We start from the raw sequence: 42,427 nt of genomic DNA, 5'->3' as shown, positions 1-42,427 counted from the left end.
TTCGCCGAGCGCGGTTCGCAGTACGGGGGCGGGTACGGGGAACAGCGTCGGGCGGTGCAGTACGCGGCCCATGGCTGCGGTGATCTCACGGTTGGTGAGCGGGGTCGGGGCGGTGAGGTTGAACGGTCCGGACAGGGCGTCGGTGTCGATGAGATGGCGGATCGCGGCCACCTCGTCGTGCAGCGCGATGTACGACCAGTACTGGCGGCCGTCGCCCATGCGCCCGCCGAGGCCCGCCTTGAACAGCGGGAACAGCCGGCCCCAGGCGCCGCCGCCGCGGGCCACCACAAGACCCGTCCGGGTGAACACGGTCCGTACGCCCGCCTCCTGCGCGGGGGCCGCGGCGCCCTCCCACTCCACGCACAGCTCCGGCAGGAACCCCGTCCCGGGCGGTGCGCTCTCGTCGACCGCCCGGTCGCCGGTCTCGCCGTAGTAGCCCATCGCGCTGCCGTTCACGAACACCCGCGGCTTCTCGTCCAGCGCTGCGATCGCCCCGGCCAGCGCGGCGGTGCCGAGCACCCGGCTGCTCCGGATCCGCCTCTTGTACGCGTCCGTCCAGCGGCGGTCGCCCACACCGGCGCCCGCGAGGTTCACCACCGCGTCGCACCCGGCGAGCACGGCAGGATCCACGCGCCCGCCCTCCGGGTCCCAGTGGACCTCGTCCTTCGCCCGGGGTGCCCGGCGCACCAGCCGCAGCACCTCGTGCCCGTCCGCGGTCAGGGACCGCACCAGGGCGCCGCCGATGAGCCCGGACGCACCGGCCACCGCGATTCGGGAACGTTCCATGGGCCCATTCTGCTCGGGGGACTCATAAGGTGGCCGTCATGCCGGTTCCGTTCATACGCCACGCAACCCTCGGCGACGAGGAGACGCTGGGGCGCCTCGACCGTGTCACCTGGTCCCCGCTGCACTCCGTGCAGCCGCGCCCCCAACCGCCGTACGAGCCCTTCTACAACGAGCGGTTCGGGCCCCGGGACCATCTGGTCGCGGAGCTCGAAGGGGAGGTCGTCGGCTACATCCGCCTGGCCCGTCCCACGCCGCTCGTCTGCAACGCCCACGTCCGGCAGATCCAGGGGCTCGTCGTCGCCGAGCAGGCGCGGGGCGCCGGCGTCGGACGGGCGCTGCTGCGGGCGGTGCGGGAGGAGGCCCGCAACCAGCGCGCGCGCCGGCTCACACTGCGCGTCCTCGGCCACAACACCCCGGCCCGCAAGCTGTACGAGGCCGAGGGGTTCGTCGTCGAGGGGATCCTGCCCGGCGAGTTCCTGCTGGAGGGCGAGTACGTCGACGACGTGCTCATGGGGTGCAGTCTGTGATCCGCCCGCGCTACGACGTGACCAGGTCGCCCGTGTCCACCGACGCCGTCGTGTCCGCCGCGCGCCGGGCGTCGGACGCGACCTCCGCCGCCGTCAGGACGTAACCCGTCTCGTTGTCGGACGTCGAGCGGGCGAAGACCACGCCGTAGACGCGGCCGTCGGTCGTCAGCAGCGGGCCGCCGGAGTTGCCGGGGCGGACGGTCGAGCGGATCGAGTAGATCTCGCGGGTCACCGTGGCGTCGCCGTAGATGTTCTGGCCGGTCGCCCGCACCCGGTTCGCGACCGTCGCCGCCTGGAGGTCGAGGTCGCCGTCCTGCGGATAGCCGGCCACGACCGCCGAGTCGCCGCGCGCGGCGCCGTCGTCGAACTTCAGGACCGGCGCGCCCAGCCCGGGTACATAGAGAACGGCCACGTCCCTGTCGGGGTCGAAGAGCACCACCCGTGCCTCGTACGTCCGCCCGACCCCGCCGATCCGCACGTTCGGGTCGTTGATGCCGGCCACCACGTGCGCGTTGGTCATCACATGGTCGCGGGCGTACACGAACCCGCTGCCCTCGCGGCCCTGGGTGCCGGAGACGCCCTCGATCTTCACCGTGCTGCGCTTGGCCGCGTCGGTGGCGCTCGCCGTGACGCTGTCGCCGGTGGGCTTGGCGACCTCGGCCGTCGACTCGTTCTCGAACGGGTTGAACACCTGCGGGAAGCCCGCCTGGGTGAGCGCCGAGGTGGCCCGGGAGAACCAGGCGGGGGTGGTGTCCGGCATGGCGTCCTGCACGGCACCGAGCAGCGCCGAGTCCCGGATCGCGGTCGTCAGCAGCGGTGAGGAGGAGGCGCCCAGCACGCTCGCGGCGACCCAGGCCACGATCAGCACGGCAGCCGAGTTGGCCGCGGCCCCGCCGACCCCGTCGGCCACCCTGAGCGGTCCCCGGTCCAGCTCCCGGCGCAGCCTGAGCGCGAGACGCCCCGCCAGCTCGTGGACCACCACGGCAGGGAGCAGCACGGTCAGCACCGCGGTCACCGTCGCCTGGGTCGTGCCCGCCGTCACCAGGTCCATCATCCAGGGCAGGATCCACACGCCGAGCACCGCGCCGCCCACGAACCCGGCGAGCGAGACACAGCCGGCCACCAGTCCGCGCCGGTAGCCGGATGCCGCGTAGGCCACGACCACCAGCAACAGCAGGATGTCGAGCAGGTCCACAGAGCCGCCTTTCTCTCAGACCCCTTAGTACGCGCGGGACGGGCCCAGTGATCAGCCACGCGCGCGTGCATGAGGAGAAACGCCCCGGACCAGGACGATGGTTCCACCGGGTGGCACAGCACACATCGCGGACGGAGCGGATCCGGCCGCCACACCGGCACCCGTCCTCACCTGCGCCCGAGATACGCCCCCAGCGCCCGCTGCAGCCCCTTGCCCTGGCTGCCCACCGGCAGATCGTGCAGAGGGCGTACGCCGGGGTCGCCGTCATGGGCGGGCCCTCACAGGTTCCTCGTAGCCGCCTCACGGAGCTTCCCGAGGCGGCCTCCCTATCGTCATGCGCACGCACTGACCGGAGGTGGGGAAGACGTGAACAGTCACCACAAGACAAAGCACAAGACCGGGGGCCGGTCCCGGAGCGCCCATGGCCCCTGGGCGGCGCTCTGCGCGGCCGCGGCCGTCGTCCTGGGCCCGGCCGCCCTCACCGCGTCCGCGCTCGACCAGGCCAACGCCGCGCCGATGCACCACGCGGTCAAGGCCGAGCAGGCGCAGGCGTACATCCCCTCGGACCCGAGCCGGCGACGGACGTCCTGACCCTCAGTCGGAGTCGCCGCCCACGAGTGGCAGGAACTGCTCCCCGGACGGGTCGATGTCCACCCCGAGCCCGTTCAGCAGGCCCGCCAGCATGACGTAGTAGCCGGTCGTGGTGACGATCTCGATCACCTGCCGGTCGGTGAAGCCGGCGCGGAGAGCCGCCAGCGTGCCCTCGGACAGGGTGTGCCGGGACACCAGCTCGAAGGCCGCCGTCAGCGCCGCCGACTCGGGCTCGTCGAACTCCGGCCCGTCGGCGCGCCGTTCGGCGACCGCCGCCAGCTGCTCGGGCGTCACCCCCGCGTTCAGGGCGATCGGGCGGTGCTGGACGGACCCGTACGCACACTGCGTCGCAGCCGCGACCGCCATCACGACCAGCTCGCGCAACCGGACCGAAAGCGTCGACTCGCGCAGCACGGCCAGGCCCAGCTCGATCGCCGGGCCCGTCAGCGGCGGGGAGTGCGAGAGCATGCGGAAGGCGTTGAGCGGCACGGGCAGCCGGGCGACGGCGTCGGACGGCCGCTCCGGGTACGGGATTCGAGCCATGGTCCCCCTCGTCGAACCGGTCCCACCGGACCGCTGGTTCCAGTGAACCGGTGAAACGTCACTCCCGGAACCGTTCCCACAGCTTCGGGTAGCGCTCCGCCAGCAGCCGCTCGTTCTCGAAGTCGAGCGGCGTGCCCGCCGGCTCGGAGGGCGCGGCCGGGATGCCCAGGTCGGGCGCGACGGTACCGGTGAGCTGCTCGTAGGCCTCGTCCGCCGCGTAGCCCAGTTCCTCCCCGTCCCCGTCGATCTCCTCGTCGAAGTCGTCCAGGAGGTCGGCCAGAGCGTCGGGGTTGTGCACTGCCCCCTCGTACACCTCCCGCCCCTGTCCGATCAGCCAGCACCGGAAGAAGTCGAAGGCGTCGTCGCTCGCCCCGTCGAGCAGCACCCAGGCGGCACCCCACAGATCCCAGCTGTAGGCCCGGTTGTAGCGGGACTCGAAATGCCGGGCGAAGTCCAGGACCGTCTCCGGGTCGAGCTCCAGAAGCCGCTCCACCAGCAGGTCCGCCTGCTCCTCGGGGTCGCCCTCGGCGGCCTCACGGGCGGCGTCCACCAGCTCCCAGAACTCCGACTCTTCCATCACGGGTCCAGCATCGGGCCTGGGCGGGTGGGGCGCACGTGGAGTGTGGCGGATTGTTATGTCCCGTACAGCAGGCCCAGCCGTGCCGCGTCGTCGGCGAACCGCGCCCGCAGACTGTCCGGCGCCAGCACCTCCACCTCCGGGCCGAGCCCCGTGAGCTGCGCATGGGCGACCTCCTCGGACTCCACGGGGAGCGTCACCGTCAGCCGGCCGTCCTCGTCCGGGGCGTCGGCGGCCGCCAGCGCCTCCCGGGCGGAGACGGGATCGACGGCGTACGGCAGTCTCCGCGCCCCGGCCGCCGACAGCCGCACGACGACCTCGGCCCGCAGGATCGACCGCGCGAACTGCTCGGCCCGTTCCGCCCAGAAGGCGGGAAGGTCGAACTCCTCGTCGCGCACGAAACGCTCCGCGGAGGCAGTCACCGCCGTGAACCGGTCGATCCGGTAGACACGGTACGGCCCGTGGTCCTCCGCCACCCGCGCACACACGTACCAGACCCCCGCCTTCAGCACGAGCCCGTACGGCTCCAGCTCCCGCTCCACCTCGGCCTCCCGGCTCCGGTAGCGCGCGGTGATCCGGCGGTCGTCCCAGACGGCATCGGCGACGGCGGGCAGCAGCTCGGGTGCCTTCGGCTCCGTGAACCAGTTCGGGGCGTCCAGGTGGAAGCGTTGCGCGGCGGTCTTCGAGGCGTCGCGCAGGGAGGGCAGCAGGGCCGCCGACACCTTCAGCCGGGCCGCCGAGGCCGCGTCCTCCAGCCCCATCTCCCGCAGCGCCCCCGGCACCCCGGACAGGAACAGCGCCTCGGCCTCACCGCGCGCCAGCCCGGTCAGCCGGGTGCGATAGCCGCCGATGAGCCGGTAGCCGCCGGCCCGGCCGCGGTCCGCGTACACCGGCACCCCGGCCTCCGACAACGCCTGCGCGTCCCGCGTGACGGTCCGCTCGGACACCTCCAGCTCGCGCGCCAGCTCGGCGGCGGTCATGGAGAGCCGGGACTGCAGGAGGAGCACCATCTTGATGAGGCGGGCGGCACGCATGTCTTTCATGATGCGGGGCGCTCCGCGGGGGAGCCGCAAATCGATGCAGCCCGCGCCCCCGAAAACCGGGCCCCGTCAGGGGCGCGGGGAACTGCGCGACAGGCCCCCACCGGCCGGCAGCCGACGAACAACCGGAAAAGGGTGAAGGGACCCCGCGGCCAACCGGCCCGGGGTCCCTTCGTCACGCAGGCCTACAGCCCGTACTTCTCCCGCGCTTCCTTCACGGCAGTGGCCTTCACCTCGCCGCGGCGGGCCAGCTGGGCCAGGGCGGCCACGACGATCGACTGGGCGTCGACGCCGAAGTGCCGACGGGCCGCCTCACGGGTGTCCGACAGACCGAAGCCGTCCGCGCCGAGCGAGGAGTAGTCCTGGTCCACCCACTGCGCGATCTGGTCCGGGACCTGCCGCATGTAGTCGGAGACGGCCAGCACCGGGCCCTCCGCGCCGTGCAGCGCCTGACGGACGTACGGCACCCGCTCCTCGCCGCGCAGCAGGGCCGCGTCGGCCTCCAGGGCGTCGCGCCGCAGCTCCGTCCAGGAGGTCGCCGACCAGACGTCGGCCGCGATGCCCCACTCCTCCGCGAGCAGCTTCTGCGCCTCGAGCACCCAGTGGATCGCCGTACCGGAGCCCAGCAGCTGGATGCGCGGGGCGTTGGCCACCGGCGAAAGCCCGGCCGACTCCGCGGTGTTGAAGCGGTACAGGCCCTTGACGATGCCCTCGTCGATACCGAGGCCGGCCGGCTTCGCGGGCTGCGGCAGCGGCTCGTTGTAGACGGTGAGGTAGTAGAAGACGTTCGGGTCCTCGCCCGGCGCCGCCTCGCCGTACATACGGCGCAGACCGTCCTTGACGATCGTCGCCACCTCGTACGCGAACGCCGGGTCGTACGTCAGCGCCGCCGGGTTGGTCGCGGCGATCACCGGCGAGTGGCCGTCGGCGTGCTGCAGGCCCTCGCCCGTCAGCGTCGTACGGCCGGCCGTCGCGCCGACGAGGAAGCCGCGGCCGAGCTGGTCGCCGAGCTGCCACATCTGGTCGGCGGTGCGCTGCCAGCCGAACATCGAGTAGAAGATGTAGAACGGGATCATCGCTTCGCCGTGCGTGGAGTACGCGGTGGACGCGGCGATGAAGTCGGCCATCGAACCGGCCTCGGTGATCCCCTCGTTGAGGATCTGGCCGTTCTTGGCCTCCTTGTAGTACATCAGCTGGTCGCGGTCGACCGGCTCGTACGTCTGGCCCTTGGGGGAGTAGATCCCGAGGGACGGGAAGAGCGACTCCATGCCGAAGGTGCGCGCCTCGTCGGGGACGATCGGCACCCAGCGCTTGCCGGTCTCCTTGTCGCGGACCAGGTCCTTGATCAGGCGTACGAAGGCCATCGTCGTCGCCACGTTCTGGGAGCCCGAGCCCTTGTCGAAGGAGGCGAAGGCCTTCTCTGCGGGGGCGGGCAGGGGCGCGAGCGCATGGGTACGGCGGGCCGGGGCCGGGCCGCCGAGGGCGGCGCGCCGTTCCTGGAGGTAGCGGACCTCGGGGGAGTCCGCGCCCGGGTGGCCGTAGGGCACCTGACCGTCGACGAACTGGCTGTCCGAGATGGGGAGTTCGAGAAGGTCACGCATCGCCTTGAACTCGTCCACCGACAGCTTCTTCATCTGGTGGTTGGCGTTCTTCGACGCGAAGCCCTCACCGAGCGTGAAGCCCTTGACGGTCTGGGCCAGGATGACGGTCGGGGCGCCCTTGTGGTCGAGCGCGGCCTTGTAGGCGGCGTAGACCTTGCGGGCCTCGTGACCACCGCGGGAGAGGTGGAAGCACTCGAGGATCTTGTCGTCGCTCAGCAGCTTCGCCATGTCGACGAGCGCCGGGTCCTTGCCGAAGAAGTCCTCGCGGATGTAGGCCGCGTCACGCGTCTGGTACGTCTGCACCTGGGCGTCCGGTACCTCGCGCAGCCGGCGTACGAGTGCGCCCGTGGTGTCGAGCTGGAACAGCTCGTCCCAGGCCGTGCCCCACAGCGTCTTCACGACGTTCCAGCCCGCACCGCGGAACTGGGCCTCCAGCTCCTGCACGATCTTGAAGTTCGCGCGGACCGGGCCGTCGAGGCGCTGCAGGTTGCAGTTGATGACGAAGGTGAGGTTGTCGAGGCCCTCACGGCTGGCGAGTGCGAGTGCCGCCGTCGACTCCGGCTCGTCCATCTCGCCGTCGCCGAGGAAGGCCCACACGTGGGACGAGGAGACGTCCTTGATGCCGCGTGCCGTCAGATAGCGGTTGAAGCGGGCCTGGTAGATCGCCGACAGCGGGCCGAGGCCCATGGAGACCGTCGGGAACTCCCAGAGCCAGGGCAGGCGCCGCGGGTGCGGGTACGACGGCAGGCCGTTGCCCCCCGCCTCCTGGCGGAAGTTGTCGAGGTGCGCCTCGGTCAGCCGGCCGTCGAGGAAGGCGCGGGCGTAGATGCCGGGGGAGGCGTGGCCCTGGATGTAGAGCTGGTCGCCCGAGCCGTCGGCCTCCTTGCCCTTGAAGAAGTGGTTGAAGCCGGTCTCGTACAGCCAGGCCGCGGAGGCGAAGGTGGCGATGTGGCCGCCGACGCCGTGTTTCGCGCCCCGGGTCACCATCGCGGCCGCGTTCCAGCGGTTCCACGCGGTGATCCTGCGCTCCATCTCCTCGTCACCGGGCACGCCCGGCTCGGCGGCGGTGGGGATGGTGTTGACGTAGTCCGTCTCGAGGAGCTTGGGCAGCGCGATGCCGGTGCCCTCCGCGCGCTCCAGCGTGCGGCGCATCAGGTACGCGGCACGGTGCGGGCCCGCCGCCTTGGCGACCGCGTCCAGGGAGGCCTGCCATTCGGCGGTCTCCTCGGGGTCCCGGTCGGGGAGCTGGTCGAGCTCGCTCGGCTGGATGGCGTTGGGGTCGGTCATGTCGCCGCCTTCCTCAGTCGAAGGGGGTTCCCTCATCGGTAAGGGTTCGGGGGTGCCCTTGGTCTTTGGCAGGACAGGGCAGGGCCGTGGTGCTGTAGCACTGTGCGGCTTCCGCCGCGTGGCCCGCCGGTGACTCTAACTCCCTGATCGATGATCGATCAAAGGCTTGCAGGCAAAACTTCTCGATTACGAGAAAGTAGGCACGCGGTGCCTTTGGGACGGGCACCCGGTGCCGTGATTTTCGCGGGTTTCCGCAGGTGAGCGTACGTATGCTCGGCTGTGTCAGGCCCGCGGCGCGCAGCCCAGCACATGCGCCTTCACCAGTTCCGCGATCCTCGGGTCACGCCTGCGGAACGCCTGGACGAGCTCCTCGTGCTCCTCCGCGTACGACTGCTGCACCGTTCCCAGCCAGCGGATCGACAGTGCCGTGAACACCTCGATGCCCAGGCCCTCCCAGGTGTGCAGCAGTACGGAGTTGCCCGCGGCGCGCACCAGTTCGCGGTGGAAGGCGACCGTGTGCCGCACCTGGCCCGTGCCGTCGGCGTGGCGGTCCGCGTCGTAGAGGGCGACGACGTGCGGTTCGAGGGCCGAGCAGTCCTCCGCCAGCTTCTCCGCGGCGAGCTCCGCCGCGATCGCCTCCAGACCGGCCCGGACCGGGTAGCTCTCCTCCAGGTCGGCCGCCGTCAGGTTCCGCACCCGCACGCCCTTGTTCGGCGCCGACTCGATCAGCCGCAGCGACTCCAGCTCGCGCAGCGCCTCCCGCACCGGCGTCTGGCTGACCTCCAGCTCGGTCGCGATCCGCCGCTCCACGATCCGCTCGCCCGGCTTCCAGCGCCCGCTGACGATCCCCTCCACGATGTGCTCGCGGATCTGTTCGCGCAGCGAGTGGACGACGGGCGCGGTCATGAGAGCTCCTTAAGGGCGTTTGACGTTTAGACAATAAGGCCGCGAGCGCTTTCGGGAGGGGCGCACGGGGGCGCTTACATGCAGGTGAGACGAGACTTACACGCCCGGCAGACACGGCCCCCCTGTAAAGACCCGTACCGGATGCGGTCCGGAGCCGTCACCGCCGTGTCACCGACGGAACCTGGCCGCCCCGATCCGTGTGGCGTTCGGCAGGGGCGCACGCAAAGAGGCGCGCCTGGGAACGGCAGGGGGACGGCATGGACATCGGGGGACGACGAGGAGCGCTGCGCTGGACGGCCGCGGCGGCCGTGATCGGCGCGATCGTCGGGGTGACAGGCTGCCGGCAGATGCCCACACGGGCGACGACCGAGCCGAAACCGAGCAGGACCGAAGCGATCACGAACATGGCGGGCGCGGCTCTCAGCGGCGCCGCACCCGGCGGCGCCTGCGTCTTCGTCAAGCCGGACGGCGCGCAGAACTTCGGCCATGTCGGTTGGGGCTTCCGGATCACGGGCACGAAGCAGTGGGTCTACGGCGCCGTCGAGAACCCCACGAACAAGCTGTACACCCCGCCGGGCGGCTACATCGGCGCCTGGCATGCGCAGGGGACCTACGCGCGGATGCTCAGTGACATGTCCCGGGACGCGTACTACCCCGGCAAGTCCACGCACCCGTACAGCCGTTACCGCTGCATCTCCTCCTCGACCGGTGACGTGAACAACGCCCGGTCGATGATTCGCACCGTCGAGAGCCGCGGCTTCCTCGTCGGCTTCGACCGGAACACCGGCGACCTCACCTCCCGGGACTGCCTCGACGCCACGTACGACGTCCTGCACGCCTACCGGGCGCGGGACCTGACGTACGCGCCGCACCTGGACGCCCCCAATGTGTGGGTGGAGACGCTGTGGGACTGGAGCGACCACACGCTGACACCCCGGTAGCGCACACGACGGTGCCCCCGTCCGGAAAGCTCCGGGCGGGGGCACCGACGTACGGCCGTTGAGGCTTACAGACCGAGCTCGACCTCGAACTCGCCCGCCTCCAGGATCGCCTTGACCGCGGTCAGGTAACGGGCCGCGTCGGCGCCGTCCACCAGACGGTGGTCGTAGGAGAGGGTCAGGTAGGTCATGTCGCGGACGCCGATGACCGTGCCCTCCTCGGTCTCGATGACCGCCGGGCGCTTGACCGTGGCACCGATGCCGAGGATCGCGACCTGGCCCGGCGGCACGATGATCGTGTCGAAGAGCGCGCCGCGCGAACCCGTGTTGGAGATGGTGAAGGTCGCACCGGACAGCTCGTCCGGGGTGATCTTGTTGGCGCGGACCTTGCCGGCCAGCTCCGCCGTGGCCTTCGCGATACCGGCGATGTTCAGGTCGCCCGCGTGCTTGATGACCGGGGTCATCAGGCCCTTCTCGGAGTCCACCGCGATTCCGACGTTCTCGGAGTCGAAGTAGGTGATCGTGCCCTCGGCCTCGTTGATCTTGGCGTTGATGACCGGGTGGGCCTTCAGCGCCTGGGCCGCCGCCTTCACGAAGAACGGCATCGGGGAGAGCTTGACGCCCTCGCGGGCCGCGAAGGAGTCCTTCGCCTTGGCGCGCAGCTTCATCAGACGCGTGACGTCGACCTCGACGACCGAGGACAGCTGCGCCTGCTCGTGCAGCGCCTTGACCATGTTGTCGCCGATGACCTTGCGGATGCGGGGCATCTTGACGGTCTGGCCGCGGAGGGGAGAGGCCTCCAGGGTCGGCGCCTTCTTGGCGGCCGGGGCGGCAGCGGCGGGAGCCGGAGCAGCGGCGGCGGCCTTCGCGGCCTCGGCGGCGGCGATGACGTCCTGCTTGCGGATACGGCCACCGACGCCGGTGCCCTTGACGGAGCCCAGGTCGACGCCGTTCTCCGCGGCCAGCTTGCGCACCAGCGGGGTCACGTAGGCACCCTCGTCGGTGGCCTGCGCGGCGGGGGCGGGCGCAGCCGGGGTCACCGGAGCCGGAGCGGCCGGCGCGGGGGCCGGGGCCGGAGCGGCGGCGACCGGGGCGGGCACGGGAGCCGGTGCGGCAGGAGCCGGGGCCGGGGTCGGCGCGGGGGCCGGCGGAGCCACCGGGGCGGCCGGGGCCGGAGCCGGGGCAGCGGCGGCGGGCGCCGGAGCCGGCGCGGCGGGGGCCGGGGCGGCCGCCGGAGCGGCACCGGGAGCGCCGATGACGGCGAGCTTGGCGCCGACCTCGGCGGTCTCGTCCTCGCCGACCGTGATCTCGAGCAGCACACCGGAGGTGGGCGCCGGGATCTCGGTGTCGACCTTGTCCGTGGAGACCTCGAGCAGCGGCTCGTCGGCCTCGACGGAGTCGCCGACCGACTTCAGCCAGCGGGTGACGGTGCCCTCGGTGACGGACTCGCCGAGCGCGGGCAGGACCACGTCGGTGCCCTGGGCGCCGGACGCGCCGGCGGCGGCCTCGGGGGTGGGAGCCGGGGCGGGCGCGGCCTGCTCGGTGGAGGGCTGCGCGGCCGGCGCCGGGGCGGGGGCCTCGGCGGCCGGGGCCGGAGCCTCGGCGGCTGCGGGGGCCGGGGCGGCAGCGGGGGCGCCCGTGCCGTCGTCGATGACGGCCAGCTCGGCGCCGACCTCAACGGTCTCGTCCTCGGCGACCTTGATGGACGCCAGGACACCGGCGGCAGGGGAGGGGATCTCGGTGTCGACCTTGTCGGTCGAGACCTCGAGCAGCGGCTCGTCGGCCTCGACACGCTCGCCCTCGGCCTTCAGCCAGCGAGTGACAGTGCCCTCGGTGACGCTCTCGCCGAGCGCCGGAAGGGTTACGGAAACCGCCATGGTTTCGGTTGCTCCTTACGGAAAGTGCGGAAGTCTGTGTCGTCGCTTCGTCGACCGAGGGATCAGTCGTGCGAGTGAAGGGGCTTGCCGGCCAGAGCCAGGTGGGCCTCGCCCATCGCCTCGTTCTGGGTCGGGTGGGCGTGGATGAGCTGGGCGACCTCGGCGGGCAGCGCTTCCCAGTTGTAGATCAGCTGGGCCTCGCCGACCTGCTCGCCCATGCGGTCGCCGACCATGTGGACGCCGACCACGGCACCGTCCTTGACCTGGACGAGCTTGATCTCGCCCGAGGTGTTCAGGATCTTGCTCTTGCCGTTGCCCGCGAGGTTGTACTTCAGAGCGACGACCTTGTCCGCGCCGTAGATCTCCTTGGCCTTGGCCTCGGTGATGCCCACGGAGGCGACCTCGGGGTGGCAGTACGTCACCCGCGGCACGCCGTCGTAGTCGATCGGGACGGTCTTGAGACCGGCCAGACGCTCCGCCACCAGGATGCCCTCGGCGAAGCCGACGTGCGCGAGCTGGAGCGTCGGGACCAGGTCACCGACGGCGGAGATGGTCGGGACGTTCGTCCGCATGTACTCGTCGACCAGGACGTAGCCGCGGTCCATCGCGACGCCCTGCTCCTCGTAACCGAGACCCTGCGAGACCGGGCCGCGGCCGACCGCGACCAGCAGGAGCTCGGCCTCGAACTCCTTGCCGTCGGCCAGGGTGACCTTGACGCCGTCGGCGGTGTACTCGGCCTTCGAGAAGAAGGTGCCCAGGTTGAACTTGATGCCGCGCTTGCGGAACGCGCGCTCAAGAAGCTTGGAGGAGTTCTCGTCCTCGACCGGGACGAGGTGCTTGAGGCCCTCGATGACCGTGACGTCCGTGCCGAAGGACTTCCAGGCGGAGGCGAACTCGACGCCGATGACGCCGCCGCCGAGGACGATCGCCGACTTCGGCACGCGGTCCAGGACGAGGGCGTGGTCCGAGGAGATGATGCGGTTGCCGTCGATCTCCAGGCCCGGCAGCGACTTCGGCACGGAGCCGGTCGCGAGGAGCACGTGACGGCCCTCGACGCGCCGGCCGTTCACGTCGACGGAGGTCGGGGAGGACAGTCGGCCCTCACCCTCGATGTACGTCACCTTGCGGGACGCGATGAGACCCTGCAGACCCTTGTACAGGCCGGAGATGACGCCGTCCTTGTACTTGTGGACGGCGGCCACGTCGATGCCCTCGAAGGTGGCCTTGACGCCGAACTGCTCGCTCTCGCGGGCCTGGTCGGCGATCTCGCCCGCGTGCAGCAGGGCCTTGGTGGGGATGCACCCCCGGTGCAGGCAGGTACCGCCGACCTTGTCCTTCTCGATCAGGGCGACGTCCAGGCCCAGCTGGGCCCCGCGCAGCGCCGCGGCGTAACCACCGCTGCCACCGCCGAGGATCACTAGGTCGAAAACGGTGCTGGCGTCGTTCGCCACGTCACGTCCTCCATGCATGTGCGCCACGCCGGTCAGCGGTGACCGGTCGGCGGCTGGTGTCCGGCCGCTCTTTCTTCGGCCCTGTGATGGGGGCCCTGTCCTGCCGTGCCCCATCTTCGCACTTGTCGAGGGGCAACGAGACGCCGGGCCGGTGTGTGAGACGTCCCACGTTCAGTTGAGCGGATGGGTGAGGCGCATGAACGAGGGGGCTCCGCCCTACCCGCGCGCGGAGCCCCCTCGTTCTCAGAGCAACCTCACCCCAGGTCGCCGGCCGCGGTGAGCTCCGCCAGCCGCACCAGCGTGCGCACCGCCGTGCCCGTGCCGCCCTTCGGCGTGTAGCCGAACGGTCCGCCCTCGTTGAAGGCCGGCCCCGCGATGTCCAGGTGCGCCCAGGTGATGCCCTCGCCAACGAACTCGCGCAGGAAGAGACCGGCGACCAGGCCGCCGCCCATCCGCTCGCCCATGTTCGCGATGTCGGCGGTGGGGGAGTCCATGCCCTTGCGCAGGTGCTCCGGCAGCGGCATCTGCCAGGCCGGCTCGCCGACCTCCTCGGCCGCCTCGTGCACCGCGGAGCGGAACGCGTCGTCGTTCGCCATGATCCCGAAGGTCCGGCTGCCCAGCGCCAGCACCATCGCGCCGGTCAGGGTCGCGACGTCCACGATCGCGTCCGGCCTCTCCTCGGAGGCGGCCCACAGCGCGTCCGCGAGGACCAGTCGGCCCTCGGCGTCGGTGTTGAGGACCTCGACCGTCTTGCCGCTGTACATGCGCAGCACGTCACCGGGACGGGTCGCGGAACCCGAGGGCATGTTCTCCGCCAGCGCCAGCCAGCCGGTGACGTTCACCTCCAGGCCCAGGCGCGCGGCGGCGACCACGGCGGCGAAGACGGCGGCCGCCCCGCTCATGTCGCACTTCATCGTCTCGTTGTGGCCGGCCGGCTTCAGCGAGATGCCGCCCGAGTCGTAGGTGATGCCCTTGCCGACGAACGCCAGGTGCTTCTTCGCCTTGCCGGAGGTGTACGACAGCTTCACCAGCCGCGGACCCGCCGCCGAGCCGGCGCCGACACCGAGGATGCCGCCGTAGCCGCCCTTCTCCAGCGCCTTCACGTCGAGCACCTGCACCTTGATGCCGTGCTCCTTGGCCGCGGCCGTCGCGACGGCGGCGAACGCCTCCGGGTTCAGGTCGTTCGGCGGGGTGTTGATCAGGTCGCGGGCGCGGTTGAGCTCCTCGGCGACGGCGGTGGCGCGCTCGACGGCCGCCTTGTGCTCCTTGTCGCGGGGCCTGGCGCCCAGCAGGGAGGCCTCGGCGAGCGGCGCCTTGCCGTTCTTGTCCTTGGCGTCCTTGCCGCCCGCGTTGTTCTTGTAGGCGTCGAAGGAGTACGCGCCGAGGAGCACGCCCTCGCTGATCGCGCCGACGTCCGAGGCGTCCTGGACGGGCAGGGCGAAGGCGGCCTTCCTGGCGCCGGTGAGGGTGCGGGCCGCGGCACCGGCGGCCTTGCGCAGCGCCTCTCCCTCATAGCCGGAGTCCTTCTCGGGCTCCGCGCCCAGGCCCACAGCCACCACGAGCGGGGCCTTGAAGCCGGCCGGCGCCGGCAGCTTCGTCACCTCGCCCTCGGCACCGGAGGCACCAAGGGTCTCCAGGACGCCGGCGAGCCTGCCGTCGTAGGCCTTGTCAACGGCCTCGGCGCCCGGTGCGACGACCGGGCCCTTCGCGCCCTTGGCCACACCGATCACGATCGCGTCGGCCCGAAGACCGGCCGCCGCGGCGGTGCTGAGAGTGAGAGCAGTCACGGTGGTGAATTCTCGCTTCCAATGTGAAGTTTCTGTGGTCGATCTGTGTGGGTCGACCGGGCCCGACAGCCGACCCTAGGACCGGCCTCAGGGTGCGGTCTCAGCGGGGCCTTCCCCGGTACGGCGAACACTCGGGATGAGCCTACGCGTGTGTGCGCCTTCACTCATTCCTGTGGGCGTGCGCGGTGCCCGGCATCGGAGATCATCCGTGGGGAACACTTCTACGCACCCTGGAGCCCGTCCGGTGAAACGTCCGATACGCCTGCTTGCCCTGCTAGCCCTGCTCGTGCTCACGGCAGGCTGCAGCAGCGCGCCCGACTCCGGGACGTCCGGCGGCCGTTGGCAGCCGCGCCCCGGCGTGGCCTGGCAGTGGCAGCTCAGTGGCCGCGTCGACACCTCCGTCGACGTGCCGGTCTACGACATCGACGGCTTCGACCAGCCGAAGGCCACCGTCACCACCCTGCACGGCAAGGGCCGCAAGGTCATCTGCTACCTCTCCACCGGAGCCTGGGAGGACTGGCGCCCCGACGCGAAGAAGTTCCCCAGGTCGGTGCTCGGCAAGGGCAACGGCTGGAAGGGCGAGCGCTGGTTCGACATCCGCCGCACCGACGTACTGGAGCCGCTGATGGCGGCCCGCTTCGACATGTGCCGCAAGAAGGGCTTCGACGCGGTGGAGCCCGACAACATGGACGGCTACAAGAACACCACCGGCTTCCCCCTCAAGGCCGCCGACCAGCTCCGCTACAACCGCCTGATCGCGAAGCTGGCCCACGACCGGGGCATGGCGGTCGGCCTGAAGAACGACCTGGACCAGATCCCGCAGCTGGTCGGGGACTTCGACTTCGCGGTCAACGAACAGTGCGCCCAGTACGGCGAGTGCGCTTCCGAGAAGCCCTTCATCAAGGCGGGCAAGGCCGTCTTCCACGTCGAGTACGAGATGCCGACCAGCCGCTTCTGCGCCGAGTCCCGCCGGCTGAAGCTCAGCTCGATGCTCAAGAAGTACGAACTGGGGGTGTGGCGCCGGGCGTGCTGACCCCCAGCACGGTGACCGCCGTGCCCGCCAGCCGGTCGGCGAGGGAGCGGCGGGTGGGGGAGAAGACCGGCAGCGCGTTGAGCAGGAAGACGACCACGGCCAGCGCCCACACCAGCGCCGACAGCACGAACTGCCCCTCCACCAGCAGGATGCAGGCGACGGCGTAGACGGCGATGTCGGCGGCCGTGGTGACCGCGGCACGCACCGCGGCCCGGGAGGGGGCGCACGGGCTGACCTGCAGCCCGAGCAGCCCCTTGCCCAGGGTCCGCCCGGCGAGGGCGAGGCAGCCCCACTGGTAGAGGAACGTCGCCACGACCAGCATCCCGAAGGCCTCCTCGACGTCGAGTACGGCCTTGTGCCACAGCGACAACCCGAGGGTCTCCGAGGCGCCGACGACATCGCCCTGCGAGGTCAGCAGGTCGAAGCCGCCGTGGACGGCGAGTTCCGGCGCGTCGGTGAGCAGCCCGGCTATCCGGTGGAAGGTCAGCACGGCGAGCAGATACGCCAGCGTGAGCACCAGCGCGAAGTCGATGAACCAGGCCACGGCACGACGAAGCTTCGGCACGAACATCCCCCGATCACGATCACTTGTCCGTGTACGGCGGAAGAGACTACTGCCCCAGCGAAAGCACCACGAGCGAGACCGTCGCAGCCGTCTCGGCAAGCCCCCCGAACACATCACCGGTGACCCCGCCGAGGCGGCGCGTGCAGTGCCGCAGCAGGAGTTCGGCCACGGTGAGGGCGGCGACGACCGCGACCGCCGTACGGACCACGTCGTACGTCCCGACGAGCGCACCCCCGGCGGCCGCCGCACCGGCCACCACGACCGCCGCGACCACCGCCGCCCGCACCGGCACCACGCCCGCGACCGCCGCCCCCAGACCCTCGGGCCGGGCGGCCGGCACCCCGGCCCGTGCGGCCAGGGTGAGCGCCAGCCGGGCGGCCGTCGCCGAGACGACCGCGGCGAGCGCACCCCGGGCCCAGGAGTCGCCGTACGCCTGAGCCAGCGCCGCCACCTGCGCCAGCAGGACGAGGACGAGTGTGATCACCCCGAACGGCCCGATGTCCGACTGCTTCATGATCCGCAGCGCGTCCTCGGCGGGCTTGCCGCTGCCGAGGCCGTCCGCGGTGTCCGCGAGGCCGTCGAGATGCAGACCGCGGGTGAGGACGGCGGGCACGGCGGCCGAGGCGACGGCGGCGAGCAGCGCCCCCGCGCCCAGCGCCAGCAGCACCACGCCGGCCAGCGCCGCGCACCCGCCGACGACCAGCCCGGCGAGCGGGGCGCAGAGCATGCCGCCGCGCGCTGCGTCCCGGTCCCAGCGGGTCACCTTCACCGGGAGCACGGTGAGGGTGCCGAAGGCGAAACGGAGGCCGTCCGGCCAGGGGGTCTTGGAGGGATCGGGCATCGGCGCAGGTTACTAGGGTTCCCTCGCGGTGTCCGCACCGGTCATCCAGGCCGACCTGCTTTTCTGCCGGGGGTCTGGGGGCCCGCGGCGCAGCCGCTGATGTCACGGTCCCCAGGAGAGTGCAGTCCGGCGGTCCGCAGGAGGGCCGAGGCGGCCGTGGATACAGTGCGCATATGGGACATTGGCTGCATCGCAACATCGTCGAGCCCGGCAAGCTGCCGCTGTTGCTCGCCCTCACCGCGTTCGTGCTGACGTTCCTGATCACCCGGCTCGTCACCCGTCTCATCCGGGCCGGCAAGGGGCCCTTCGGGAACGTGAAGGCGGGCGGGCTGCACATCCATCACGTCGTGCCCGGCGTCGTCCTCACCGTCGTCGGCGGCTTCGGGGCGGTGGCCAGCGGCCGGCACGGCTTCACCGCGGCCCTCTGCGCCGTCCTGTTCGGCATCGGAGCGGGACTCGTCCTCGACGAGTTCGCGCTGATCCTGCACCTCGACGACGTCTACTGGACCGAGGAGGGCCGCAAGAGCGTCGAGGTCGTCGTCCTCACGGCGGCCCTGGTGGGGCTGGTGCTCTCCGGGTTCTCGCCGTTCGGCGTCAACGACATGAGCCGGCAGGAACTGCACGACCGGGGCGACGTGATCTCGACCGTCGTGGTCAACTTCCTGTTCTCGCTGGCGGTCCTCAGCAAGGGCAAGACGCGGATGGCGATCTTCAGCGTGATCGTCCCGCTCATCGGCCTGATCGGTCTGATCCGCCTGGCCCGCCCCGGCTCGCCCTGGGCCAGACGCTTCTACCGCCGCCGCCCGCGCGCCAGGGCGAAGGCCACACTGCGGGCGTATCGCCACGACCGCCGGTGGGCAGGGCCCCGGCGCAGATTCCAGGACCTGCTCGGCGGCAAGCCGGACCCGGTGGCGGACCGCTCCCTGGGCCGGTGAGCGTCCGCGGCCGGTGAGTTGTCCGCGGCGGTTCGGCCGCGCCCCAAAGGGGCGCGGGGCCGTGTCGACATGCGGCTCCGCCGCGCGGGCGCGACCAGCCACGACGGCGCGGCAGTCAAAATCTCGCAGGCGGAAAGCCCGACCCGGAGCCGATCCGCGCAATCGGCCCGTGCCGGTGCCGCACCGCCGAAATGAAGCACAGCACCCCCACCGCCGCGATCGCCGCCATGTGCTCCTTGCCGGCGAGATTCCCCTTCAGCAGCACCTCGACCGCCATCGCCGCCGTCACCGCACACGCCGTGACATACGCGCCGTAGCGCCAGCCGAGGAACACCGCGAGGCCCACCACCGCCGCCGACGGGCCGGTGTCCACGACCGAGGCGTCCGAGGAGGGCAGCCCGAAGGCGTTGTCGAAGCCCAGCCAGATGCCCAGGCGGGCGTAGAGCGTGCCGGCGAGCGTGGCGGCGTAGGCGATGACGAGGGTGCGCCAGCGGCCGAGGCAGATCTCCGCGACGCCGAACACGAACAGGACCTGCGCGAGCGCACCCCACACGGGCAGGTCGAGAGCCGGGACGAACAGCGACAGCGGAGTACGCAGCAGCGACAGCCACAACGGGTCCTCGGCGCGCACGCCCCCCGTGTTCTCCACGAACCGATAACCCCACGACTCGTTCTGCACGACCTGTATGACCGTCGTCAGCACCACCGCCCCGAGAGTCATCGGGATCGCCCGCCAGCGCCGCTTCATCAGCGGCTCACGCACCGTGACGAACAGGAGCCCCCATTCGGCACGGGCCCAGCGGGCGAGCCTGTTCATCCGGCAATCCTCATCTGTGCGTCTCCAGGTGCTTGCGGTGCAGCCACTTCGGCAGCCCCGGCGCCTCCAGGAACCCTTCCGCTCTCGCCGAGGCGATGCCGATGCGCGGCAGGTCCGCGCTCTTCTCGAAGAGCAGGAACCGCGGCTCCCAGATGGGCCGGTACTTGGCGTTGGCGCGGTACAGCGACTCGATCTGCCACCAGCGCGAGAAGAAGCTGAGCAGCGAGCGCCACAGCCTCAGCACCGGCCCGGCACCGAGGCGTGCACCACGTTCGAAGACTGAACGGAACATCGCGAAGTTGAGCGAGACCTGCGTGATCTCGATCTCTCGGGCCCGCCGCAGCAGCTCGATGACCATGAACTCCATCAGGCCGTTGTCGGATGCGCGGTCCCGGCGCATCAGGTCGAGGGAGAGCCCGCGCGGGCCCCACGGCACGAAGGACAGCAGCGCCCTCAACTCGCCCTGGCCGTCGGTGCACTCCAGCATCACGCACCGCCCGTCCTCGGGATCCCCGAGCCGGCCCAGCGCCATGCTGAACCCGCGCTCGGTCGCCCCGTCGCGCCAGTCGTCGGCCCGCTTGAGCAGATACGTCATCTCCTCTGCCGGAATGTCCTCGTGCCGCCGGATACACACCGTGTACCCGGCCCGCTTCACCCGGTTGTAGGCCTGCCGCACGGTGCGCATGGCCCGTCCGTCGAGGGTGAAGTCGGCCACCTCCACCAGTGCCTCGTCGCCGAGCTCCAGGGCGTCCAGGCCGTGCCGCGCGTACACCGTGCCGGCCTCCTCGCTCGCCCCCATCACGGCCGGGATCCACCCGTGCGCGCGTGCCTCGGCGAGCCATGGTTCGATGGCGCCCGGCCAGGCCTCCGGGTCCCCGATCGGATCACCGGACGCCAGCGAGACACCCCCCACCACCCGGTAGGCGACGGCCGCCTTACCGGTCGGCGACCACACCACGCTCTTCTCCCGGCGCAGCGCGAAGTACCCGAGCGAGTCCCGCTCGCCGTGCCGCTCCAGCAGCTCCCGCAGCCGCTTCTCGTCCTCCTCGGTGAGCGGGTCGACGGCCCGCCGGGAGCGGAAGGCGGCGTAGAAGACGGCGAGGACGAGGACCGTGCTGAGCACGTTGATGGCGACGTTCACCCAGTTCGGCGCGTCGATGCCGGGAAAGCGGGACTCGTCGACGGCGACGGATACGAGCCTGAGGGCGCCGTAGCGCCAGCGCTCCAGGAACGTCGAAACGGCCGCGTCCGGCGCCTGGTTGGTGACCGTCACCAGCAGCGCGGCGAACAGCGAGGCGACCAGCGTGCCGCCCACCGCGACGGCGGCGGCGAGCTTCGGATTCGAGCGGTCGCCCCTGGCATAGAACTCCCGCCGCCCGACCAGCAGGGCAAGGACGAACAGGGCCGTGAGGCCGAGCGAGATCCAGTTCTGGGCGTACTGCCGGATCTCCGGGTACGCCATCGCGAAAGCGAACAGCCCGAGGAACGAACCGGCCAGCGCGAGGTTGAGGATCCATGCGGCGCGCTTGCGGCGCCGCATGGTGACGGCGAGGAACGCCGTGAACACCCCGGAGGCGAAACCGGCGGTCAGCAGATACGGGGTGAAGAAGTTCTCCTGGTTGTGCCGCCGCACGTCCTGCCCCAGAGAGACCCAGACGGCACTGAGGAAATTGACGAACGCGACGGCCCGCAAATACCAGACGGCGAATGCGGCAGCGCGCCGCGAGGCAATTCGGGCATCTCCCATGAGTGAGGATCATATGGGCGATGTCTTGATGAACCCATCCATCCTTTGTCTGTGGCTCTGTCGACTTTCGTCCCTCCTGCGGCCTACTCGGTCTCCTCCTTGGTGTCGACGTCCTGCGCCCACTCGGCCTCGGGTTCATCCTTCTCAGGTACCCCCAAGGACTGCGGCTTCTCCGGCAGTTCCGCGGACAGCGCCGCCGCGGCCTGCACCAGCGGCAGCGCCAGCAGCGCCCCCGCACCCTCGCCCACGGTCACCCCGTGCGAGAGCAGCGGCTCCAGGGCCATCCGGTCCAGCGCCTTCGCCTGGCCCGGCTCCCCGCTGTCGTGCGCGGCCAGCCACCAGTCCGGCGCCCGGAACGCGATCCGCTGCCCCACCAGGGCGCAGGCGGCCGTCACGACCCCGTCCAGGACCACCGGCATCTTGCGCACCGCGCTCTGCAGCAGGAACCCGGTGATCGCGGCGAGGTCGGCCCCGCCCACGGCCGCCAGCAGTTGCAGCTGGTCGCCCAGCACCGGCCGGGCCCGGCGCAGCGCGTCCCGGATCGCCGCGCACTTGCGCATCCATGCCAGGTCGTCGATGGCGAGGCCGCCCCGCCCGGTGACCACGGACGCGTCGGTCCCGCACAGCGCGGCGATCAGCACCCCGGCCGGGGTCGTCCCGCCCACGCTCACATCGCCGAGCACCACCAGATCCGTACCGGAGTCGGCCTCCTCGTCGGCCACCGCGACACCGGCCCGGAAGGCGGCCTCCGCCTCCTCGGCCGTCAGCGCGTCCTCGAGGTCGATCCGTCCGCTGCCGCGCCGCACCCGGTGCCGTACGACCTCGGCGGGCAGGGTGTCGGGGTCGCAGTCCAGCGCCATGTCGACGATCCGCACCGGCACGCCGAGCCGCCGGGCGAGCACCGACACCGGGCGGCCGCCCTCGAGGATCTCCCGCACCAACTCGTGGGCGCCGCCCGCGGGTCCTGCCGAGACACCCAGTTCGGCGACTCCGTGGTCGCCGGCGAAGAGGACCACCCGGGGCCGTTCGATCGGTCGCACCGGCACGGCGGACTGGGCCGCCGAAAGCCACTCACCCAGGTCGTCGAGCCGGCCCAGCGACCCGGGCGGCACGATCTGACGCTCCCTGCGCGCCTCGGCGTCGCGGCGCACCCCGCCGTCGGGACGCTCGATCAGATCGGTGAAGTCGTCGAGATTAAGCGAGCTCATTCGCCGAACAGTACCGGCACCGGCCGAACGGGACAGCGCCGCAGGGGGACCACGCGCGCGTGACGTCTTTGCCCCCGGGACATGGATCCCATACGTTCCGTTTTGCAGCGGATTGTCCTACGCCTCCGGGAGCCGCCATGACCTACCCGAGCACCCATGTCAGCGCCCGTGACCGGCGCAGGCACCTCTCGGCGGCCCGCGCGGTCCTGCGGCTCCTGCCCGAACCGGAGAGCTGGCTGGACGTGGGCACGGGCGACGCCCACTTCCCCGGCACGGCACGCGAACTCTTCCCCTACACCTCCTTCGACGGCCTCGACCCCACCCCCCGCGTGTCCTACGCCTGCCACGCCGAGCGCGTCGAGGAGGCCTTCGTGGGGCATGTGACGGACCCTCACATCACCACGCTCCTGCGCGGCCGCTACGACGTCGTCACACTCCTCCAGCACCGCTCACCGGTCACGGACCCCCGCGCGGAACTCCGCGCCGCCCTCACGCTCGTCCGCCGCGGCGGTCTCCTCCTCGTGGAGACCCAGCCCGCGCAGTCGCCCGCGCTGCGCACCCAACTCGACTTCCACGGCTGCACGATCCTCGCGACGAGCCGGCACCTCCTCGGCCAGTTCCCCTACACGCACCGGATCATCGCGCGCCGCAGACCCTCAGCCCCGTAGCACCAGCGCCTGCCCGGCCACCACCAGCACCACCTGCTCGCACTCCCCGGCGAACGCCGCGTTCAGCCGCCCGAGTTCATCGCGGTACCGGCGCCCCGAAGCGGTCGCCGGCACGATCCCCGAGCCCACCTCGTTGGACACGGCGACCACGGTGCGCCGACTGGCCCGCACCGCCTCCGTAAGCTCCCGCACCCGCTCCCGCAGGGCCCGCTCCCCGCCGTCGGCCCACTGGGCGTCGTCCCACGCCCCTACGGAGTCCATCGCGTCCGTCAGCCACAGCGACAGACAGTCGATGAGCAGCGGCGGGCCGTCGGCCGCCAGCAGCGGCACCAGATCGCAGGTCTCGGCCGTCCGCCAGGACCCCGGCCGGCGCTCCCGGTGGACGGCCACCCGGGACGCCCATTCCGTGTCCCCGTTCCGCGAGCCGCCCGTCGCCACGTACAGCACGTCCGGAAAGGCCTCCAGGCGCCGTTCGGCCTCCACCGACTTCCCGGACCGCGCCCCGCCCAGCACCAGCGTCCGCCGCGGCACATCGGGCACGTCCTCGTACACCCCCACCGTCAGCGTCGCCCCGTCCGGCACGGCCCGCGCCCCCGCGGCGGCGAGCCGCCGCCTCAACTCGGGCCCCGGCGGCACGTCATGGCCGAGATGGACGGCGACCACATCCGTGGTCGGGCCGACGGCACCGACCGCCCGCAGCTTGGCCAGCGCGTCCGGCCGCCCCACCACATCGGTCAGCACCATGTCGTACGCCACGGTCCCGTTGTGCTCCAGACCGGCCGGCGCACCCCCCGGCGGCAGATACAGCAGCCGCTGCCCGTTCGGCCCGGTCACCGCGTACCCCGTGCCCGGCCCGTCGATCGCCACCGCCCGCACCCGATGCCCCGTCAGCAGCGCCAACTCCCGCCCGTCCGGCACCCGCCCGGGCTGCGGCAGTCCCGCCGGCACCTCGACCACGGGCCCGCGGTGGGGATGCGACAACAGCACCTGCCGTACGCCGCCGAGCGAATGCCCGGCCCGCGCCGCCGCGAACGCCGCGCCCGGCGTCAGATCGAGCAGCAGGGTCCCGTCCACGAGCACCGCGGTCGCCGCCCGGGCGTCCACGCCGAGCGCGGTCGCACAGGCGGCGCAGGGACAGTCGGGGCGGGGCAGGCCCGCGGGGGCACCGGTGCCGAGCAGAGTCACTTCCACGGAAGTGATTTTCGCGTGTCTGCGCAGGTGCTGCCCATCCGACTAGGCTTCTGGCAGGAGGCGGACCAAGATCCGCCTTCTGCTCTGCAGGTGCTCAGACACGGGAGGCGTAGATGGCGTCATGGACGTGGCGGTTCGAGAAGGCCGACGGGGCGGAGGTCCAGCCCGCGGTCCAGCCCGAGGAGTTCACCACGCAGGGGGACGCCGAGTCCTGGATCGGGGAGCACTGGAAGGCCCTGCAGGAGGGCGGCGCCGACCAGGTGCGGCTGTTCGAGGACTCCGCGGAGATCTACGGGCCGATGAGCCTGCACGCCGAAGAGGCGTAGCCGGTACGGAGGGGGAGGGGACGGCCGTGATCCGGCCGCTCCCTCCCGTTCCGGGTGAACGTCACCGAGGTCCGGTCACCCGGCTTCGGCACCGCCGCAGGCAACCGGCAACCCGTCCCGCCCACCAGCGGAGCTATCCGCGCACCCCACACAGGTGCAGCAACGCCGCCACCCCCCGATAAGGATCCGTCCGCCCGGCCCGCTCCTCGACCGCGAGCAAGGCCTCCATGTCGGCGGGGATCTCCGTCCCGTCCGCCGCGGTGTCCGTGAACACCCGCACCCCGTACCAGGCGTGCAGCGGTGCGGCGATCCCGGCGAGCGTCGCGGTCAGCGCCTCCAGGCGGTCGGCCCGTACGTCGAGCCCCAGCCGGTTGGTGTACGACACGGTGTCGAAGGAGGCCAGCGCCCCGGCCCAGTCCCCGGACAGCCCCGGCCGCATCGCCAGCGCGTCGCCGTTGCGTACGAGCAGCGACAGCAGCCCGCCGTGCGCCAGCATCCGGGCCAGCCCCGCCAGCAGCGGATCCGGCTCCTCGACGTACATCAGCACCCCGTGGCACAGCACCACGTCGAAGCTGCCCGGCAGAAAGTGCACCCCGGTGTCCCGGCCGTCGCCCTCAATGATCCGCACCCGCTCCCGGATGCCCTCGGGCTCACCGGAAAGGGCCTCGCGCGCGACCGCGACCATCGTCGGGTCCTGCTCAAGGCCGGTCACCTGATGCCCGGCCCGCGCCAGCCGCAGCGCCTGCGTGCCCTGGCCCATGCCCACGTCGAGCACCCGCAGCCGCTGCCCGACCGGAAACCGTCCCGCTATCTGCTCGTCGAGCTGCCGGGCCACCAGCTCCTGCCGTACGGCATTGCGCAGACCGCCCAGTTTGCCCAGCCAGGCATCCGCCGCGCCCCCGGAGAACGACGTAGTGCTCAGGGCCGCTCTCCGCGCTTGACCTGCGGCTTCGGCAGCCGAAGCCGGCGCATCTGGAGGGAGCGAACCAGGGCGTAGCGGGTGGCGCCCTTCGTGTTCTGGCCGGGGAAGCGCTCGGCGAGCTGCTTCCTCAGCCGGAAGGCGTTGACGATCGTGTCCAGCACGATCAGCACGATCACTACCAGCCACAGCAGCAGCGCGATGCTCTGCAGCGCGCCCACCTTCACCATGCTCAGCACCAGGATGACCACGGCCATGGGCAGGAAGAACTCCGCCACGTTGAACCGCGAGTCGATCCAGTCGCGGGCGAACTTGCGCACCGGACCCTTGTCACGGGCGGGCAGATACCGCTCGTCACCGCCGGCCAGCGCCTGGCGCTGCCGCTCCAGCGCGGCACGGCGCTCCTCGCGCTGGCGCTTGGCGGCGTCCTTGCGCGTCATCGAGGTGTTGGCGACGCTGCGGCGCTGGGACTGGGCCTCACTGCGCTTGGGCGTGGGCCGACCCTTCTTCGCCTGCGGGTCACGGGGCTGCTTGGAGTCGGTCAGCGGCGCCTTGTCGACGACGGCTGCCTTCTCTTCCTTGGCACGGCTACGGAACACAAAACCCAAGGGTACGGGGTGGCCGGGGTTGGACCCCAGTCCCGTGGGGAACGATCCGGCAACACCAGTCGTCATGTAAGGGACAGAGGGGACGTTGCACGTGCCTTCCGGCCACGGAGTCCGTGGGGGTCTCCCAGGGGTCTCCTTGGGGGGACACCTACTCCCTACGCCGGAGCGGGAGCGGTTGCAGTCGTCCTTGGGGATGAGCGCATCCGTCCCCGAACAGTGCGTCAATGGATGCAGGGCCCGTACTGTGGGTTCTGTCGCAGAGCTGGAGCTGGAAGTCCGTCAGAAGGGGGCGCGCGAAGCCCATGAGCGGTGTCATGAAGCGTATGGGGATGATCTTCCGCGCGAAGGCGAACAAGGCCCTTGACCGGGCCGAGGACCCGCGCGAAACCCTCGATTACTCGTACCAGAAGCAGTTGGAACTGCTCCAGAAGGTGCGCCGGGGTGTCGCCGACGTGGCGACCTCCCGCAAACGCCTGGAGCTCCAGCTGAACCAGCTGCAGTCGCAGTCCACCAAGCTGGAGGACCAGGGCCGCAAGGCGCTGGCGCTGGGCCGTGAGGACCTGGCCCGCGAGGCGCTGTCCCGCCGTGCCGCCCTCCAGCAGCAGGTCACCGACCTCGAGACGCAGCACGCGACGCTCCAGGGCGAGGAGGAGAAACTCACCCTGGCGGCCCAGCGGCTCCAGGCCAAGGTCGACGCCTTCCGTACGAAGAAGGAGACGATCAAGGCGACGTACACGGCCGCCCAGGCCCAGACCCGCATCGCCGAGTCCTTCTCCGGCATCTCGGAGGAAATGGGCGACGTGGGCCTTGCGATCCAGCGCGCCGAGGACAAGACCGCCCAGCTCCAGGCCAGGGCCGGCGCGATCGACGAGCTCCTCGCCTCGGGTGCCCTGGACGACCAGTCCGGTATGCACAAGGACGAGATCCAGGCCGAGCTGGACCGGATCTCCGGTGGCTCGGACGTGGAGCTGGAACTGCAGCGGATGAAGGCGGAGCTGGCCGGAGGCTCGTCCCAGCAGGCGATCGAGGGCGGCACGGGGCAGTCTCAGTCCCAGCAGCAGCCGCAGGACACCCCGCGCTTCGACAAGCAGTAGGGCCCACGCCTAGGAGGCCGACATGGGCGACATGATCGTCAGGATCATGGGGGAGGGGCAGGTGAGGCTGGCCGACAGCCACCTCACCGAACTCAACAAGCTCGACGACGTACTCCTGCAGGAAGTGGAGAAGGGCGACGGCCCCGGCTTCCGCCGTACCCTGGAAACCCTCCTCGCCAAGGTCCGCGAACTGGGCGAGCCCCTGCCCGACGACTCCCTGGAGCCGTCGGAACTGATCCTGCCGTCGGCGGACGCGACCTTGGAGGAGGTCCGGGAGCTGCTGAGGGACGACGGCTTGATCCCGGGCTGACGGCTTTCTCCGGCAGCCGGCCGGTGTCCTTCGGCCGGGCTCCTTTGTGGCGCCGGTCCGCACAATTCAGCCCGTCCGGCGTTTGAGGACGAGGCCCTTTCGGGGCCGAAGCGGGGGTCTGGGGGCTGCAAGCCCCCAGGGGCGGCCACCACCGGTTCCGGCCCGGACCACCGCCCCGTACTGTTCAAGCGTGGGCACACTAGAACGCACCCGGTGTCAGCTGAAAGCGCACCCCCTCGCGCTGGACGCGACCCTGGCGGCCGGTGTACTCGCGTGCATGGTGGCCGGCTCCTTCGTCGACCCGCACGGCAAGAACGGCGTCACCTGGGGCGTCCGCACCCCCGACACCCTCGCCCTCGTCCTCATGGTCCTCGGCGCCCTCGCCCTGGTCTTCCGCCGCCGCGCCCCCAGGACGGTCCTCGCCCTCACCGGCACGGTCTCCCTCGTCGAGTGCATCGTCGGAGACCCCCGCGCCCCCGTGGCGATGTCCGCGGTCGTCGCCCTCTTCACCGTCGCCGCCAGCACCGACCGCGCCACCACCTGGCGCCTCGGCCTGCTCACGATGACGGTCCTCACCGGCGCCTCCATGCTGTTCGGGGCCCTCCCGTGGTACGCCCAGGAGAATCTCGCCATCTTCGCCTGGACCGGCATCGGTGCCACCGCCGGCGACGCCGTCCGCAGCCGCCGCGCCGTCGTCCAGGCCATCCGCGAACGCGCCGAGCGAGCCGAACGCACCCGCGAGGAGGAGGCCCGCCGCCGGGTCGCCGAGGAACGCCTGCGGATCGCCCGCGATCTGCATGACGTCGTCGCCCACCACATCGCCCTGGTCAACGTCCAGGCGGGCGTCGCCGCGCACGTCATGGACAAGCGCCCCGACCAGGCCAAGGAGGCCCTCGCCCACGTCCGCGAGGCCAGCCGCTCCGCACTGAACGAACTCCGCGCCACCGTGGGCCTGTTGCGCCAGTCCGGTGACCCCGAGGCCCCCACCGAACCCGCCCCCGGCCTGGACCGCCTCGACGAACTCGTCGGCACCTTCCGCAGCGCCGGCCTGCATGTCGAGGTCGCCCGCGCCGACAACGGCACCACCCTGCCCGCCGCCGTCGGCCTGGCCGCGTACCGCGTCATCCAGGAAGCCCTCACCAACGTCCAGAAACACGCAGGTACGGAGGCGAAGGCCGAGGTCAGCGTCGTACGCGTGGGCCCCAACGTGGAGATCACCGTCCTGGACAACGGCTCCGGCGAGGACGACGCCCCCGACAGCGGCGGCGGCCACGGCCTGCTCGGCATGCGTGAGCGCGTCACCGCCCTGCGCGGCACCCTCACCACCGGCCCCCGCTACGGCGGCGGCTTCCGCGTCCATGCGATCCTGCCGGTCAAGACCCGTACGGCCACTCCGGGGGGAACTGCATGACGATCCGCGTCCTGCTCGCCGACGACCAGGCGTTGCTGCGCAGCGCCTTCCGCGTGCTCGTCGACTCCGAGCCCGACATGGAGGTCGTCGGCGAGGCCTCCGACGGCGCGGAGGCGGTGCGCCTGGCCAAGGAGGAGCGCGCCGACGTCGTGCTGATGGACATCCGGATGCCCGGCACCGACGGTCTTGCCGCCACCCGCATGATCAGTACCGATCCCACCCTCGCCCATGTCCGCATCGTCATCCTGACCACCTTCGAGGTCGACGACTACGTCGTGCAGTCCCTGCGGGCGGGCGCCTCCGGCTTCCTCGGCAAGGGCAGCGAGCCGGAGGAACTGCTGACCGCGATCCGGATCGCGGCCGGCGGCGAGGCCCTGCTCTCCCCGGCCGCCACCAAGGGCCTGATCGCCCGCTTCCTCGCCCAGGGCGACGCGGACGACGGCCGCGACCCCGCCCGCACCGAACGCCTGGCGGCGCTCACCGTCCGCGAGCGCGAGGTCCTGGTCCAGGTCGCCGGCGGCCACTCCAACGACGAGATAGCCGAACGCCTCGAGGTCAGCCCGCTCACGGTAAAAACCCACGTCAACCGCGCCATGGCCAAGCTGGGCGCCCGCGACCGGGCCCAGCTGGTCGTGATCGCGTACGAGTCCGGGCTGGTCCGTCCAAGGGTGGAGTGAGCTCTACCCGGCCCTACTGCGGCCAGAGTATGCGCCGTATAAGGAAATGGACCTGGGGCCTACGGATCAGCGCGCACCGATGGCACAGGGTGTAGGGGCGGGCGCTCAGATGTGCGCCGCACTTGGTACTGCCCGCCGTTCTGCCGCTCATCTGCCGTTCATAGAAAAGAGACCCCTGACCCATGTCCTGGCTGTCCAGATTCAGCCTCGCGCAACGTGCTCTGATCGGGCTGATGTCCGTCATCGCGCTCGCCTTCGGGGCGATCGCGATACCCCAGCTCAAGCAGCAGCTGCTGCCCTCCATCGAACTGCCCGTGGTGTCCGTCCTCGCGCCGTACCAGGGCGCGTCCCCGGATGTCGTCGAGAAGCAGGTCGTGGAGCCCATCGAGAACAACCTCGAAGCCGTGGACGGCATTTCGGGCGTCACCTCGACGGCCAGTGAGGGCAACGCCGTGATCATGGCGTCCTTCGACTACGGCAACGACACCAAGCAGCTCGTCGCCGACGTCCAGCAGGCCGTCAACCGGTCCCGGGCGCAGCTCCCGGACGACGTCGACCCGCAGGTCGTCGCCGGTTCCACCGACGACATGCCGACCGTCGTCCTCGCCGTCACCTCCGGCAAGGACCAGCAGGCCCTCGCTGACCAGCTCGACAAGACCGTCGTACCGGACCTGAAGGACATCGACGGCGTCGGCCGGGTCACGGTCGACGGCGTACGGGACCTGCAGGTCACCGTCACACCGGACGACAGGAAGCTGGCGAAGGCCGGCCTGACCAGCCAGGCGCTGGCGCAGGCCCTGCAGGCGGGCGGCGCGACCGTCCCGGCCGACTCCTTCGACGAGGGCGGCCACAACCGCACCGTCCAGGTCGGCGGCGGCTTCACCTCGCTCGCCCAGATCAAGGATCTGATGGTCACGGGCGGGGCCACTTCGGCTGCGGTCGGGAAACCGGTTCAGCCGGTCCGCCTGGGTGACGTGGCCACCGTCACGCAGCAGCAGGCCCCCGCCGACTCCCTCACCCGCACCGACGGCAGGCCCTCCCTCGCCGTGACGGTCACCATGGACCACGACGGCAGCGCGGTCGCCATCTCGAACGCGCTCAAGGACAAACTCCCGGCCCTCCGGGGGGACTTGGGCTCCGGAACGAAGATCACGGTCGTCAGCGACCAGGGCCCGGCGGTCTCGAGGGCCATCAGCGGTCTGACGACGGAGGGCGGGCTGGGCCTCCTCTTCGCGGTCCTCGTCATCCTGGTCTTCCTGGCCTCGGTCCGCTCGACACTCGTCACGGCGGTGTCGATCCCTCTCTCGGTCGTCCTGGCCCTGATCGTCCTGTGGACGCGCGACCTGTCCTTGAACATGCTGACGCTGGGCGCGCTGACGATCGCCATCGGCCGGGTCGTCGACGACTCGATCGTGGTCCTGGAGAACATCAAACGGCACCTCGGCTACGGCGAGGAGCGCCAGGCGGCGATCCTGAACGCCGTCCGCGAGGTGGCCGGTGCGGTGACGGCCTCCACTCTCACCACGGTCGCGGTCTTCCTGCCGATAGGCCTGGTGGGCGGCATGGTGGGGCAGCTGTTCGGCCCGTTCAGCCTGACGGTGACGGCGGCCCTGCTGGCGTCGCTCGTCGTGTCCCTGACGGTTGTACCGGTCCTGTCGTACTGGTTTCTGCGCGCCCCGGAGGCCACACCGGAGGATGCGGCAGAGGCCCGCCGCAAGGCGGAGGAGAAGGAGACGAGAAGCCGGCTCCAGCGCGTCTACGTCCCGGTCCTGCGCTTCGCGACCCGCCGCCGACTCACCAGCGTCCTGCTGGCGGTGGCCGTCCTGGTGGGCACCTTCGGCATGGCGCCGCTGCTGAAGACGAACTTCTTCGACCAGGGCGAGCAGGAAGTCCTCACCGTCAAGCAGGAGTTGAAGCCGGGCACGAGCCTGGCGGTGACCGACGAGCAGGCGAAGAAGGTCGAGCAGCTGCTCGCTTCGGTGAAGGGCGTCAAGGACTACCAGGTGACGGTCGGCTCGTCCGGCTTCATGGCGGCCTTCGGCGGCAGCACGGACACCAACCACGCGTCGTACCAGGTCATGCTGGCGGACGATGCGTCGGCCACACACGTCCAGGACGCCATCGAATCGGGCCTGAAGAAGCTCTCCGGCATCGGTACGACGACGGTCTCGGCCGGTGACGGCTTCGGCAACCAGGACCTGAGCGTGGTCGTGAAGGCAGCCGACGGGGACGTCCTGCGCAGGGCCTCGGAGCAGGTGCGGGCGGCGGTGGCCGGCCTCGACCACGTCACGGACGTGACCAGCGACCTCTCGCAGAGCGTGCCGCGCATCTCGGTCAAGGCCAACTCCCACGCCGCGGCGGCCGGTTTCAACGACCAGACGCTGGGCGCGGCGGTCGCCCAGGCGGTGAAGGGCACCACAGCGGCCAAGGCGATCCTGGACGACACCGAGCGCGACGTGGTCATCAAGGCGGCGACCCCGGCGACGACGCTGGACCAACTGAAGAACCTGCAGCTCGGCCCGGTGAAGCTGGGCGACATCGCCACGGTGCAACTGGTGGACGGTCCGGTCTCGATGACCCGTATAGACGGCCGGCGGGCGGCGACCATCACCGCGAAGCCGACGGGCAACAACACGGGCGCGGTCAGCACCAAGCTCCAGTCCAGGATCAAGGCCCTGAAGCTCCCGGCGGGCGCCACGGCCGAGATCGGCGGCGTCACGTCCGACCAGGACAGCGCGTTCAAGAACCTGGGCCTGGCGATGCTGGCGGCGATCGCGATCGTCTTCATGCTGCTGGTGGCAACGTTCCGCTCGCTGGCCCAGCCCCTGATCCTGCTGGTCTCCATCCCCTTCGCGGCGACGGGCGCGATCGGCCTGCTGGTAGCCACCGGCACTCCGATGGGCGTCCCCGCGATGATCGGCATGCTGATGCTGATCGGCATCGTGGTGACGAACGCGATCGTGCTGATCGACCTGATCAACCAGTACCGCAAGCAGGGTTACGGCGTTGTGGAAGCAGTGGTGGAAGGCGGCCGCCACCGCCTCCGTCCGATCCTGATGACGGCGTTGGCGACGATCTTCGCGCTGCTGCCCATGGCCCTGGGTGTAACGGGCGAGGGCGGCTTCATCGCCCAGCCCCTGGCGGTGGTGGTGATTGGCGGCCTGATCACCTCGACCCTCCTGACCCTGCTCCTGGTCCCGACGCTGTACGCGATGCTCGAGGTGCGCAAGGAGCGGCGGGCTGAGAAGCGGGCGGCGAAGAGGGGACAGAAGGCCGGTGTCCCCACCCAGGCGACGCCGGACACGGACATCGAGTCCGGCGACCCGGAGCCCGCGCGGGTCTGACAGCCGCACGGACGAAAAGGGGCACCCCGTATGTTGCGGGGTGCCCCTTTCGGCTGACCACCGAGCGGTGCAGGAGCGCTGTTCCTTAGGATTTCTCGTTACTCCTTCCGTGTGGATACGGGGCATCCGAGAAGATCTTAGCTTTCCGGTAGCGTAACTTCCTGAAGGCGCTGAATGATTAGGGATAGATCCGATGCCGCTCTCAAGCAGAAATCTTGATCCTCGATATTGATGGAGTGGACGCCGTCTGTGAATTCGGGATCGTCAAGCCCATGCCCTTCGGTGATGAGTCGGGACGGCAGTAGGATCCAATTCCTCCTGGTCCTGTCCAGCGTCCATTCCACCTGTGTCGGCAGATTTTTCACGGCATCCTCGATGAGCTGCGCGACGCCCTCTCGTGAGGACGTGTAACGCCAGCCCATATATGGCACCTGTGGGTGCCCGTACAGGGGATGGGTCTCTGCCGGCAAGGAGAACCAGGCCAGCTCCCCAAACCGGCTGAGCGCTTGCATTGCTTGCACGCTTCGTTTCGACATATTAACTGTATACCTCACCATAGGGGTCCCGAATACCCCCCGTTTTGGACGACTAGTTTCTTTCCTGGATTCAGTAGTCGAATGGATCGCTCGTAGTCCCCATATGGAATCGGGTCTGATCTCATAGCCGGGTCGTACACGTATCGACCATCGGTGTAGACGTCGTGATAACGATACTCTGTGACGACTTGCCCTGACCTCTCGGGGATACTGATAATGGGGTCGTCTTTTATGGTGAAGTTAACAATCTTTCCTTGCCCTCCGCTCTCCCGCATGATGTACTCGGCTATCTCTGAACAGTCGATATTTCCGCCAATCGGTGCTGAACGCATCGCCGCGGTCGCGGCTCCATCAGGAGGAAAATTCGGATTCGCCTCTCTGAAGTCGAAGGGACCTCGGGCCGCATCGCCGGGAGGGCACTCTGGTGCAAGCCCTAGTGAATCGGACCATGTTTGCGGGTTATGGACGTACGTGGTCGGATTCGGAGAGGGGGCCAAGCCCAGTGGCGCCCTGTCCGGACGCCGTCAGATCCGCCAGTCGCAGCCGCAAGGCATCGGCGCCCAAGTCGGCCCCTTCGTAGATGGTGTGGAGGTCGCAGGAGTTCGTTGCTCGTCGCACAAGTGAACGAGCATGCTATGCGGGCGAGTTCGAGGGACGCCAGCAGTGGCGTGTCGGTCACGACGGACTGAACCGGACTGCGCAGGCGGCCCACCCGTCACTGCCAACCCGTTACGTATCCTGTGGCCTCGAACTGCCGTGCATGGAAGGGGGTTCGGGCGTGCCGCTGCACAAGGACGACCCGAAATCGGTCGGCGGGTACAAGCTGGTCGACCGGCTCGGGTCCGGCGGCATGGGGGTCGTCTACTGGGGCAGATCACGCTCGGGCCGTGACGTCGCCGTCAAGGTGGTGCACGCCCAGTACGCGGAGGACAAGGTCTTCCGCGCCCGCTTCCGGCAGGAGATCGAGGCCGTCCGCAAGGTCAGCGGTGCTTTCACCGCCCCGGTCGTGGACGCCGACCCGGAGGCGGTACGGCCCTGGATGGCGACCCAGTACGTGGCGGGCAGCTCCCTCTCCGAACGGATCCGCGACCACGGCGCCCTCAAGGGCACCCAACTGCGAAGGCTGGCCCTGGGACTGGTGGAGGCGCTGCAGGACATCCACCGGGCCGGAGTGGTGCACCGGGACCTCAAGCCCGCCAACGTCCTGATGGCCGAGGACGGTCCCCGCGTCATCGACTTCGGCATATCCCGCGCCGTGGAGAACCACAACACCCTGACCGAGACCGGCCAGATGATCGGCACCCCGCCCTTCATGTCACCGGAGCAGTTCACCGACGCCCGCACGGTCGGACCCGCCTCGGACGTCTTCTCGCTCGCCGCGCTCCTGGTCTACTCGGCCACCGGACGCGGTCCCTTCGATGCCGCCAGCCCGTACCTGACCGCCTTCCGGGTCGTCCACGAGCCGCCCGCACTGGACGGCGTACCGGGCCCGTTGCGCGCGGTCCTGGAGCGCTGTCTGGTCAAGGACGCCGCCGACCGGCCCCAACTGGACGTACTGGCCAAGGAGTTCGCCGAGGCCCTGCCCGAGCAGGACCCCAGGGACCTGGACACCACGACCCTCCGCCTCGGCGAGCCGAGGACCTTCGAGGAGACCTGTGCCGGGACCGGCGGCGCGGGACCCGGAAAGGTCACCCGGTCAGGCCGCACACGACGCCGCAGGGTCCGCCCCTGGAAGGTGGCGGCCTGCGCGGTGGGCGCGCTGGTCCTGGGGACCGGGTGGTACATACGCTTCGGGCCCGGCTTCCCGGACGACGCCCCGGCGGTGAGTTCCGCCTCGTCCACGGACTCCCGCTGGGCGGCGCTCCCCACCGGCTGGCAGCCCTGGCAGACCACGATGTACGAGACGGCACAGCGGGGCGAGGTCAACCCGCCGGCGAAGGACGGCACGGACGCGGGCGACGCCACCTGCCAGACGTACGAGAACGCGGTCTACTGCGCCGGCAACAACATCCTCCCGGTCCGGCTGGACGGCCGTACCGGCAAAACCGTCTGGCGCTCCGCGCTGTCGACCTCCGCCGAGGGAGCGGACAAGGCGCGGGACAACTTCGAACTCCTCGGGGTGCGGGACGACGCGATGCTCCTCCAGCACTACGTCTACGGGACCGACGGGAGCGCCAAGGCGAGCATCGTCGCCCTCGATACCAGGACGGGCCGGCAGCTGTGGGCCCGTCTGCGGAACAACGTCACCGTCGACCAGATCGTCTCCGGCGACCTCGTGCTGACCCCCGACCCCACCGGCCGGCTGGTGTCGGCCCGTTCGCCGCGCACCGGCACCGACCGCTGGACCCTGCAGCTGCCCTCCGACGACTACTGCCAGTTCACGACGGCGGGCTCCCGCCTGTATGCCCAGTGCTTCCCGGACGGCGCGGCCAAGGGCGCCTCACTCCTGGAACTGAACAAGGCCGACGGATCGGTCCTGCGGCGTCTGAAGACCCCGTACACGAGCAGCCTGCTCGGCACCGTCGGCGGACGGCTGGCCTTCGTGGTCGGCGGCGAAACCGGCCCGGCGCGCCCCGAGGACCTGAAGTTCGGCGAGATCTGGCTGCTCGACCCGGACACCGGCTCCGCCACCACGACGAGGCTGACGACGACCTACGACGGCTCGGTGCGGCTGGCCGCCGACACCCTGTGGATCACCCAGGCCAACGGCAAGGTGACCGCCGTGTCCCCGCTGACCGGAAAACCGCTGTGGCAGACCCGCACCGACGTCGAGGGCTCGGGACAACCCACGTACGACTCCCGCACTCGCACCCTCTACCTGGCCAGCACCAGCGGCCGGGTCGCCGCCCTCGACACCCGCAAGGGCCCGCTGCTGTGGGAGACGGGCGCCCACGCCGACCAGCTCGCGAGCGGCGACGTGACCAAGTCCAAGGTGCTGCTCAACGGTGGCGCGCTGGTCGTGAGCACCCCGGACGGCACCGTCTTCAGCCTGGACCCCGGGCACCCCGAGCGGAAACCCGTCTCGGGGTGACAGCGGGGCGGACGGCTACGGCAGCGCCAGCATCCGCTCCAGCGCCAGCTTTGCGAACGCCTCCGTCTCCTTGTCGACCTCGATCCGGTTGACCAGGTTGCCCTCGGCGAGGGACTCCAGCGCCCAGACCAGGTGGGGCAGGTCGATGCGGTTCATGGTCGAGCAGAAGCAGACCGTCTTGTCGAGGAAGACGATCTCCTTGCCCTCGGGCGCGAAACGGTTCGCCAGCCGTCGTACGAGATTGAGCTCGGTGCCGATGGCCCACTTGGACCCGGCGGGCGCGGCCTCCAGGGCCTTGATGATGTACTCCGTCGAGCCGACGTAGTCCGCCGCGGCCACGACCTCGTGCTTGCACTCCGGGTGGACCAGCACGTTCACGCCGGGGATGCGCTCGCGTACGTCGTTCACCGAGTCCAGCGAGAACCGGCCGTGCACCGAGCAGTGGCCGCGCCACAGGATCATCTTCGCGGCGCGCAGCTCGTCCGCCGTCAGCCCGCCGTTCGGCTTGTGCGGGTTGTAGACGACGCAGTCCTCCAGGGACATGCCCATGTCGCGGACGGCGGTGTTGCGGCCGAGGTGCTGGTCGGGCAGGAAGAGCACCTTTGTCGAATCGGGCTCCCCCTGCTGGAAGGCCCACTCCAGGGCCCGCTGGGCGTTGGAGGAGGTGCAGATCGTGCCGCCGTGCTTGCCCGTGAACGCCTTGATGTCCGCGGACGAGTTCATGTACGAGACCGGGACGACCTGCCCGGCTATTCCGGCCTCCGTCAGCACGTCCCAGCACTCGGCGACCTGCTCGGCGGTGGCCATGTCCGCCATCGAGCACCCGGCCGCGAGGTCCGGCAGGACGACCTTCTGGTCGTCGGAGGTCAGGATGTCCGCGGACTCCGCCATGAAGTGCACACCGCAGAACACGATGTACTCGGCCTCCGGCCGCGCCGCCGCGTCCCGGGCCAGCTTGAACGAGTCACCCGTGACGTCGGCGAACTGGATGACCTCGTCGCGCTGGTAGTGGTGGCCGAGCACGAAGACCTTGTCGCCGAGCTTCTCCTTGGCCGCGCGGGCGCGCGCCACCAGGTCCGGGTCGGACGGGGACGGCAGGTCGCCGGGGCACTCGACGCCCCGCTCGCTCTTCGGGTCGGCCTCGCGGCCGAGCAGCAGCAGGGCGAGAGGAGTCGGCTGTACGTCGAGCTCCGGGGTCTGGGCGGTGGTCACGACACGCACCCTTTCTGTTCTGCGGGAGGTTCTGCTGGAGGTCCTGCGGGTGGACGTTCTCCGGACGTGTTTCTCGTCCTGCTCGCCCTTCTCGTCTAACTGACGCTATCTATCATAACCCGCTTCACGTCAGTTTGACGATGGTCATTGCGTCGATGTGACATGAATCCCGATGAGCCGTTTTCCGCTCGCCATCGCATGTGCGAGCATGAAGAGGGCGCCGAAAAACGGCGCCCGGCCCGGAATGAATCCGCGGCCTTGCCGGTTGCACCAGTCGGCAAGCAGTCTCCGTACAACCCGGGAGAGATGTAGATGTCCGTATCGGACGAGACCAGCACCGTCACCGACGGCATCATCCTGTCCGACGCCGCCGCGGCGAAGGTCAAGGCCCTGCTCGACCAGGAAGGCCGTGACGACCTGGCCCTGCGCGTCGCCGTTCAGCCCGGCGGCTGCTCCGGCCTGCGCTACCAGCTCTTCTTCGACGAGCGCTCCCTCGACGGAGACGTGGTCAAGGACTTCGGCGGCGTCAAGGTCGTCACCGACCGCATGAGCGCCCCGTACCTGGGCGGCGCGTCGATCGACTTCGTCGACACCATCGAGAAGCAGGGCTTCACGATCGACAACCCGAACGCGACGGGCTCCTGCGCCTGCGGCGACTCCTTCAGCTAAGCCCTTCCGGCCTGCTGGACAACTGAACAGACCGAAGGCGGCGGCCCCCTCCGACAGGGCCGCCGCCTTCGCGTATCCCGGCGGTCTACTGCACCCCGGCCGTCTTCCCCGGCAGCCGCTGCCCCGGGTTCGGCAGCAGAATCTGCTTGCCGTCGGTGCCGACGACCTCCCGGTCGCCCAGCGGCTTCTCCAGGTGGACCGTCTTCTCGATCGCCTTCGCGATCATGATGCAGATCTTGCCCTTCCACGGCGTCTCGGTCACCTTCACGGTCACCTGGTCGGAGCTCTCGCTCGCCGTCGCCTTGTAGTCGGCGCACACACCGCCCGTGAAGCTCACGGTCAGGTCCTTGCCGTCGGCGGTGTAGTAGTCCACCTTGACGTCACGGGTGGCCGGCGCGGTCGTGGAAGGGGCGGGCTGCCCGGACGGCGTCGTCGAGTTCGAGGCCAGGTACTTCGGGTCGACGGCCGGATACGTCACCGTGAAGCCGTTCTGCGCGCCCTTCACCTGGAACAGCCAGGACGGCACCAGCGCCTGCCGCCCGTCCACCACATGCACCGCCAGCCCGAAGACCGCACCGTCGACGGTGACGGTCTGCTTCTGTGGCGTCGCACCCGCCCCGGACGTCGGCTGCCCGCACGGAGCCTCCAGCCGGTCCTTCAGCGGTACGGGGCTGGCGCAGCCGCCGATGCCCATGCGGTGGTCGGTCGTGGGCGCCGCGTTCATCAGGTCCAGCGTCTTCTGCGCACCCAGCACGGGATACGTGTCGCCCTTCACCGGCGCCTTCAGCTGCCCACTGCCGCCGACCACCTCGCCCTGGGCGCCGACGGTCAGCCCGGTCGTCCAGCCGTAGGTGGGCAGCCCGCCGACCAGGGGGTTCGCGTTCACCACCCGCTGGGCGCCCATGACCTGGCTCGCGTCCACCTTCGCGTCGTCCTGGCCGACCGCCTTCAGCACCGGCGCCGCGGCCCGCTTCGCAGCGGCCTCGCTCACCGTGGCGCCGGCCGGGTTCGCGGGGTCCTTCGTACATGCGATGGTGCTCTGACAGGCGTCGGTGCCGGCCGCGTACCGGTGGAACGTCCACGTCCCGGGCGCCTGCTTGTCCACCACGAGGCTCGGCCCGGATCCGTCCTTGGCGGGCCCCACCTGCCACGCCTGCCCCTGCGCCACCGGCGTCCCGTCCAGCCCGAGCGCCTTGGCCAGCCGCGCCACCTCGTCCTTGGTGACCTCGCCGACCGCCCGGTACACGGGCGCCGAGTCCGGCCCGTCGGGCAGCGTGCCGTCAGCCTTGTACTGGACGCCGTACGGGTTGGGCTCCCCGGGCGCGATCCCGTTCGTACCACCCTCGGAGTAACCGTCGAGCGCGAGCGGCGGGGGAGTGGTGCCGTCGCCGGAGGCCCCGGCCCCGGTACGACCGCCGGACCCGCCGGAGGCCGATGCGGCGAGGTACGCCCCGCCACCGCTCACCAGCAGCACGGCAGCGGCGACGGAGGCGATGAGCACGGGGGAGCGGCGCCGCGGCGGACGGGGCTCCTCCGCCCCCGGATCGGGCGTGGCGTCGTGAACCTCGGTGTCACCGTCGACGGCGGTCGAAGGCTCGGCGATGGTCGGCCCCTTGGGGGCCTCGGTCTCCTCGGCGATCGTGGGCCTCTTGGCGGCCTCGGTCTCCTGGGCGATCCCGGTCTCCTTGGCGGCCTCGGTCTTCTCGGCGGGGGCGGTCGCTCCGACCAGGGTGGTTTCCTCGGTCCCGGCGGTCGCTCCGGCCTCGGCGGTCGAAGGCTCGGGCCCCTTGGCGGCCTCGGTCTGCTCGGCGGGGGCGGTCGCTCCGACCAGGGAGGTTTCCTCGGTCCCGGCGGTCGCTCCGGCTGCGGCGGTCTGCGCGGCCTCGGCGGTCGAAGGCTCGGGCCCCTTGGCGGCCTCGGTCTTCTCGGCGGGGGTGGTCGCTCCGACCAGGGTGGTTTCCTCGGTCCCGGCGGTCGCTCCGGCTGCGGCGGTCTGCGCGGCCTCGGCGGTCGTCCCGCCCGCGGCGGTCTCCTCCGGGGCGGTCCCCCTGACCACGGCGGTCGCCTCAGCCGCCTCGGCTCCCTCGACCTGTGCGGTCGCCCCGGTCTTGGCGGCTTCCTCGCCGGCGCCGGTCGCCTCGGCCTCGTCGCCCTTGTCCTCGGGCCTGGTCTTCGTGCCGGCGTCGGGTCCCTCGCCCCGTGTGCTCGCCGCGGCCTTGGCGGTTTGCTCGCCAGCGCCGGTCGCCTCTCCTGCTCCGGTCGGCTCGGCCCCCTCGGCCTTCCCCTCGGCCCCGGTCCTCTCCGTGCCGCCGTCGGGTCCCTCGGCCCCGGTCCTCTCCGTGCCGCCGTCGGGTCCCTCGACCCGTGCAGTCGCCTCGCCCCGTGTTGTCGCCTCGACCCGTGCGGTCTCCTCGCCCCGTACGCTCGCCCCGGCCCCGGCGGTCTCCTCGCCCGAGCCGGTTTTCCCGACCGCCTCGGCCGCCGCCTCGGCCTCGGCGTCCCTCCCCGCGGCCCCACCACGGTCCGCGCCGAGTTCCTCCCCAGGAGCGTCCGCGTCGCCCTCCGTGACACCCGGAGCCCCGGCGCCCACCGCGCCCTGCTCCTCCACGGCACCCTGCTCCTCGGTGGAGCCGGCGGTGCCGTTCTCGTCCGGGGCGTCGTTGTCGGGTCGCTCGGTGTTCACCGCATCGCTCCTTCGCCTGCACAGCTGTCCTGTGACCCTGACCCGGCCCTGTCAAAACGGGCTGCGGGGGGTCGTATCGCACATCCCCTCGACGGGGGACGGCGATGGGACGCAGCGGAGGAGCGCGCGGTTCCCTTCAGATGCGCCGGAGCGGCCACCGGGCCATGGCGGAGTTACGGACCGTGCTCAGTCGCCGTAGTCCGACATCGAGTCCAGCAGGCGGGCCGACTTCGGCGGCACGATCACGCCGTGGATGAGTGACGGGGAGACCGGACGGGAAGTGATGCGGTCGGGGGCGGCCCAGTGGGGGACCATCCGGGCGCAGTCGCCGCGCAGCGACGCGAGGTCGCCTTCCAGGTCGACCGGGACCGGGGCATGGACCTTCAGGTTCGTCATACCGGAACCGTATGCACGCAGCAGCCGACCGAGAAAGATCTACTATCGGGTAGTTTTGGCCACTTCAGAGCCCGGCTACGACCCGGTAGCGTGAACTGTCCATCAGCCCTCCCGTCTCTCACAGGAGAGTCCCCGCCGTGCGCATCGCAGTCACCGGCTCCATCGCCACCGACCACCTCATGACCTTCCCCGGCCGCTTCGCCGACCAGCTCGTCGCGGACCAGCTGCACACGGTCTCGCTCTCCTTCCTGGTCGACAACCTCGACGTACGCCGGGGCGGCGTCGGCGCCAACATCGCCTTCGGCATGGGTCAGCTCGGCACGACCCCGATCCTGGTCGGCGCCGCCGGCTTCGACTTCGACGAGTACCGCGCCTGGCTGGACCGGCACGGCGTCGACACCGACTCGGTCCGTATCTCCGAGACCCTGCACACCGCCCGCTTCGTGTGCACCACGGACTCGGACCACAACCAGATCGGCTCGTTCTACACGGGCGCCATGAGCGAGGCCCGCCAGATCGAGCTGAAGACCGTCGCGGACCGCGTGGGCGGCCTGGACCTGGTCCTGATCGGCGCCGACGACCCGGAGGCGATGCTCCGCCACACCGAAGAGTGCCGCTCCCGGTCCATCCCCTTCGCCGCCGACTTCTCCCAGCAGATCGCCCGGATGAACGGCGACGAGATCCGGATACTGCTGGAGGGCGCCACGTATCTCTTCTCGAACGAGTACGAGAAGGGCCTGATCGAGTCCAAGACCGGCTGGAGCGACGCCGAGATCCTCGCCAAGGTCGGCCACCGCGTCACCACCCTCGGCTCCCGGGGCGTCCGCATCGAGCGGGCCGGCGAGGATCCGATCGAGGTCGGCTGCGCGGAGGAGGAGCGCAAGGCCGACCCCACGGGCGTCGGCGACGCCTTCCGCGCCGGCTTCCTCTCCGGCCTCGCCTGGGGCGTCTCCCTGGAGCGTGCCGCCCAGGTCGGCTGCATGCTCGCCACGCTCGTCATCGAGACGGTCGGCACCCAGGAGTACCAGCTGCGCCGCGCCCACTTCATGGACCGCTTCGCCAAGGCCTACGGCGACGAGGCCGCCGCCGAGGTCCAGAAG

General features: G+C 70.8%; 37 protein-coding genes (1 of these 37 only partly in view). 15 read left to right on the top strand and 22 right to left on the bottom strand.

The window, feature by feature from the left end; all coding sequences use genetic code 11:
* Nucleotides 1-786: TIGR01777 family oxidoreductase (locus ACFY1E_RS00455; RefSeq protein ID WP_389069655.1), on the bottom strand; the 786-nt coding region annotated here is incomplete at its 3' end.
* A gap of 38 nt (nt 787-824) precedes the next feature.
* Here ACFY1E_RS00455 and ACFY1E_RS00450 point away from each other — a divergent pair.
* Entirely contained in the window at nt 825-1,313 is a 489-nt protein-coding gene (locus tag ACFY1E_RS00450; protein WP_389069653.1) for a GNAT family N-acetyltransferase, read from the top strand.
* A gap of 10 nt (nt 1,314-1,323) precedes the next feature.
* Here the strand turns inward: ACFY1E_RS00450 and ACFY1E_RS00445 are convergent, their stop codons facing one another.
* Nucleotides 1,324-2,508 carry a MarP family serine protease gene (locus tag ACFY1E_RS00445; RefSeq protein WP_389069651.1) on the bottom strand — a complete coding sequence of 395 codons (1,185 nt, stop codon included), beginning with the start codon at nt 2,506-2,508 and terminating at the stop codon, nt 1,324-1,326.
* A gap of 366 nt (nt 2,509-2,874) precedes the next feature.
* Between ACFY1E_RS00445 and ACFY1E_RS00440 the strand changes: the two genes are divergently transcribed.
* On the top strand, nt 2,875-3,099 hold the full coding sequence (locus ACFY1E_RS00440) for a hypothetical protein (RefSeq protein ID WP_389069649.1): 225 nt from the start codon (nt 2,875-2,877) through the stop codon (nt 3,097-3,099).
* A 3-nt stretch (nt 3,100-3,102) separates the two neighbouring features.
* On the opposite strand, the gene ACFY1E_RS00435 is transcribed toward ACFY1E_RS00440, so the two are convergent.
* From ACFY1E_RS00435 to ACFY1E_RS00415, 5 genes are all read right to left on the bottom strand, one after another.
* On the bottom strand, nt 3,103-3,642 hold the full coding sequence (locus ACFY1E_RS00435; protein WP_389069648.1) for a carboxymuconolactone decarboxylase family protein: 540 nt from the start codon (nt 3,640-3,642) through the stop codon (nt 3,103-3,105).
* Nucleotides 3,643-3,700: 58 nt separating this feature from the next.
* Nucleotides 3,701-4,219 carry a DUF4240 domain-containing protein gene (locus tag ACFY1E_RS00430; RefSeq protein WP_389071545.1) on the bottom strand — a complete coding sequence of 173 codons (519 nt, stop codon included), beginning with the start codon at nt 4,217-4,219 and terminating at the stop codon, nt 3,701-3,703.
* A 56-nt stretch (nt 4,220-4,275) separates the two neighbouring features.
* Nucleotides 4,276-5,253 (bottom strand): helix-turn-helix transcriptional regulator, encoded by a 978-nt coding sequence (locus ACFY1E_RS00425; RefSeq protein WP_389069646.1) that lies wholly within the window; start codon nt 5,251-5,253, stop codon nt 4,276-4,278.
* A 191-nt stretch (nt 5,254-5,444) separates the two neighbouring features.
* Nucleotides 5,445-8,147 (bottom strand): pyruvate dehydrogenase (acetyl-transferring), homodimeric type, encoded by a 2,703-nt coding sequence (gene aceE / locus ACFY1E_RS00420; protein WP_389069643.1) that lies wholly within the window; start codon nt 8,145-8,147, stop codon nt 5,445-5,447.
* 282 nt (nt 8,148-8,429) lie between these two features.
* Entirely contained in the window at nt 8,430-9,053 is a 624-nt protein-coding gene (locus tag ACFY1E_RS00415) for a GntR family transcriptional regulator (RefSeq protein ID WP_389069641.1), read from the bottom strand.
* A 257-nt stretch (nt 9,054-9,310) separates the two neighbouring features.
* On the opposite strand from ACFY1E_RS00415, the gene ACFY1E_RS00410 reads away from it, so the two are divergent.
* Nucleotides 9,311-9,994, top strand: a complete 684-nt coding sequence (locus tag ACFY1E_RS00410; RefSeq protein ID WP_389069639.1) for a hypothetical protein — start codon at nt 9,311-9,313, stop codon at nt 9,992-9,994.
* Between the two features lie 65 nt (nt 9,995-10,059).
* Here the strand turns inward: ACFY1E_RS00410 and sucB are convergent, their stop codons facing one another.
* From sucB to ACFY1E_RS00395, 3 genes are all read right to left on the bottom strand, one after another.
* The gene (gene sucB / locus ACFY1E_RS00405; protein WP_389069637.1) at nt 10,060-11,868 is read right to left on the bottom strand and encodes a 2-oxoglutarate dehydrogenase, E2 component, dihydrolipoamide succinyltransferase; all 1,809 of its coding nucleotides are present in this window, start codon (nt 11,866-11,868) and stop codon (nt 10,060-10,062) included.
* Between the two features lie 62 nt (nt 11,869-11,930).
* Nucleotides 11,931-13,319 (bottom strand): dihydrolipoyl dehydrogenase, encoded by a 1,389-nt coding sequence (gene lpdA / locus ACFY1E_RS00400; protein ID WP_389069635.1) that lies wholly within the window; start codon nt 13,317-13,319, stop codon nt 11,931-11,933.
* 254 nt (nt 13,320-13,573) lie between these two features.
* Nucleotides 13,574-15,106: a leucyl aminopeptidase gene (locus ACFY1E_RS00395; protein WP_389069633.1), complete on the bottom strand. Its 1,533-nt coding sequence runs from the start codon at nt 15,104-15,106 to the stop codon at nt 13,574-13,576.
* Nucleotides 15,107-15,350: 244 nt separating this feature from the next.
* Between ACFY1E_RS00395 and ACFY1E_RS00390 the strand changes: the two genes are divergently transcribed.
* A complete protein-coding gene (locus ACFY1E_RS00390) occupies nt 15,351-16,139 on the top strand; it encodes an endo alpha-1,4 polygalactosaminidase (protein WP_389069630.1) in 789 nt (262 codons plus the stop codon).
* Here the strand turns inward: ACFY1E_RS00390 and ACFY1E_RS00385 are convergent.
* Together ACFY1E_RS00385 and ACFY1E_RS00380 are read right to left on the bottom strand one after the other, a co-directional pair.
* Nucleotides 16,099-16,704 (bottom strand): RDD family protein, encoded by a 606-nt coding sequence (locus ACFY1E_RS00385; RefSeq protein ID WP_389069629.1) that lies wholly within the window; start codon nt 16,702-16,704, stop codon nt 16,099-16,101. The two genes, ACFY1E_RS00390 and ACFY1E_RS00385, sit on opposite strands and share 41 nt — an antisense overlap.
* A 46-nt stretch (nt 16,705-16,750) precedes the next feature.
* Nucleotides 16,751-17,545, bottom strand: coding sequence for an adenosylcobinamide-GDP ribazoletransferase (locus ACFY1E_RS00380; RefSeq protein WP_389069626.1), 795 nt, complete (start codon nt 17,543-17,545; stop codon nt 16,751-16,753).
* Nucleotides 17,546-17,718: 173 nt separating this feature from the next.
* Here ACFY1E_RS00380 and ACFY1E_RS00375 point away from each other — a divergent pair, with 173 nt between their 5' ends.
* Nucleotides 17,719-18,480 carry a hypothetical protein gene (locus tag ACFY1E_RS00375; RefSeq protein ID WP_389069624.1) on the top strand — a complete coding sequence of 254 codons (762 nt, stop codon included), beginning with the start codon at nt 17,719-17,721 and terminating at the stop codon, nt 18,478-18,480.
* A gap of 115 nt (nt 18,481-18,595) precedes the next feature.
* Here the strand turns inward: ACFY1E_RS00375 and ACFY1E_RS00370 are convergent, their stop codons facing one another.
* From ACFY1E_RS00370 to cobT, 3 genes are all read right to left on the bottom strand, one after another.
* The gene (locus ACFY1E_RS00370; RefSeq protein WP_389069622.1) at nt 18,596-19,297 is read right to left on the bottom strand and encodes a hypothetical protein; all 702 of its coding nucleotides are present in this window, start codon (nt 19,295-19,297) and stop codon (nt 18,596-18,598) included.
* A 10-nt stretch (nt 19,298-19,307) separates the two neighbouring features.
* On the bottom strand, nt 19,308-21,044 hold the full coding sequence (locus ACFY1E_RS00365) for a phosphatidylglycerol lysyltransferase domain-containing protein (RefSeq protein ID WP_389069620.1): 1,737 nt from the start codon (nt 21,042-21,044) through the stop codon (nt 19,308-19,310).
* Between the two features lie 83 nt (nt 21,045-21,127).
* The gene (cobT, locus tag ACFY1E_RS00360) at nt 21,128-22,252 is read right to left on the bottom strand and encodes a nicotinate-nucleotide--dimethylbenzimidazole phosphoribosyltransferase (protein ID WP_389069617.1); all 1,125 of its coding nucleotides are present in this window, start codon (nt 22,250-22,252) and stop codon (nt 21,128-21,130) included.
* A gap of 137 nt (nt 22,253-22,389) precedes the next feature.
* Between cobT and ACFY1E_RS00355 the strand changes: the two genes are divergently transcribed.
* Nucleotides 22,390-22,920 (top strand): methyltransferase domain-containing protein, encoded by a 531-nt coding sequence (locus ACFY1E_RS00355; RefSeq protein WP_389069614.1) that lies wholly within the window; start codon nt 22,390-22,392, stop codon nt 22,918-22,920.
* On the opposite strand, the gene ACFY1E_RS00350 is transcribed toward ACFY1E_RS00355, so the two are convergent.
* Nucleotides 22,909-24,111, bottom strand: coding sequence for a bifunctional adenosylcobinamide kinase/adenosylcobinamide-phosphate guanylyltransferase (locus ACFY1E_RS00350; protein ID WP_389069613.1), 1,203 nt, complete (start codon nt 24,109-24,111; stop codon nt 22,909-22,911). The genes ACFY1E_RS00355 and ACFY1E_RS00350 overlap by 12 nt on opposite strands.
* 113 nt (nt 24,112-24,224) lie before the next feature.
* Between ACFY1E_RS00350 and ACFY1E_RS00345 the strand changes: the two genes are divergently transcribed.
* Complete coding sequence (locus tag ACFY1E_RS00345) at nt 24,225-24,437, top strand: hypothetical protein (protein WP_389069610.1); 213 nt, start codon at nt 24,225-24,227, stop codon at nt 24,435-24,437.
* 133 nt (nt 24,438-24,570) lie between these two features.
* Here ACFY1E_RS00345 and ACFY1E_RS00340 read toward each other — a convergent pair whose 3' ends face one another.
* Nucleotides 24,571-25,272 (bottom strand): class I SAM-dependent methyltransferase, encoded by a 702-nt coding sequence (locus tag ACFY1E_RS00340; protein ID WP_389069608.1) that lies wholly within the window; start codon nt 25,270-25,272, stop codon nt 24,571-24,573.
* 83 nt (nt 25,273-25,355) lie between these two features.
* Nucleotides 25,356-26,030, bottom strand: coding sequence for a DUF3043 domain-containing protein (locus ACFY1E_RS00335; RefSeq protein ID WP_389069606.1), 675 nt, complete (start codon nt 26,028-26,030; stop codon nt 25,356-25,358).
* Nucleotides 26,031-26,293: 263 nt separating this feature from the next.
* On the opposite strand from ACFY1E_RS00335, the gene ACFY1E_RS00330 reads away from it, so the two are divergent.
* From ACFY1E_RS00330 to ACFY1E_RS00310, 5 genes are all read left to right on the top strand, one after another.
* The gene (locus ACFY1E_RS00330) at nt 26,294-27,058 is read left to right on the top strand and encodes a PspA/IM30 family protein (RefSeq protein WP_389071542.1); all 765 of its coding nucleotides are present in this window, start codon (nt 26,294-26,296) and stop codon (nt 27,056-27,058) included.
* Nucleotides 27,059-27,089: 31 nt separating this feature from the next.
* Nucleotides 27,090-27,368 carry a hypothetical protein gene (locus ACFY1E_RS00325; protein WP_389071540.1) on the top strand — a complete coding sequence of 93 codons (279 nt, stop codon included), beginning with the start codon at nt 27,090-27,092 and terminating at the stop codon, nt 27,366-27,368.
* 190 nt (nt 27,369-27,558) lie between these two features.
* Nucleotides 27,559-28,779, top strand: coding sequence for a sensor histidine kinase (locus tag ACFY1E_RS00320; RefSeq protein ID WP_389069604.1), 1,221 nt, complete (start codon nt 27,559-27,561; stop codon nt 28,777-28,779).
* Nucleotides 28,776-29,456: a response regulator gene (locus ACFY1E_RS00315; RefSeq protein ID WP_389069602.1), complete on the top strand. Its 681-nt coding sequence runs from the start codon at nt 28,776-28,778 to the stop codon at nt 29,454-29,456. The genes ACFY1E_RS00320 and ACFY1E_RS00315 overlap by 4 nt, the downstream gene beginning before the upstream one ends.
* A 182-nt stretch (nt 29,457-29,638) precedes the next feature.
* The gene (locus ACFY1E_RS00310; protein ID WP_389069600.1) at nt 29,639-32,800 is read left to right on the top strand and encodes an efflux RND transporter permease subunit; all 3,162 of its coding nucleotides are present in this window, start codon (nt 29,639-29,641) and stop codon (nt 32,798-32,800) included.
* A gap of 137 nt (nt 32,801-32,937) precedes the next feature.
* Here ACFY1E_RS00310 and ACFY1E_RS00305 read toward each other — a convergent pair whose 3' ends face one another.
* Nucleotides 32,938-33,336 (bottom strand): hypothetical protein, encoded by a 399-nt coding sequence (locus tag ACFY1E_RS00305; protein WP_389069598.1) that lies wholly within the window; start codon nt 33,334-33,336, stop codon nt 32,938-32,940.
* A 778-nt stretch (nt 33,337-34,114) separates the two neighbouring features.
* On the opposite strand from ACFY1E_RS00305, the gene ACFY1E_RS00300 reads away from it, so the two are divergent.
* Nucleotides 34,115-36,367 carry a protein kinase gene (locus ACFY1E_RS00300; protein WP_389069596.1) on the top strand — a complete coding sequence of 751 codons (2,253 nt, stop codon included), beginning with the start codon at nt 34,115-34,117 and terminating at the stop codon, nt 36,365-36,367.
* A gap of 15 nt (nt 36,368-36,382) precedes the next feature.
* On the opposite strand, the gene nadA is transcribed toward ACFY1E_RS00300, so the two are convergent.
* Nucleotides 36,383-37,579, bottom strand: coding sequence for a quinolinate synthase NadA (gene nadA / locus ACFY1E_RS00295; RefSeq protein WP_389069593.1), 1,197 nt, complete (start codon nt 37,577-37,579; stop codon nt 36,383-36,385).
* A 312-nt stretch (nt 37,580-37,891) separates the two neighbouring features.
* On the opposite strand from nadA, the gene ACFY1E_RS00290 reads away from it, so the two are divergent.
* Entirely contained in the window at nt 37,892-38,248 is a 357-nt protein-coding gene (locus tag ACFY1E_RS00290) for an iron-sulfur cluster assembly accessory protein (RefSeq protein WP_030582488.1), read from the top strand.
* 85 nt (nt 38,249-38,333) lie between these two features.
* Here the strand turns inward: ACFY1E_RS00290 and ACFY1E_RS00285 are convergent, their stop codons facing one another.
* Nucleotides 38,334-40,931 carry a hypothetical protein gene (locus ACFY1E_RS00285; protein WP_389069591.1) on the bottom strand — a complete coding sequence of 866 codons (2,598 nt, stop codon included), beginning with the start codon at nt 40,929-40,931 and terminating at the stop codon, nt 38,334-38,336.
* A 186-nt stretch (nt 40,932-41,117) separates the two neighbouring features.
* Entirely contained in the window at nt 41,118-41,327 is a 210-nt protein-coding gene (locus tag ACFY1E_RS00280) for a hypothetical protein (protein ID WP_030932599.1), read from the bottom strand.
* Between the two features lie 137 nt (nt 41,328-41,464).
* Here ACFY1E_RS00280 and ACFY1E_RS00275 point away from each other — a divergent pair, with 137 nt between their 5' ends.
* Nucleotides 41,465-42,427, top strand: partial view of a carbohydrate kinase family protein gene (locus tag ACFY1E_RS00275; RefSeq protein WP_344405216.1) — the 5' portion only. 12 nt of this gene lie beyond the right edge of the window; the window shows 963 of its 975 coding nt (coding positions 1-963); it begins with the start codon at nt 41,465-41,467; the stop codon falls past the right edge of the window.

Origin of the sequence: Streptomyces sp. NPDC001604, assembly GCF_042893475.1 — a bacterium.
Classification (GTDB): Bacteria; Actinomycetota; Actinomycetes; order Streptomycetales; family Streptomycetaceae; genus Streptomyces.
The sequence above is the reverse complement of the archived record's forward strand: the minus strand, read 5'-3'. Positions and strand labels throughout refer to the sequence as shown.

Excerpts from the sequence above, each read along its gene's own strand:
- ACFY1E_RS00450 (WP_389069653.1), top strand. The coding sequence starts at position 825 with ATGCCGGTTCCGTTCATACGCCACGCAACCCTCGGCGACGAGGAGACG.
- ACFY1E_RS00435 (WP_389069648.1), bottom strand. The coding sequence starts at position 3,642 with ATGGCTCGAATCCCGTACCCGGAGCGGCCGTCCGACGCCGTCGCCCGG.
- ACFY1E_RS00430 (WP_389071545.1), bottom strand. The coding sequence starts at position 4,219 with ATGGAAGAGTCGGAGTTCTGGGAGCTGGTGGACGCCGCCCGTGAGGCC.
- ACFY1E_RS00425 (WP_389069646.1), bottom strand. The coding sequence starts at position 5,253 with ATGCGTGCCGCCCGCCTCATCAAGATGGTGCTCCTCCTGCAGTCCCGG.
- aceE (WP_389069643.1), bottom strand. The coding sequence starts at position 8,147 with ATGACCGACCCCAACGCCATCCAGCCGAGCGAGCTCGACCAGCTCCCC.
- ACFY1E_RS00415 (WP_389069641.1), bottom strand. The coding sequence starts at position 9,053 with ATGACCGCGCCCGTCGTCCACTCGCTGCGCGAACAGATCCGCGAGCAC.
- ACFY1E_RS00410 (WP_389069639.1), top strand. The coding sequence starts at position 9,311 with ATGGACATCGGGGGACGACGAGGAGCGCTGCGCTGGACGGCCGCGGCG.
- sucB (WP_389069637.1), bottom strand. The coding sequence starts at position 11,868 with ATGGCGGTTTCCGTAACCCTTCCGGCGCTCGGCGAGAGCGTCACCGAG.
- ACFY1E_RS00380 (WP_389069626.1), bottom strand. The coding sequence starts at position 17,545 with ATGCCCGATCCCTCCAAGACCCCCTGGCCGGACGGCCTCCGTTTCGCC.
- ACFY1E_RS00375 (WP_389069624.1), top strand. The coding sequence starts at position 17,719 with ATGGGACATTGGCTGCATCGCAACATCGTCGAGCCCGGCAAGCTGCCG.
- ACFY1E_RS00370 (WP_389069622.1), bottom strand. The coding sequence starts at position 19,297 with ATGAACAGGCTCGCCCGCTGGGCCCGTGCCGAATGGGGGCTCCTGTTC.
- ACFY1E_RS00365 (WP_389069620.1), bottom strand. The coding sequence starts at position 21,044 with ATGGGAGATGCCCGAATTGCCTCGCGGCGCGCTGCCGCATTCGCCGTC.
- cobT (WP_389069617.1), bottom strand. The coding sequence starts at position 22,252 with ATGAGCTCGCTTAATCTCGACGACTTCACCGATCTGATCGAGCGTCCC.
- ACFY1E_RS00355 (WP_389069614.1), top strand. The coding sequence starts at position 22,390 with ATGACCTACCCGAGCACCCATGTCAGCGCCCGTGACCGGCGCAGGCAC.
- ACFY1E_RS00345 (WP_389069610.1), top strand. The coding sequence starts at position 24,225 with ATGGCGTCATGGACGTGGCGGTTCGAGAAGGCCGACGGGGCGGAGGTC.
- ACFY1E_RS00335 (WP_389069606.1), bottom strand. The coding sequence starts at position 26,030 with ATGACGACTGGTGTTGCCGGATCGTTCCCCACGGGACTGGGGTCCAAC.
- ACFY1E_RS00330 (WP_389071542.1), top strand. The coding sequence starts at position 26,294 with ATGATCTTCCGCGCGAAGGCGAACAAGGCCCTTGACCGGGCCGAGGAC.
- ACFY1E_RS00325 (WP_389071540.1), top strand. The coding sequence starts at position 27,090 with ATGATCGTCAGGATCATGGGGGAGGGGCAGGTGAGGCTGGCCGACAGC.
- ACFY1E_RS00315 (WP_389069602.1), top strand. The coding sequence starts at position 28,776 with ATGACGATCCGCGTCCTGCTCGCCGACGACCAGGCGTTGCTGCGCAGC.
- ACFY1E_RS00310 (WP_389069600.1), top strand. The coding sequence starts at position 29,639 with ATGTCCTGGCTGTCCAGATTCAGCCTCGCGCAACGTGCTCTGATCGGG.
- ACFY1E_RS00305 (WP_389069598.1), bottom strand. The coding sequence starts at position 33,336 with ATGTCGAAACGAAGCGTGCAAGCAATGCAAGCGCTCAGCCGGTTTGGG.
- ACFY1E_RS00290 (WP_030582488.1), top strand. The coding sequence starts at position 37,892 with ATGTCCGTATCGGACGAGACCAGCACCGTCACCGACGGCATCATCCTG.
- ACFY1E_RS00280 (WP_030932599.1), bottom strand. The coding sequence starts at position 41,327 with ATGACGAACCTGAAGGTCCATGCCCCGGTCCCGGTCGACCTGGAAGGC.